The sequence below is a fragment of the Amycolatopsis sp. cmx-4-83 genome, assembly GCF_046548815.1.
In the GTDB taxonomy this organism is placed as follows: Bacteria; Actinomycetota; Actinomycetes; order Mycobacteriales; family Pseudonocardiaceae; genus Amycolatopsis; species Amycolatopsis pretoriensis_A.
In genome coordinates, this window is record NZ_JAEBEF010000023.1 from 1 (window position 1) to 55705 (window position 55705).

At 72.5% G+C, this 55705-nt stretch carries 58 protein-coding genes and 1 pseudogene (1 of these 59 cut by a window edge); 30 read left to right on the forward strand and 29 right to left on the reverse strand.

Annotated elements, in window-relative coordinates:
- Positions 1-134: 134 nt before the first annotated feature.
- Positions 135-821, reverse strand: a complete 687-nt coding sequence (locus tag ACLJQM_RS46390) for a TetR family transcriptional regulator (RefSeq protein WP_410636452.1) — start codon at positions 819-821, stop codon at positions 135-137.
- A 77-nt stretch (positions 822-898) separates the two neighbouring features.
- On the opposite strand from ACLJQM_RS46390, the gene ACLJQM_RS46395 reads away from it, so the two are divergent.
- Complete coding sequence (locus ACLJQM_RS46395) at positions 899-1387, forward strand: SRPBCC family protein (protein WP_410636453.1); 489 nt, start codon at positions 899-901, stop codon at positions 1385-1387.
- Here the strand turns inward: ACLJQM_RS46395 and ACLJQM_RS46400 are convergent.
- From ACLJQM_RS46400 to fabG, 11 genes are all read right to left on the reverse strand, one after another.
- Positions 1350-2222: an alpha/beta fold hydrolase gene (locus tag ACLJQM_RS46400; RefSeq protein ID WP_360783795.1), complete on the reverse strand. Its 873-nt coding sequence runs from the start codon at positions 2220-2222 to the stop codon at positions 1350-1352. The genes ACLJQM_RS46395 and ACLJQM_RS46400 overlap by 38 nt on opposite strands.
- 133 nt (positions 2223-2355) lie before the next feature.
- Positions 2356-2970, reverse strand: a complete 615-nt coding sequence (locus tag ACLJQM_RS46405; protein ID WP_247024508.1) for a hypothetical protein — start codon at positions 2968-2970, stop codon at positions 2356-2358.
- 170 nt (positions 2971-3140) lie between these two features.
- On the reverse strand, positions 3141-3791 hold the full coding sequence (locus ACLJQM_RS46410) for a response regulator transcription factor (RefSeq protein ID WP_360783801.1): 651 nt from the start codon (positions 3789-3791) through the stop codon (positions 3141-3143).
- Entirely contained in the window at positions 3776-5101 is a 1326-nt protein-coding gene (locus ACLJQM_RS46415) for a hypothetical protein (protein ID WP_410636454.1), read from the reverse strand. Before ACLJQM_RS46415 ends, ACLJQM_RS46410 begins: the two co-directional genes overlap by 16 nt.
- Positions 5102-5169: 68 nt before the next feature.
- Positions 5170-6300: a sensor histidine kinase gene (locus tag ACLJQM_RS46420; protein ID WP_410636455.1), complete on the reverse strand. Its 1131-nt coding sequence runs from the start codon at positions 6298-6300 to the stop codon at positions 5170-5172.
- 98 nt (positions 6301-6398) lie between these two features.
- A complete protein-coding gene (locus ACLJQM_RS46425) occupies positions 6399-7493 on the reverse strand; it encodes an acyl-CoA dehydrogenase family protein (RefSeq protein WP_410636456.1) in 1095 nt (364 codons plus the stop codon).
- Positions 7490-8674 carry an acyl-CoA dehydrogenase family protein gene (locus ACLJQM_RS46430; protein WP_360783813.1) on the reverse strand — a complete coding sequence of 395 codons (1185 nt, stop codon included), beginning with the start codon at positions 8672-8674 and terminating at the stop codon, positions 7490-7492. Before ACLJQM_RS46430 ends, ACLJQM_RS46425 begins: the two co-directional genes overlap by 4 nt.
- Positions 8671-9894, reverse strand: coding sequence for an acyl-CoA dehydrogenase family protein (locus tag ACLJQM_RS46435; RefSeq protein ID WP_360783816.1), 1224 nt, complete (start codon positions 9892-9894; stop codon positions 8671-8673). The genes ACLJQM_RS46430 and ACLJQM_RS46435 overlap by 4 nt, the downstream gene beginning before the upstream one ends.
- Positions 9895-10920, reverse strand: a complete 1026-nt coding sequence (locus ACLJQM_RS46440) for a phosphotransferase family protein (RefSeq protein ID WP_360783819.1) — start codon at positions 10918-10920, stop codon at positions 9895-9897.
- Between the two features lie 109 nt (positions 10921-11029).
- On the reverse strand, positions 11030-11482 hold the full coding sequence (locus tag ACLJQM_RS46445; RefSeq protein WP_247024500.1) for a MaoC family dehydratase: 453 nt from the start codon (positions 11480-11482) through the stop codon (positions 11030-11032).
- A gap of 7 nt (positions 11483-11489) precedes the next feature.
- Positions 11490-12251, reverse strand: coding sequence for a 3-oxoacyl-ACP reductase FabG (gene fabG, locus ACLJQM_RS46450; protein WP_410636457.1), 762 nt, complete (start codon positions 12249-12251; stop codon positions 11490-11492).
- A 292-nt stretch (positions 12252-12543) separates the two neighbouring features.
- Here fabG and ACLJQM_RS46455 point away from each other — a divergent pair, with 292 nt between their 5' ends.
- A complete protein-coding gene (locus ACLJQM_RS46455) occupies positions 12544-12885 on the forward strand; it encodes a hypothetical protein (protein ID WP_360783823.1) in 342 nt (113 codons plus the stop codon).
- Positions 12886-12957: 72 nt separating this feature from the next.
- Here the strand turns inward: ACLJQM_RS46455 and ACLJQM_RS46460 are convergent, their stop codons facing one another.
- Complete coding sequence (locus ACLJQM_RS46460) at positions 12958-13506, reverse strand: hypothetical protein (RefSeq protein ID WP_410636458.1); 549 nt, start codon at positions 13504-13506, stop codon at positions 12958-12960.
- Between the two features lie 319 nt (positions 13507-13825).
- Positions 13826-13966, reverse strand: coding sequence for a hypothetical protein (locus ACLJQM_RS46465; RefSeq protein ID WP_410636459.1), 141 nt, complete (start codon positions 13964-13966; stop codon positions 13826-13828).
- 81 nt (positions 13967-14047) lie between these two features.
- Between ACLJQM_RS46465 and ACLJQM_RS46470 the strand changes: the two are divergent.
- Both ACLJQM_RS46470 and ACLJQM_RS46475 read left to right on the forward strand, forming a co-directional pair.
- Positions 14048-15217: pseudogene (locus ACLJQM_RS46470) on the forward strand (ATP-binding protein); the annotation flags it as partial.
- A gap of 252 nt (positions 15218-15469) precedes the next feature.
- The gene (locus tag ACLJQM_RS46475; RefSeq protein WP_410636535.1) at positions 15470-17653 is read left to right on the forward strand and encodes a WD40 repeat domain-containing protein; all 2184 of its coding nucleotides are present in this window, start codon (positions 15470-15472) and stop codon (positions 17651-17653) included.
- Positions 17654-17665: 12 nt separating this feature from the next.
- On the opposite strand, the gene ACLJQM_RS46480 is transcribed toward ACLJQM_RS46475, so the two are convergent.
- Together ACLJQM_RS46480 and ligA are read right to left on the reverse strand one after the other, a co-directional pair.
- A complete protein-coding gene (locus tag ACLJQM_RS46480) occupies positions 17666-18103 on the reverse strand; it encodes a hypothetical protein (protein ID WP_410636460.1) in 438 nt (145 codons plus the stop codon).
- An 81-nt stretch (positions 18104-18184) separates the two neighbouring features.
- A complete protein-coding gene (gene ligA, locus ACLJQM_RS46485; protein WP_410636461.1) occupies positions 18185-20176 on the reverse strand; it encodes an NAD-dependent DNA ligase LigA in 1992 nt (663 codons plus the stop codon).
- A 75-nt stretch (positions 20177-20251) separates the two neighbouring features.
- Here ligA and ACLJQM_RS46490 point away from each other — a divergent pair, with 75 nt between their 5' ends.
- A complete protein-coding gene (locus tag ACLJQM_RS46490) occupies positions 20252-21091 on the forward strand; it encodes an LLM class F420-dependent oxidoreductase (protein ID WP_360781669.1) in 840 nt (279 codons plus the stop codon).
- On the opposite strand, the gene ACLJQM_RS46495 is transcribed toward ACLJQM_RS46490, so the two are convergent.
- From ACLJQM_RS46495 to ACLJQM_RS46505, 3 genes are all read right to left on the reverse strand, one after another.
- On the reverse strand, positions 21088-21537 hold the full coding sequence (locus tag ACLJQM_RS46495) for a peroxiredoxin family protein (RefSeq protein ID WP_360781671.1): 450 nt from the start codon (positions 21535-21537) through the stop codon (positions 21088-21090). The two genes, ACLJQM_RS46490 and ACLJQM_RS46495, sit on opposite strands and share 4 nt — an antisense overlap.
- A 16-nt stretch (positions 21538-21553) precedes the next feature.
- Complete coding sequence (locus tag ACLJQM_RS46500) at positions 21554-22066, reverse strand: RNA polymerase sigma factor (RefSeq protein WP_247024491.1); 513 nt, start codon at positions 22064-22066, stop codon at positions 21554-21556.
- Positions 22067-22127: 61 nt separating this feature from the next.
- On the reverse strand, positions 22128-23024 hold the full coding sequence (locus ACLJQM_RS46505) for an MBL fold metallo-hydrolase (protein ID WP_410636462.1): 897 nt from the start codon (positions 23022-23024) through the stop codon (positions 22128-22130).
- Positions 23025-23107: 83 nt separating this feature from the next.
- Here ACLJQM_RS46505 and ACLJQM_RS46510 point away from each other — a divergent pair, with 83 nt between their 5' ends.
- Positions 23108-23977 carry an AraC family transcriptional regulator gene (locus tag ACLJQM_RS46510; RefSeq protein WP_410636463.1) on the forward strand — a complete coding sequence of 290 codons (870 nt, stop codon included), beginning with the start codon at positions 23108-23110 and terminating at the stop codon, positions 23975-23977.
- On the opposite strand, the gene ACLJQM_RS46515 is transcribed toward ACLJQM_RS46510, so the two are convergent.
- Positions 23974-24558 (reverse strand): TetR/AcrR family transcriptional regulator, encoded by a 585-nt coding sequence (locus tag ACLJQM_RS46515; protein WP_410636464.1) that lies wholly within the window; start codon positions 24556-24558, stop codon positions 23974-23976. The two genes, ACLJQM_RS46510 and ACLJQM_RS46515, sit on opposite strands and share 4 nt — an antisense overlap.
- Before the next feature lie 115 nt (positions 24559-24673).
- On the opposite strand from ACLJQM_RS46515, the gene ACLJQM_RS46520 reads away from it, so the two are divergent.
- The 5 genes from ACLJQM_RS46520 (at position 24674) to ACLJQM_RS46540 (ending at position 29041) form a co-directional block, all read left to right on the forward strand.
- Positions 24674-25513 (forward strand): SDR family oxidoreductase, encoded by an 840-nt coding sequence (locus ACLJQM_RS46520; protein WP_410636465.1) that lies wholly within the window; start codon positions 24674-24676, stop codon positions 25511-25513.
- A gap of 26 nt (positions 25514-25539) precedes the next feature.
- Complete coding sequence (locus ACLJQM_RS46525; protein WP_410636466.1) at positions 25540-26775, forward strand: acetyl-CoA hydrolase/transferase family protein; 1236 nt, start codon at positions 25540-25542, stop codon at positions 26773-26775.
- A gap of 798 nt (positions 26776-27573) precedes the next feature.
- Positions 27574-27942, forward strand: a complete 369-nt coding sequence (locus tag ACLJQM_RS46530; RefSeq protein WP_247024485.1) for a roadblock/LC7 domain-containing protein — start codon at positions 27574-27576, stop codon at positions 27940-27942.
- 37 nt (positions 27943-27979) lie between these two features.
- The gene (locus ACLJQM_RS46535; protein WP_247025177.1) at positions 27980-28345 is read left to right on the forward strand and encodes a hypothetical protein; all 366 of its coding nucleotides are present in this window, start codon (positions 27980-27982) and stop codon (positions 28343-28345) included.
- Between the two features lie 27 nt (positions 28346-28372).
- Positions 28373-29041, forward strand: a complete 669-nt coding sequence (locus ACLJQM_RS46540; protein ID WP_247024484.1) for an ABC transporter substrate-binding protein — start codon at positions 28373-28375, stop codon at positions 29039-29041.
- Between the two features lie 21 nt (positions 29042-29062).
- Here ACLJQM_RS46540 and ACLJQM_RS46545 read toward each other — a convergent pair whose 3' ends face one another.
- Positions 29063-29713, reverse strand: coding sequence for an SGNH/GDSL hydrolase family protein (locus tag ACLJQM_RS46545; protein WP_410636467.1), 651 nt, complete (start codon positions 29711-29713; stop codon positions 29063-29065).
- Between the two features lie 57 nt (positions 29714-29770).
- A complete protein-coding gene (locus tag ACLJQM_RS46550) occupies positions 29771-29908 on the reverse strand; it encodes a hypothetical protein (RefSeq protein WP_410636468.1) in 138 nt (45 codons plus the stop codon).
- A 136-nt stretch (positions 29909-30044) separates the two neighbouring features.
- Between ACLJQM_RS46550 and ACLJQM_RS46555 the strand changes: the two genes are divergently transcribed.
- Entirely contained in the window at positions 30045-30221 is a 177-nt protein-coding gene (locus ACLJQM_RS46555) for a CsbD family protein (protein ID WP_247024481.1), read from the forward strand.
- A 42-nt stretch (positions 30222-30263) separates the two neighbouring features.
- Here ACLJQM_RS46555 and ACLJQM_RS46560 read toward each other — a convergent pair whose 3' ends face one another.
- The gene (locus tag ACLJQM_RS46560; protein WP_410636469.1) at positions 30264-31904 is read right to left on the reverse strand and encodes a beta-1,3-glucanase family protein; all 1641 of its coding nucleotides are present in this window, start codon (positions 31902-31904) and stop codon (positions 30264-30266) included.
- Between the two features lie 347 nt (positions 31905-32251).
- Between ACLJQM_RS46560 and ACLJQM_RS46565 the strand changes: the two genes are divergently transcribed.
- Positions 32252-32413: a hypothetical protein gene (locus ACLJQM_RS46565; RefSeq protein ID WP_410636470.1), complete on the forward strand. Its 162-nt coding sequence runs from the start codon at positions 32252-32254 to the stop codon at positions 32411-32413.
- 644 nt (positions 32414-33057) lie between these two features.
- Here ACLJQM_RS46565 and ACLJQM_RS46570 read toward each other — a convergent pair.
- The gene (locus ACLJQM_RS46570) at positions 33058-33804 is read right to left on the reverse strand and encodes an ATP-binding protein (protein ID WP_410636471.1); all 747 of its coding nucleotides are present in this window, start codon (positions 33802-33804) and stop codon (positions 33058-33060) included.
- A 166-nt stretch (positions 33805-33970) separates the two neighbouring features.
- Between ACLJQM_RS46570 and ACLJQM_RS46575 the strand changes: the two genes are divergently transcribed.
- Both ACLJQM_RS46575 and ACLJQM_RS46580 read left to right on the forward strand, forming a co-directional pair.
- Positions 33971-35281, forward strand: coding sequence for a lipase family protein (locus ACLJQM_RS46575; protein ID WP_410636472.1), 1311 nt, complete (start codon positions 33971-33973; stop codon positions 35279-35281).
- Positions 35282-35329: 48 nt separating this feature from the next.
- Positions 35330-35965, forward strand: a complete 636-nt coding sequence (locus ACLJQM_RS46580; RefSeq protein WP_360781691.1) for a TetR/AcrR family transcriptional regulator — start codon at positions 35330-35332, stop codon at positions 35963-35965.
- A 46-nt stretch (positions 35966-36011) separates the two neighbouring features.
- On the opposite strand, the gene ACLJQM_RS46585 is transcribed toward ACLJQM_RS46580, so the two are convergent.
- From ACLJQM_RS46585 to ACLJQM_RS46605, 5 genes are all read right to left on the reverse strand, one after another.
- Positions 36012-36815 (reverse strand): hypothetical protein, encoded by an 804-nt coding sequence (locus tag ACLJQM_RS46585; protein ID WP_360781693.1) that lies wholly within the window; start codon positions 36813-36815, stop codon positions 36012-36014.
- Positions 36815-38047: an RNA polymerase sigma factor gene (locus ACLJQM_RS46590; protein ID WP_410636473.1), complete on the reverse strand. Its 1233-nt coding sequence runs from the start codon at positions 38045-38047 to the stop codon at positions 36815-36817. The genes ACLJQM_RS46585 and ACLJQM_RS46590 overlap by 1 nt, the downstream gene beginning before the upstream one ends.
- Positions 38044-38406 carry a YciI family protein gene (locus ACLJQM_RS46595; protein ID WP_360781697.1) on the reverse strand — a complete coding sequence of 121 codons (363 nt, stop codon included), beginning with the start codon at positions 38404-38406 and terminating at the stop codon, positions 38044-38046. The genes ACLJQM_RS46590 and ACLJQM_RS46595 overlap by 4 nt, the downstream gene beginning before the upstream one ends.
- Before the next feature lie 193 nt (positions 38407-38599).
- Positions 38600-39301: a BTAD domain-containing putative transcriptional regulator gene (locus ACLJQM_RS46600; protein ID WP_247024474.1), complete on the reverse strand. Its 702-nt coding sequence runs from the start codon at positions 39299-39301 to the stop codon at positions 38600-38602.
- A 137-nt stretch (positions 39302-39438) separates the two neighbouring features.
- Positions 39439-39645, reverse strand: a complete 207-nt coding sequence (locus ACLJQM_RS46605; protein ID WP_360781699.1) for a hypothetical protein — start codon at positions 39643-39645, stop codon at positions 39439-39441.
- Between the two features lie 167 nt (positions 39646-39812).
- On the opposite strand from ACLJQM_RS46605, the gene ACLJQM_RS46610 reads away from it, so the two are divergent.
- The 15 genes in view from ACLJQM_RS46610 to ACLJQM_RS46680 are tightly spaced (at most 16 nt apart) and all read left to right on the forward strand, a layout consistent with a single transcriptional unit that may run on beyond the window.
- Positions 39813-40385 (forward strand): DUF4255 domain-containing protein, encoded by a 573-nt coding sequence (locus ACLJQM_RS46610; RefSeq protein WP_360781701.1) that lies wholly within the window; start codon positions 39813-39815, stop codon positions 40383-40385.
- Entirely contained in the window at positions 40382-41107 is a 726-nt protein-coding gene (locus tag ACLJQM_RS46615; RefSeq protein WP_410636474.1) for a carboxypeptidase regulatory-like domain-containing protein, read from the forward strand. Before ACLJQM_RS46610 ends, ACLJQM_RS46615 begins: the two co-directional genes overlap by 4 nt.
- Positions 41108-41123: 16 nt before the next feature.
- The gene (locus ACLJQM_RS46620) at positions 41124-43388 is read left to right on the forward strand and encodes a phage tail sheath family protein (RefSeq protein ID WP_410636475.1); all 2265 of its coding nucleotides are present in this window, start codon (positions 41124-41126) and stop codon (positions 43386-43388) included.
- A 16-nt stretch (positions 43389-43404) separates the two neighbouring features.
- The gene (locus ACLJQM_RS46625; protein ID WP_247024469.1) at positions 43405-43863 is read left to right on the forward strand and encodes a phage tail protein; all 459 of its coding nucleotides are present in this window, start codon (positions 43405-43407) and stop codon (positions 43861-43863) included.
- Entirely contained in the window at positions 43863-45344 is a 1482-nt protein-coding gene (locus ACLJQM_RS46630) for a phage tail sheath subtilisin-like domain-containing protein (protein WP_410636476.1), read from the forward strand. The genes ACLJQM_RS46625 and ACLJQM_RS46630 overlap by 1 nt, the downstream gene beginning before the upstream one ends.
- The gene (locus ACLJQM_RS46635; RefSeq protein WP_247024467.1) at positions 45341-45841 is read left to right on the forward strand and encodes a phage tail protein; all 501 of its coding nucleotides are present in this window, start codon (positions 45341-45343) and stop codon (positions 45839-45841) included. The genes ACLJQM_RS46630 and ACLJQM_RS46635 overlap by 4 nt, the downstream gene beginning before the upstream one ends.
- Before the next feature lie 11 nt (positions 45842-45852).
- Positions 45853-46041 carry a putative phage tail protein gene (locus ACLJQM_RS46640; protein ID WP_360781709.1) on the forward strand — a complete coding sequence of 63 codons (189 nt, stop codon included), beginning with the start codon at positions 45853-45855 and terminating at the stop codon, positions 46039-46041.
- On the forward strand, positions 46038-46700 hold the full coding sequence (locus ACLJQM_RS46645) for a CIS tube protein (protein ID WP_247024465.1): 663 nt from the start codon (positions 46038-46040) through the stop codon (positions 46698-46700). Before ACLJQM_RS46640 ends, ACLJQM_RS46645 begins: the two co-directional genes overlap by 4 nt.
- Positions 46701-46713: 13 nt before the next feature.
- A complete protein-coding gene (locus tag ACLJQM_RS46650) occupies positions 46714-47907 on the forward strand; it encodes a phage late control D family protein (protein WP_410636477.1) in 1194 nt (397 codons plus the stop codon).
- Positions 47904-48536, forward strand: a complete 633-nt coding sequence (locus ACLJQM_RS46655) for a phage baseplate assembly protein V (RefSeq protein WP_410636478.1) — start codon at positions 47904-47906, stop codon at positions 48534-48536. Before ACLJQM_RS46650 ends, ACLJQM_RS46655 begins: the two co-directional genes overlap by 4 nt.
- Positions 48533-48934: a GPW/gp25 family protein gene (locus ACLJQM_RS46660; RefSeq protein ID WP_410636479.1), complete on the forward strand. Its 402-nt coding sequence runs from the start codon at positions 48533-48535 to the stop codon at positions 48932-48934. Before ACLJQM_RS46655 ends, ACLJQM_RS46660 begins: the two co-directional genes overlap by 4 nt.
- Positions 48931-50826: a putative baseplate assembly protein gene (locus ACLJQM_RS46665; RefSeq protein ID WP_410636480.1), complete on the forward strand. Its 1896-nt coding sequence runs from the start codon at positions 48931-48933 to the stop codon at positions 50824-50826. Before ACLJQM_RS46660 ends, ACLJQM_RS46665 begins: the two co-directional genes overlap by 4 nt.
- Entirely contained in the window at positions 50823-52925 is a 2103-nt protein-coding gene (locus tag ACLJQM_RS46670; RefSeq protein WP_410636481.1) for a putative baseplate assembly protein, read from the forward strand. Before ACLJQM_RS46665 ends, ACLJQM_RS46670 begins: the two co-directional genes overlap by 4 nt.
- On the forward strand, positions 52922-54838 hold the full coding sequence (locus ACLJQM_RS46675; protein ID WP_410636482.1) for a phage tail protein: 1917 nt from the start codon (positions 52922-52924) through the stop codon (positions 54836-54838). The genes ACLJQM_RS46670 and ACLJQM_RS46675 overlap by 4 nt, the downstream gene beginning before the upstream one ends.
- A 13-nt stretch (positions 54839-54851) precedes the next feature.
- A protein-coding gene (locus tag ACLJQM_RS46680) for a hypothetical protein (protein WP_410636483.1) crosses the window boundary here: on the forward strand, positions 54852-55705 show its 5' portion. Its footprint extends 343 nt past the window's final position; 854 of the gene's 1197 nt are visible here — the first part of the coding sequence; it begins with the start codon at positions 54852-54854; the stop codon falls past the right edge of the window.

Below are 55705 nucleotides of genomic sequence, written 5' to 3' on the forward strand. Positions count from 1 at the left end.
GTCACGAGGGCCTCCGTTGATCGGTGTAGACGTCGCAATCCACACCGAACCCGGAGGCCCTCCCTCACACCAAGATCATCCGATCACGTGTCGCCCCGTACCCAACCTCCATGGCCAATACAGCTAGGGCTGCCTCACGAGGGCCGCGGCGGGGCGCCGGGGTGGGGCCGCCCGTACCCGGCCAGCCCGGTCTCGGCGAGCCGGGCGGCGCGGCGGACTTCCCGGGTGACGGCGTCGATCGCGTCCGGCAGCGGAACGCCGGGCCGCAGGTGGGTCCGCAGGGCGCGGAACTGAACCCGCCACAGGCCGACGAGGGTGGCCGCGACGATCTGGGGTTCGGGGTCCTCCGGGCGCCGGCCGGTCCGGGTGGCGAGCACTTCGGCGGCGAGGTCGGCGAACCGGTCGGCGACGTCGCTCCGGTACGCGCGCAGCGACGGGGTGTCGCGGATCAGGTCGCCGAACCGCCGGTACTGCGCCAGCGCCCGATCGGGTGCGGCGTCGGCGGCGAGGTTCTCGACGAGGCCGTCCAGTTCGTCGTCGAGGACCGCCAGCATCGCCTCGACCGGCGGGATCACCGGGTCCGCGAGGCGCGCGCGCATCGCGTCGGCCGTCGCCTCGAGCCGGTCCAGGAGCAGGGCTTCCTTGCTCGGGAAGTAGTTGAAGACGGTCTTCTCGGACACGCCGCACGCCTCGCCGACGTCGGCCACGCGCACGGCGTCGAAGCCGCGTTCGAGGAACATCCGCGCGGCGGTGTCGGACAGCTGCTGCCGCATCGCCCGCTTCTTGCGTTCACGCAGGCCGCCGGTCTCGGTGGTCGTCACCTGATCACTGTACTTCAGCCACCCGAAAAGTTCTGCTACAGTAATTTTATAGCTGCTGAACTTTCCTGGAGGCCCTCGTGTCCGAGATCCACATCGTCCGCGACTACCCGCACCCGCCCGTGAAGGTCTGGCGTGCGATGACCGACCCGGACCTGATCCCGTACTGGACGTCGACCGGGAAGGGTGCCCGCGCGGTCGGGTTCGAGCCCGAGGTCGGCAACCACTTCCGGTTCGTCGCCAAGCCGATGCCCGGCTGGCGCGGGATCGTCGACTGCGAGGTGCTGGAGGTCCGCGAGCGGGAACTGCTGCGCTACACGTGGGTCGGCGCCGAAGGGGAGCCGCCGAGCGAGGTCCGCTACCTGCTGGAACCCACCCCGGCGGGGACCCGCTTCACCTACCACCACACCGGCTTCACCGGCCTCGGCGGGTTCGCCATGGCCAAGCTGCTCGGCGCGGTCCGGCGCCGGATGCTCACCACCGGGCTGCCCGCCTTGCTCGCCGACCTCGACGACACCGGGGCGCTGCGGGTCAGTGCCGCCCGACGTGGTCCAGCAGCAGGGCGATGACCTCGTCCGGGGCCTCCATCGCCATCCACTGGCTCGCGCCCTCGAGGATCTGGAACCGGTACTCGGCGTCGATGTGGTGCACGGTCAGCTCGGCGGCGCTCTGGCCGAGGTAGGGGTCCTCGCGGCCCCAGAGGTAGAGCGTCGGCACGGTGATCCGGCCCGCCGGGATGTCGAAATCGTCGTCGGTGGCGCCGCGGTACCAATTCAGCGTCGCGGTCAGCGCGCCCGGTTCGGAAAGGCGCGCGATCGAACGTTCGACGATTTCGACCGGAATCCGCCGGCTGTAAACAGCGCGTAATTGGGTGGCTTCGTCGCGTAAGAGGTATTTCTCGGCTTTGCCGACACCGCGCCGGAAGAACCGGATGTACCCGAGGTCGTGGAACTGCCCGTCGTCGGTCGCGGCCGCCCGCCGCAGCGCCGCGGGGTGGGGCGTGGAGAGCACGGTGAGGGACCGCAGCCGCTCCGGGTACGAGGTGGCCAGCGCCCAGGCGATCATGCCACCCCAGTCGCGGGCGACCAGGTGGAACCGCTCGGCGCCCTGGCTGCCGGCGAAGGCGAGGGCGTCCCCGACCAGCTGATCGAGGGTGTAGTGCTCGACCCCGTCCGGCCGCGCCCCGGCCGAGTACCCCCGCTGGTCGACGGCCACGGCCCGGTAACCGGCCTCCCCGAGCGCGTGCAGCTGCTCGGTCCAGGCATCGGCGAACTCGGGCCACCCGTGCAGGAACAGCACGAGCTCCCCGCGTTCAGGCCCGGCCGCAAGCGCACTGTGCCGCCGATCCCCGACGGCGATCGTCAATTCTTCCAGCGCACCCGTCGACGCGACGGCGAATTCCATGGCGCCAGGCTAGAACGGGCCGCCCGGGAGAGCCATGGGGAGAAGGGCACTTTTGCCACCCTTTTGCCTTCCGGGTGGCCTGGCTCACAGAATTTTCGCTCATCTGAGCGAAAATTCCGTGGCCTGGGGGTGGTCAGTTCTTCCAGACCACCGGGGACTTGTCGTAGCCGTCGCCCTTGTCGAACGTCGCCGCTTCCACCGCCGAGCCCTCGCGGGCGCCCTGCAGGGTGCAGGTCTCGAACTTGGCGCCCGCCGTCGTGAAGTCCTTGCCCGCGGTGGCGGACTTGCAGCCGTCGGTGCTGCCGGTGATGATCACGCCGGTCGAGCGGCCGTCGGCGCCGAGGGCGCGCAGGCTCACCGAGGCGTAGGACAGGTCGGCGCCGTCGACGTTCTCGACCGTCGCGCGCAGGTAGAACGGCGTGATCCCCTTCGCCTTGTCGCCGTACTTAGCGAGGTCGGCGTTGGCGCCCTTGTCGATCGCCGTCACGGTGATCGCGATGGTGCCGGACTTGGTCGTGCCGTACTTGAACGGGACCACCGCGCGCTCGCCGAGCTTGAGTTCGGTGCCCGGCTTGGTGACGTCGCCCACCGGCGCGGCGGCAGCCGTCGACGATGACTCGGAGGAGGCCGACGTGGGGGCCGCCGGGGTCTCGGTCGGGGTGGCGGGCACCGCTTGGCCGGACTCGCTACCGCACGCGGAAAGGAAGAAGGCGGCGGCGAGCAGGGCGGTGGTGCGGACGTGCTTCATGGATCTCCTCGAACAACCCGCCGGACGGGTTCCGGCGGGGCGGAGCCGGAGCGCCGCGGCCGCCCCCAGGACAGTCGCGGCGACCCGGCGGGGTGCCCTCGCGGCTCCGTCAGCGGGACGCTAACCCGCGCGCCGCGCCGCCGGTGTGGGCTGTTCGCACCACACGGAGGTCACAGATCGTCGACGCCGATCAGGCCGTCCTGGATGGCGCGCGCGACGAGCGCGGCCTTGGTCGGCGCCTCGCGGCCGATGCGCGCGTACTTGACGCGGATCCGCTCGAGGTGCGAGTTCACCGTGCTGGCCGAGATCCCGAGCCGGTGCGCGACGAACTCCTTCGACTCGGACTGGAACCATTCGACGAGCACCTCGGCTTCCCGCGCCGACAGCGCCGGCCGCGCCTCCGACCGGTCCCCGGCGAGCGCCCCGGCCAGCGACGGCGGCGTGTACGGCCGGTCCTGCGCCGCCGCCCGCGTCGCCTCCACCAGGTGGTCGGCGCCCTCGGCCTTCGTCAGGTAGCACAGCGCGCCGAGCTCGAGGCACTGCAAGGCGACGTCGTCGTCCGCGCGCATCGAGTAGACGACGACCCGGCGCCCGGCTTCGGCGAGCCGCCGCAGGTCGCCGAACGCCGGCGCGGGGCCGCCCAGGTGCAGGTCGAAGATGACCACGTCGGCGGCCGCGCCCGCGCCCAGCCAAGCGGCCTTGACGTCTTCGCCGTCCGCGACGACGTCGATCGGCGGGTCGCCGGCGGCCAGCCAGTACGCCACGCCGGCGCGCACCGCCGGGTGGTCGTCGACCACGACGGCCGTCACTCGGGTCGCCACCGCGCCTCCATCCAGGTCTGTCCGTCTCGCGAGTGGGACGCGACGGGGACCGCCGCCGATCCGCTGAATTCGGAGGTGCCGTCCGCGACGACCGCGACGCGGACCAGTTCGGGCGTCCGCAGCACGCTCACCCGGGCCCGCGTCCGGGCGGCGGCCAGCGCGGTGAGCACGGGCCCGGTCAGCTCCCGCCGCGCGGGCGCCGGCACGTCGACGGGATCCCCGCTGACGGCGAGCGCCACCGCGACCCCGCGCCGCTCGGCGACGTCGAGGCAGGCGGTGACCTCGTGCACGAGCGGATCGGGCACGTCGTCGTTCTCGGCGAAGAGCCGCCGCAGCTGCGCGGCGGCCAGCCCGCACCGGGCGCGCGCCTCGGCCGTGCGGGGGTCGACGGTCCCGTCGGCGAGCCCGGCCAGCAACGGCAGGGTCGCCCCGAGCTGCTCGGCGAACCCGGTCCGCAGCGCCTCCCCGGCCTGCGCGGCAACGGCGGCCCGGGTGGCGAGCCGATCCCGTTCGGCGGCCGCGGCGGCGGCTTCGTTCGAGCGCCGGTCGAGCAACCCGAACAGCCCGGCGACGGCGACCTGGAAGACGGTCACGCCGAACAGCACGATGGCGGCATCCCCGAACTCGGTCCGCGCAACGGGCCCGGCGACCAGGAACTGGGCAACACTGGCCCCGACGTGCAGCGCGAGCGCGGTCAGCAACGCCGGCAGGCGGTCGGCGAGCAGGACGAGCAGGTGCCACCCGACGAGCCCGAACGACCAGTGCGGTTCGCGGAAGAAGGAGTCGGGCGGCAGCGCGGCGGTGGCGACGGAGGAGGCGGCGAGGACGACGAGGGTGCCGACGACGGAAACCGCCAGGGGGAGGGGCTTCCGGCGCAGCACCCACCAGGCACAGGTCACGGTGACGCCGGCGAGGACGAGGAACGCGAGATCCGCGGCGAGGGGCGGCCGGTAGGCGGACTGGTGACGCAGCAGGGGAGCGAGCCCGAGACCGGGCTGGATGACGGCGGTGACCCCGAGCAGGACGATCCGGATGGCAGCGGCAAGCCGGACCGCGGGTTCGGCCGGCCGCCCCGGCGGGGTGGACGGCCTTGGTCGGGTAGCGCTGGCTGGTTCGGCTGGGAGCTGCCCCAGCGAGGTGGGCGCGACGGCGGGTTCGGGTGGTGCTGCGCCGCCGGGCTGCCTCGGCGGAGTGGCGCTGGTGGGCTCGGCCGCGAGCTGCCTCGGAGGGGCAGCGGGTTCGGGGGGCGTTGCGGCGCTGAGCCGCTTCGCCGAGGCGGCGCCGGTCGGCTCGGGTGGCGTGTCAGGCATGTGGCCGCCACAGTGCTGCGCGCTCAAGCGCTGGTCCGGTGGCGGCCGCGGCGAACCGGCCGGTGGGTTCAGCCATGGGGCCGCCTCGAAGCCGCAGCATCCGCAGGCCGAGCCGATGCCTCGCGGCACCACCTCAGCGTCACCGTCGTTCCCTCGCCCGGCCGCGAAGTGACCTCCGCCGTCCCTCCGGCCGCGCGCATCCGTTCCACCACCGACCCCCGCACGCCCCGGCGGGACAACGGGACCTCCGCCGGGGCGAACCCGACGCCGGCGTCCGCCACCGTCACCTCCACGCCACCGGGCGTCGGCGCCAGGCGCACCGCGACCGACGACGCGCCCGAGTGCCGCTCCGCGTTGCGAAGCGCCTCCTCCGCTGCCCGCACCAGGGCGAGCGCCGCCGCGGCCGGGACCTGCGGGACCTCCTCCCACACCGCCTCCACCCGCAGCGCGCGCCCCGAAGACACCATGCGCAACCCGGCTTCGAGGTCGACCGGACCCTCCCCGCCGGTCAAGATCGCCAGGTCGTGGGCCGCGTAGCCCGCTACCGCCGCCGGGTCGGTCGTCGCGCCCGAAGCCACCGCCAGGAACGTCGCCGAAGCCGTGTCGTGCAGGAGGGCCAGGTACTCACGCTCGCGCCGCCGCCGGTCGCGGCTGAGGGCCTCCGCCTGCTCGACCGCCGCCTGTTCCGCGCGGGCCGCGTCGGTGCGGGCGGCCGCTCGGCTCAGGAGGACGTACGCGAGGCGGGCCAGCACCGTCTCCACCACCACCCGCGGCACCACCGGCAGCCACGCGCCGAGGCCCGCCACGGCTCCGACCACGAGCAGCGCCACCAGCGCCGGCCCGGTGAGCCGCGGCGGGTGCTCCCACTGCCACGTGATCGCCGTGATCGTCAGGACGTTGACCGCCCACAGGCTCGCCTCGCCGGGCACCGACGTGAGCCACGGCTGGGCGGCGCACACCGCACCCGCGCGCAGCACGGACAACGCGAACGACGTGCGCCGCCCGGCGAGGACGTCGGCGACGCCCGCGCCGAACGTCAGCGCGAGCAGGGCGAACGCGAGCGGGAGCGCGCCGCCGGGGGTGGCCACGACGCCGAAGACGCCGACGATCCCGGTCGCGACGGCCCGGGCGGGGCCGGCGAACTGGGCGACCGAGGCGCGGAGCTGGGATTCCACCGAGCCGGCCGGGCTGGTGGTCATCGCGCTCCCGGGAACGGCGGAAATCGGTCAGCCCGTTTCTACCAGCTGACGCCGTGAAGGCCACCTCGAGGAACCGGGGTGGCCTTCACGAACGGGGGTCAGGCGGGCAGGTTCACCAGGTCCGCCAGGCGGGCGCGGTGCCGGCCGGGCGTGCCCAGCGCCAGCTCGTCCGCCTTGGCGCGCTTGAGGTACAGGTGCGCCGGGTGCTCCCACGTCATCCCGATGCCGCCGTGCAGCTGGATCGCCTCTTCGACGGCCTTCACCGCGATCGGCGCGTTGCGGGCCTGGGCGACCGCCACCGCGATCGGCACGTCGGTGCCCGTGGCGAGCGCGTCCGCCGCGTTGCGGGCCGTCGCGCGGGCCAGCACCAGGTCCGTGTACAGGTTCGCCAGCCGGTGCTTCAGCGACTGGAACCCGCCGACCGGGCGGCCGAACTGGTAGCGGCCCTTGAGGTAGGCCACCGTCTCCGTCAACGCCCACTCGGCGACGCCCGTCTGCTCCGACGCGAGGATGCCCGCCCCGAACAGCAACGCCTGCTCCAGCGCCGCGGCCGCGTCCGGTCCCGAAGCCACCAGCACCGCCGGCGCGTCCGCAAGCGACACGTCGGCCACGCGCCGGGTCAGGTCGAACGACGTCAGCTCCGACACCGTCGCCGCCGAAGCCTCGACGACGTACAGCGCGGGGCCGTCCGGGCCGGCGGCCGGGACGACGAGCAGGTCCGCCACCGACGCGTCCGCCACCGTGCCGACCCGCCCGCTCAGCGTTCCGGCGGCGGACGCGGTCACCGACGACGGGAAGCCCGCGCCCGGCGCCGTCGTCAGCGGCACGGCCAGCGCACCGATCGCCTGCCCCGCCGCGAGCTTGCCGACGAACTCGCGGGCGCCGACGGCCACCAGCGCCGTCGTCGCCAGCACCACGCTGCCCAGGAACGGCACCGGCGCCACGCTGCGGCCCAGTTCCTCGGCCACCACGGCGACCTCGCGGGCCGACGCGCCGTGCCCGCCCAGCTCCTCGGGTATCGCCAGCCCGGCCACGCCGACCTCGTCGGCCAGCGTGCGCCACAGCTTCAGGTCGTAACCCTCGGCCGTCTCGATCCGCGCCAGCAACGCCTCGGCGCCGGCCTTGTCCTTCAGCAGGTCCCGGACCGAAGCCCGCAGGTCTTCCTCGACGTCCGAGTACAGCAGGTCAGTCATCGGGGGAGGTCCTTCCAGGCGACGTCCTTGTCGACACGCGGCTCCGAGGGCAGCCCCAGCACGCGCTCGGCGATGATGTTGCGCAGGACCTCCGAGGTGCCGCCCTCGATGGAGTTCCCCTTCGCGCGCAGGTAGCGGTAGCCGGCTTCGCGGCCGGTGAAGTCGACGATCGCCGGGCGCCGGAACGACCAGTCGTCGTAGGCCAGGCCCTCTTCGCCGAGCAGCTCGACCTCCAGGCCGGTGAGCGCCTGGTTCAGCTCCGAGAACGCGACCTTCATGGCCGAACCCTCCGGGCCGGGCGCGCCCGCCGTCAGCTGCTGGCGCAGCCGGGTGCCGGCCAGCCGCAGCGTTTCGGCCTCGACCCAGCGCTGCACGAGCCGGTCACGCAGCTCCGGGGTGCGCAGCTCGGGCCGCTCGCGCCAGGTCTTCGCGACGATCCCGATGAGCCCGCCTTCACGCGGCTGGACGTGCCCGCCGATCGCGACGCGCTCGTTCATCAGCGTCGTCTGCGCGACCTTCCAGCCCTCGCCGACCGCGCCGAGGCGCTGGGTGTCCGGGATCCGGACCTCGGTCAGGAAGACCTCGTTGAACTCGGCCTCGCCGGTGATCTGGCGCAGCGGCCGGACCTCGACGCCGGGTGCGGTCATGTCGCACAGGAAGTACGTCATGCCCTGGTGCTTCGGCACGTCCGGGTCGGTGCGGGTGACCAGGATCGCCCACTGCGACTCGTGCGCGCCCGACGTCCAGACCTTCTGCCCGGTGACGATCCAGTCGTCGCCGTCGCGGACGGCGCGGGTGCCCAGCGCGGCGAGGTCGGAACCGGCGCCCGGCTCGGAGAACAGCTGGCACCACACCTCGTCGCCGGTCCACAGTGGACGCAGGAAACGCTCGCGCTGCTCCGGCGTGCCGAAGGCGAGGATGGTCGGCGCGGCCATGCCGAGACCGATGCCGATCCGGCGCGGGTTGTTGTCCGGCGCGCCCGCGTCGGCGAACACACCGTCCACAACGGACTGCAGCGCGCGCGGCGCGTTCTGCCCGCCGAGGCCGGCGGGGAAGTGGATCCAGGCGAGCCCGGCGTCGAACCGGGCCCGCAGGAAGTCCATCCGGTCCGTCGTGGCCGGGTCGTGCGCGGCCAGGAACTCGGTCGCCTGACGGGTCAGGTCTTCGGCGGTGACAGTCACTTCGCGCCCTCCGAGAGGTACTTCTTCAGTTCACGGCGGGCCAGCGAGCGCTTGTGGACCTCGTCCGGCCCGTCGGCCAGCCGCAGCGTGCGGTTCCCGGCCCACATCGCGGCCAGCGGGAAGTCCTGGCTGACGCCGCCCGCGCCGTGCACCTGCACGGCCTTGTCGAGGATCCACTCGACGGTGATCGGGGTGGAGATCTTGATCGCCTGGATCTCGGTGTGCGCGCCCTGGTTGCCGACGGTGTCCATCAGCCACGCGGTCTTCAGCACCAGGAGCCGCTGCTGCTCGATCTTCACCCGCGACTCGGCGATCCAGTCCTGCACGACGCCCTGCTGCGCGATCGGCTTGCCGAACGCCTCGCGCGAGATCGCGCGGCGGCACATGAGCTCCAGCGCGCGCTCGGCCATGCCGATGGCGCGCATGCAGTGGTGGATCCGGCCCGGGCCGAGGCGGGCCTGGGCGATCGCGAAGCCGTCGCCCTCGCCGGCGATGAGGTTTTCGACCGGCACGCGGACGTTTTCGAAGATCACCTCGGCGTGCCCGCCGTGGTCGCTGTCGTCGTAGCCGAAGACGTGCATGCCGCGCTTGACCGTCAGGCCCGGGGTGTCGCGCGGGATCAGGATCATGCTCTGCTGCTTGTGCGGCGCGGCTTCCGGGTCCGTCTTGCCCATCACGATGAAGATCTGGCACGCGGGGTTCATCGCGCCGGAGATGTACCACTTGCGGCCGTTGACGACGTACTCGTCGCCGTCGCGCCGGATCGCGGTCTCGATGTTGCGGGCGTCGGAGGAGGCGACGTCCGGCTCGGTCATCGCGAACGCGGAGCGGATCTCCCCGGCCAGCAAGGGTTCCAGCCACTGCTTCTGCTGCTGCTCGTTGCCGAACATGGCCAGCACTTCCATGTTCCCGGTGTCCGGTGCGGCGCAGTTGAGCGCGGTCGGCGCCAGCCGGATGCTGCGGCCGGTGATCTCGGCCAGCGGCGCGTACTGCAGGTTCGTCAGGCCGGCGCCGTGGTCACCGGGCAGGAAGAAGTTCCACAGGCCGCGCTTGCGCGCCTCGGCCTTGAGCTCGTCCATGACCGGCGGGATGGCCCAGGGGTCTTCGCGTTCGGCGAGCTGCTGCTCGAACACGGGCTCGGCGGGGTAGACGTGCGAATCCATGAACTCGAGGAGCTTTCCGCGCAGCTCCTCGGTCTTCTCGTCGAACGCGAAGTCCATTTACTTCTCCTCTTTGAGAATCTCGTTGCCGTGCGAGATGAGCAGCGGGACACCGGCCCCGACGCCCTCGAAGCCCGCGCCGACCGTCTGGCCCTTGCTGTGGCGGTAGTGGATGCCTTCCAGGATCACGGCCAGCTTGAAGAACGCGAAGCTGACGTACCAGTTCAGCTGCGAGACGTCCCGGCCCGAGCGCTCGGCGTAGCGGACCACGACCTCGTCGGTCGTCGGGTAACCCGGCGCCGAACTGGCGTTGGAGACGAACTGCAGCGACACCTTGTCACGCTCGGCGTAGGCCACCAGCAGCGCGAGGTCGGTGAGCGGGTCGCCCAGCGTCGACATCTCCCAGTCGAGCACCGCGGAGATGTCGTCGCCGGTGTCGACGAGGACGTTGTCGAGCCGGTAATCGCCGTGGATGATCGACGGCTTGCCGGACACCGGCACCGCTACGGCGAGCCGGTCGTGCAGCTCTTCGATGCCGGGCAGGTCGCGGCTGCGGGAGGCGTCGAGCTGCTTCTTCCACCGCCGCAGCTGCCGCTCGAGGAAGCCCTCAGGGCGGCCGAAGTCGGCGAGCCCGACGTCGGCCGGGTCGACGGCGTGCAGGTCGACGAGCGTGTCGACCAGCGCGTCGGCGATCGCCCGCGTGCGCTGCTCGCCGAGCTTCGCGAGCTCGTCGGCGGTCCGGTAGGGCGTGCCCTCGACGAAGCTCATGACGTAGAACTGCGCGCCGACGACGTCCGCGTCCTCGCAGAGCAGGATCGCCTCGGGGACCGGCACGGCGGTGTCGCGCAGGCCCGAGATCACCCGGAACTCGCGGGTCATGTCGTGCGCGGTGGGCAGCACGTGCCCGAGCGGCGGGCGGCGGACCACCCAGCGCGAGCGGCCGTCGCCGACCACGTAGGTGAGGTTCGACCGGCCGCCCTCCACGACGTCCGCGGTCAGCTCCCCGGCGACCAGGCCCGGCCGGTGCGCGTCCAGGTGGGCGCGCAGGCGGCCCAGGTCGAGACCCGGCGGGTCGGTGCGGCTCATCGTGCCTCCTCAAGCGTTCTGCGGGGGAGCATACCGACTAGTCGGTATGACGTACAGAGAGCACCGGGAAGCGTCACTTTCCCTACGAAAGTGACGCCTCCCGGGGGCGTCACGCGAGGAACCGCGTCACCCATTCGGCGACGCAAGCGGGCTTCGCCTCGCCGTCGATCTCGACCGTCCACTTCGACACCGCCTGCTTGCCGCCCGGGATGTCGGTGATCTCCGCCAGTTCGGCACCGGCGCGCACCTTCGAGCCGACCTTCACCGGCTGCGGGAAGCGCACCTTGTTGAGGCCGTAGTTGATGCCCATCTTGATGCCGTTGACCTTGTAGATCTTCGGGCCGAACGCCGAGAGCAGCGAAAGCGTCAGGAAGCCGTGTGCGATCGTGCCGCCGAACGGGCCGGCGGCCGCCATCGGCTCGTCGACGTGGATCCACTGGTGGTCGTCGGTGGCGTCGGCGAACTGGTTCACCCGGTCCTGCGTGACGGTCAGCCACTCGCTGTACCCGAGGTGCTCGCCGACCGCGGCGGCGAACTCGTCGAGGTTCTGGAACTCCCGCATCTCGGCCTCAGTCCTTCGGTCCGCCGGCGACGTAGATGACCTGGCCGGACACGAACCCGGCCCCCTCGCTGACCAGGAACGACGTCAGGTTGGCGATGTCCTCGGGCGTGCCGACGCGCTGCACCGGGATCTGCGACGCGGCGGCGGCCTTGAAGTCTTCGAAGCTCATGCCGATCCGCTCGGCGGTCGCGGCGGTCATGTCGGTGGCGATGAACCCCGGCGCGATCGCGTTCGCGGTGACGTTGAACTTGCCCAGCTCGATGGCGAGGGTCTTGGTGAACCCCTGCATGCCGGCCTTGGCGGCGGAGTAGTTGACCTGCCCGCGGTTGCCCAGCGCCGACGTGCTCGACAGGTTGACGATCCGGCCGTACTTCTCCTGCGTCATGTGCTTCTGCACCGCGCGGGTCATCAGGAACGACCCCTTGAGGTGCACGCCGAGCACGGAGTCCCAGTCCTGCTCGGTCATCTTGAAGATCAGGTTGTCCCGGGTGATGCCGGCGTTGTTGACCAGCACGACGGGCGGCCCGAGCTCGTCGGCCACCCGCCCGACGGCCGCCTCGACCTGCTCGGCGTCACTGACGTCCAGCGCGACACCGACGGCCTTGCCACCCTTCGCGACGATCGCCTCGGCGCCCTGCTTGACACCGGCCTCGTCCAGATCCAGCAGCCCGACGGCGAAGCCGTCATCGGCCAGCCGCGCGGCCACAGCGGCACCAATACCGCGGCCGGCACCGGTGACCACGGCGACACGGGAAGGGGAATCGGTCACGGGGGACCTCCTCGTCGTTGAGAAGCGGGCTCGTGCCCGCGAGCCTACTAAGCAGTTGGTCACCAGACGATACGCGGGATCAGCCCCGGTGTGGTGTCACCATGCGCAGGATCATAGCCAGGGATCCGGGGCGGACCGGTCACCTGACGCGGTGGACTCGCGCCGGCGAGGGCGATCCGGCGACCCGAGATCGCCGGAAATCGGCTGGTAGCGAGGCCGGCCGTCTCGCTAGGCTCCGGCGCCGGTGAAACGACGGAGTGCGAAGGGGTGCACGGTGGTTCAGGAGGAGGTAGTGCCGACCACTGTGCTGTGGCGGCCGACCGGTCCGGAGGAACTGGAACTTCTCCGGGAGTCCGGCTGGCGCGCATGGCCGCCCCGGCTGCCCGAGCAACCGATCTTCTACCCCGTGCTCAACGAGGAGTACGCGATCAAGATCGCCCGCGATTGGAACGTGCCGCACCACGGGGTCGGCTACGTCACCCGCTTCCGGGTCGAGTCGGAGTTCCTCGAGCGCTATCCGGTCCAGCAGGCCGGCGGCAGGACGATCCTGGAGTTGTGGGTGCCGGCGGAGGAGCTCGCCGAGTTCAACGCGCACCTGGCCGGCCCGATCGAGGTCGTGCACGAATTCCGTTGAGCTGCCGTGGGGCGGCGTCCGCGCGGACGCCGCCCTACGGCGGTCACCTCTGCTGTTCGGCGGTGGCGCCGATCAGGAGATCTTGAAGGAGTTGGCGCGGTCGTTCATCGACCCCAGGCTGCCGGGCGCGTCCAGCCAGCCGGTGGCCGTGCCGGTCGCGTTGTTCCCGTCGAACAGCTTGACGTCACAGGAGTGGTAGGTCCGCGCCGAGCTGATCTGGTTGGCCGCGGTCCCGAGGTTCGCGCCGCCCTCGTTGTCGCTCGTTCCCGACGTGCAGCCGACCTGGTAGGCCGGGTTGAAGATGACGACCTGGGAGCCGGTGAAGTTCGCGTCGTAGTACAGGATGCTGACCACCAGCCCGTCGCCCGGCGTGCCCTGCTGGCAGCCGAAGGTGTTGTCCCGCACGGCGCAGTAGAGGGTCGAGGCGACGCTCTCCGGGTGGGCGCTGACGAGGTCCGCCACCGTCACCGGCGTGGCACTGTCGACCGCCTCGACCTGGATCCCGCCCGGTGCGGCGCCGGGCGTCGCCGCCCCGGCCGGAGCGGCTGTGGCCAGCAGTGCCGACGCGCTTGCCGCCGCAGCGGCCAAGCCCACGATGCAGCGTTTCCAGGAAACTGTCATTTCCGATTCCTCCCTCGGTACGAACCAGACTTCCGGTTCGTCGCGTATGCGGCTCCGACTGCGGCCGCGTCGAGGACACGCGCTGGGTGACGTTCGGTTTAGCGGTCTGGATCGCGGTCACCCGAACGGCGCATGGTTGCCGGCGGGGGGTGCGCCTGCGACCGGGGCGGAAGTCGCGATCGACGGCTGTGTACGCTGGTGCAATTGGAATCGCCGTACCAAGATCCAATTCCGGTCGACTCGAAGATCCACCGCACGAAATACCTGGCCACCGTTGCACGACACGGCACTAGTATTCAATTGGTGAACAATTTTGACTTCAGCGCAGGATTGTGAAGAACCGGACGAACGGCAGACGCGCAACCGGATCGACGGTTCGGTGCACGGTGCGGCGTTCCAGGCGCGGGACATCGACGGTGACGTTTACCTCGCCGGTCGCGATCTTTCCGTCGAGCGGCACGAGCACTACGGTGACAGCTCCGCCGGTGTGAGGCGGGCGCACACAGATGTCCCGGCCGCCGTGTGCCCTTACCCGACGGGAATGGCGCCGTTCCGGGCGGAGCAGCATGACTGGTTCTTCGGCCGGGATTGCCTGGCGGCCGAACTCCTCGGCCGCCTGGATCGGCGGTTGCAGGGTGCCGGCGGTCTGCTGATGGTCGTGGCTCCTTCGGGTGCCGGGAAATCGTCGCTGTTGCAGGCCGGCTTGGTTTCCCGGCTGGAAGCCGGCGCGCTGCCGGGTTCCCGGGACTGGCCCCGCTGGGTCCTCACGCCTTCTTCCCAGCCCATGACTGCCTTGGCCGCGGAGATCGCCGGGTTCCTGGACGTCACCCTTGACGAGGCCTCGAGGATCGCGGGGGTGCCGGACGACTGCCTGCGCCGGGTACACCAGGTTCTTCGGCGACGAGCTTCGGCCGTCGAGCGGGAAAACGCCCGGCTGGTACTCATCGTGGACCAGCTGGAGGAACTGTTCACGATGTGCCGGGACAAGGCCGAGCGAGAACGGTTCGTCGACCTGGTCTCCCGGCTGGCGCAGAGCGGGCCCGGCCATCGGGACCCGGCGCTGGTCGTCTGCGGCCTGCGGACCGACTTCTATTCCCAGTGCGCCGACCACCCGCAGTTGTGCCGGGCATTGCAGCACGACCAAATATTCGTCGGACCGCTGTCACAACAGGGGCTGCGCGAGGCGATCGTCAATCCGGCCGCGCGTGCGAATCTGCGCATCGAGCCTGGTCTGGTCGACCTGCTGCTGCGCGACCTCGGCGCGACTTCGGCCACCGACACCGGCGCGGGGTACGAAGCGGGTCGGCTGCCGCTGCTGGCTCACGCGCTCCGCGCGACTTGGCGCGAACGGCACGGCCGAACCCTGACCGTCGAAGGGTATCGCGCCACCGGTGGGATCGAGCACGCTGTCGCGACGAGCGCCGATCGCGTCTTCGCCGCCTTGGGCGCCGATGAGCAGCGGATCGCCCGCACGGTGTTCCTGCGTCTCGTCAAGATCGGTGACGGCATGGACGACACCCGGCTGCGCGTGCCGCGTACCGAGATCCTCACGCACACCGCCGACCCGCAGCAGGTCGCCACCGTCCTGGACGAGTTCACCCAAGCCCGCCTGATCACGCAAACCGAGCACACCGTCGAGATCACGCACGAAGCACTCCTTCGCGCGTGGCCGCTGCTGCACGGCTGGGTCGACGCCGACCGGGTCGGCAACCTCAAGCGCCAGGAACTCGAGGAAGCCGCCGCGCGGTGGGAAAACGACGGCCGCGACGCGGAGGTTCTCGTCGTCGGCAATCGGCTCGACGGCTTGCTCGAGTGGCGGCGCGACTACGCCGACGACGTCAGTCCGCTGGCGCACGAGTTCCTCGCGGAGTCCAGCCGGTACCAGCGGAGCAAGGTCAGGGTGCGCCGCGGTGTCTTCGCGCTGCTGGCAGTCCTCGCACTGTCCGCTTCGGGAGCGGTGGGTGTGGCGTACCAGCAGAACAGCGCAGCGGCAGCACTGCGCGAAGCCGCGATCTTCGGCCACGTGGTGGCGCAAGCCGACCGCATCCGTGGCGCCGACGCTTCGCTGGCCGCGCAGCTGGATCTCACGGCCTACCGCATGCAGCCCGACGACCACGCTCTCCACACGAATCTGCTCACCACGGAGAATCTTCCGTTGTCCACGCCGCTCACCGGCCACACCGCTGCCGTCCACACCACGGCGTTCAGCCCGGCCGGCCCGGTGCTCGCCAGCGGCAGCGGCGACGGGACCGTGCGGCTCTGGAACATCGGCGACCTGACCCGGCCCGTGCCGATCGGGCCACCGTTGCCCGGTCACGCCGACGCCGTCAACGCCGTGGCGTTCAGCCCGGACGGTCACACCCTGGCCAGCGCGGGCAGCGACGGGAGCGTGCGGCTGTGGAAGGTCCAGGATCCGGTTCACCCGGTCGCCATCCCGCACACCGTCATGAACTACCCGGGAATCGTCTATTCGGTGGCGTTCAGCCCCAGCGGCGACACCCTGGCTTCCGCCAACGACGACGGCACCGTCCGGCTTTGGGACATCGCCGACCTCACCCGCCCGACACTGGTCACACCGGTGCTCCCCGGCCCCGTCGGAATCGCCTACTCGGTGACCTTCAGCCCCGATGGGCACACCCTGGCCACCGCCAACAGCGACGGGACCCTCCGTCTTTGGAATCTCACCCACTCAGGCGGTCCCGTGCGGCTGGGCAAGCCGATCCCGGCGCACACGGACTTCGCCCAAGCTGTCACCTTCAGCCCCGACGGCCACGTGCTCGTCAGTGCCGGCCGCGACCGGGCGGTCCGGTTGTGGAACGTCACCGACCCCGTCCGCCCCACGCCCCTCGGCGGCCCCTTGCTCGGTCATACCGGCGCGGTGTACTCGGTGGCCATCAGTCCGAACGGCCAGCTGCTGGCCAGCGCTTCCGGCGACAGCACCGTCCGGCTGTGGAACATCACCAACCCCGCGCACCCCGTCCCGCTGGGCAGGCCCCTGACCGGCCACATCGGAGCGGTCGGATCGGTCGGGTTCAGCCCCGACAACCGCACCCTGTCCACGGCGGGGGACGACCACACCATCCGGCTCTGGAACCTGCCCGACACCACCCTGATCGGGCACGTCGAACCGGTCAACTCCGTGGTCGTGAGCCCTGGCGGTCACCTCGCGGCCAGTGCCGGCGGCGACGGAACGGTCCGGCTGTGGGACCTCTCGAACCCGTCGCGTCCCGGGCGCCTGGGTGACCCCTTGGACGTGTCCGCCAAGTCCGTGAACGCGCTGGCCTTCGGCCCTGACGGCCATCTTCTCGCGACCGCCGGCGGGGACGGAAAGGTCCGGTTGTGGGATCTCGCGAACCCGGCGCGCCCCGTCCGTCTCGGGCTTCCGCTGGCGGTTTCCGTCAAGCAGCTCGATTCGGTGGACTTCAGCCCCGACGGGACCATGCTCGTCACCACCAGCGGCAACGACACCGTGCGCCTCTGGAACGTCACCATGCCGGGACGTCCCGTCGCACTGGGGCGCCCGTTCTCGGGTCACGCGGCGACGTTCAGCCCTGGCGGTCGCATCCTGGCCAGCGCGGGTGCCGACCAGACTGTTCAGCTCTGGGACATCGCGGACCCCGCTCGGCCCGTCCTCGACGGTGAACCGCTGATCGGGCACACCAACGAGATCCTCGCCGTCACCTTCAGCCCCGACGGCCGTACCCTCGCGACCGGTGGCGCCGACCAGACTGTGCGTCTGTGGGACGTCGCCGACCCCGGACATGCGAAGCAGTCAGGGCCGCCTCTCATCGGTCACACCGACTCGGTTCGTTCCCTGGCCTTCAGCTCCGACAGCCGCACATTGGCCAGCGCCAGCAGCGACCAGACCATCCAGCTGTGGGACCTCACCGATCCCGGACACGCCACCACCGACCAAGCCCTCACCGGACCCGCACTCGACTACCGCAGCGTCGAGTTCAGCCGCGACAACATCCTTCTCAGCGGAAGTGCGGACGAGACCCTCAGGATCTGGACGCTGGACGCAGGGCAAGCCATCGCCCGGCTGTGCGCTGCCACCCGCAACATCCTCACCCCGGAACGGTGGCATCAATACGTTTCCGACGAAATTCCCTACAAGGCGCCATGTGAGCACGAGCTCGATCCGTGACCGCGGGCCCGGTCAGTGGGTGCAGGGGCCGAAGTACAGGCATTCGATTGCTGCTCGGGGGTCGAGGGATTCCGCCTGCGGTTCCAGTTCGTCGAGCAGCGACGCGATGCGGTCCAGGTCGGCCTCTCCGGCAGGGGTGAAGGGGACGAACTGCTCCGCCGTGTCGTGGGTGGGGCAGCCGTTGGTGTGGAGGTTGCCCGCCGGGACCAGGGCGAACGTTTCGTTGGCTCTGCCGTCGAACGTGAAGTAGCTCTGGAGGCGGACCGGGGTTGTCGTCGCCACCTCGTTCATCTGGCGGCCGCCGAAGCTGGCGGGGTAGTGCCAGCCTGCTGTGGGGTCGTCGGCGAAGGGGTCGTGGCCCGGGTCGCGGCCGCCTGCCAGGTGCCAGCCGCGGGCGATCAGCAACGTGTGGACGGCTAGCTGGCGGGCGAACAGCGGGTCGGTCGTCATCGTGGGTTCCTCCCGGACGCGGCGATGTACCCGCCCAGTGTCGTCCCGGCACGCCCGCCACGACTGGGTGACCACCCCCGGCTACACGATGCCCGCCTCGATCAGCTGGGTCCAGATCGTGCTCTGGTCGACGACCTCGACACCGAGCTTTTCGGCCTTGGTCAGCTTGCTCGCTCCGACGTCGGCGCCCGTGATGAGGAAGTCCGTGCTCGCCGAGACCGAGGAAGCCGTGGTGGCGCCTGCCTTTTCGCACAGGCGCTGGAACGTCGGGCGGGGCACCTTCTCGCCCGAGCGCGGGTCGCTGATCGAACCCGTCACCACCACCGTCTTGCCCGCCAGGGGCGCGCCGGCCGCGACGACCGGGGGCAGGTCCTCTTCGCGGACGTCCAGGGAGACGCCGGCCTTCCGCAGGCGCTCGAGTTCGGGGCGCAGGCGGGTGAGGTGCTCGATCAGCGAGGCCGCGACCTTCGGGCCGATGTCCTCCACCGCCACGAGCCCTTCCTCGCCCGCTTCGGCGACTGCTTCCAGCGACGCGAAGCCGGCGCGGCACAGGCGGGCCGCCGTGCCCTCGGACGCCATCGGGATCGCCAGGCCGATCAGCGCGCGGCGGAGGCCGACCGCGCGGCTCGCGTCGATCGACTCGACCATCCGCGTGGCCGAGACCTCGCCGACGCGGTCGAACTCCAGGAGCCTTTCCTTCGTCAGGCCGTAGAAGTCCGACGGGTGCTCCAGGATCCCCGCCTCCGCCAGGCGTTCGATCCACACCCCGCCGATGGCGTCGATGTCCGCCGCTGCGCGCGACGCCCAGTGGATCAGCCGGCGTACGGTCTGCGCCGGGCAGGAAACGTTGGTGCAGAACAGTTCGCGGCTGTTGCCCTGCTCGGTCAGCGGCTGCCCGCACGACGGGCACGCGTCCGGCGGGACGATCTCCCGCTCGGCGCCCGTGCGCTTCGAGGCGTCGAGGACGCCGGCGACGAACGGGATGACGTCACCCGCGCGGCGCACCAGCACGGTGTCGCCGATCTTGATGCCGCGGGCGCGGATCACCTCCTGGTTCGCCAGCGTGGCGCGGGTGACCGTCGTGCCGCCCACGAACACCGGCTCCAGCCACGCCACCGGGGCGATCTTGCCAGTCTTGCCGACGTCCCAGACCACGTCGGCCAGCACGGTGGTCTTCTCCTCGGCGGCGAACTTGAACGCCAGCGCGCCACGCGGCGAGCTCGACCGGGTGCCGGCCGCCGCGTACGCATCGCGATCGGCGAGCCGCAGCACGGCGCCGTCGAGGTCGTAGTCCAGTTCGTTGCGCTGCTGTTCGATGGTGGTGATCGCGGCCTGCGCGGCTTCGGCGTCGGCGCAGTGCCGCATGTCGGCGGCCGTGAACCCGAGCGCCGCCAGCGCGCTCCCGAGGTCGGTGGCCGCGATGTCGGGGTCGGTGTGCAGGTCGAACGCGAAGAACCGCAGCCGCCGCTCGGCGACCGTGGCGGGATCCTTGGCGCGCAGCGTGCCCGCCGCGGCGTTGCGCGGGTTGATCAGCGGCTTGTCCGGGTGCGCGGTGTTGTAGGCCGCGAACGTCGACCGCAGCATGACGGCCTCGCCGCGGACTTCGACGCGGCCCGGCGCGTCCACCCGATCGGGAATGCCGTCGGTCAGCGCGCGCACCAGCACCGTGACGTCGTCACCCGTTGTGCCGTCGCCGCGGGTGACCGCGCGCGCCAGCCTGCCGTTCTCGTACACGACGGCCAGCGAAAGGCCGTCCAGCTTCGGCATGACCACCACCGGCTGGCCGGGGAAGCGGTCGAAGAACGCGGCGACCTGCTCGGGCTTGGTCGCCTTCTCCAGCGACAGCATCGGGCGCGAGTGCCGGATCGGCGCGTGCAGCACCGCCGGCGCGCCCACCTGGTCGAGCGGGTTCGGGTCGGGCGCGAGCTCCGGGTTCGCCCCGATCAGGCTCCGGAGCTCGTCCTCGACCGCGTCGTACTCCGCGTCCGCCACCAGCGGCGAGCCCCGGTAGTAGGCGTCACGCAGCACCACGATGCGGTCGGCGAGTTCCTGGATGCGTTCCTGAGCGTTCACGGGGAGGACGTTACCGGGGGCCACCGACAAAAACTCCGACCGTGCTGGAGGAGCTCCAGGCTTACGATGAAGATCATGCGATTCGCCATCAAGACTTCGCCCCAGAACACCGAATGGGCGGACATGCTCGCCGTGTGGCAGGCCGCCGACGAGATCGAGCTGTTCGAATCCGGCTGGACGTTCGACCACTTCTACCCGATCTTCTCCGACTCCTCCGGGCCGTGCCTGGAGGGCTGGGTGACGCTCACCGCGCTCGCGCAGGCCACGAAGCGGCTCCGGGTGGGCACGCTGGTCAGCGGCATCCACTACCGCCACCCCGCGCTGCTGGCGAACATGGCCGCCACGCTCGACATCGTCTCCGGCGGCCGGCTCGAGATCGGCATCGGCGCGGGCTGGAACGAAGAGGAGTCCGGCGCGTACGGCATGCAGCTCGGCACGGTCAAGGAGCGCAGCGACCGGTTCGAGGAGGCGTGCGAGGTCCTCGTCGGGCTGCTGACGCAGGAGACCACGACGTTCCAGGGCGAGCACTACCAGCTCACCGACGCCCGCTGCGAGCCGAAGGCCGTGCAGACGCCGCACCCGCCGATCTGCATCGGCGGCAGCGGCGAGAAGCGCACCCTGCGCACGACCGCGAAGTACGCCCAGCACTGGAACTTCGTCGGCGGGACGCCCGAAGAATTCGCCCACAAGCGTGACGTGCTGCACGCCCACTGCGCGGACATCGGGCGCGACCCGGGCGAGATCACGCTGTCTTCGCACGTCCGGCTCGGCCCCGACGGCGACTACGCGAAGGTCGCCGCCGAGGCGGAGGCGCTCGGCGAGGCAGGGCTGGACCTGGCGATCGTGTACCTGCCGCCGCCGCACACCCCGGCGGTGCTGGAGCCGCTGGCGAAGGCCCTCGAGCCGCTGCGCTAAGCCGGGGTGCGCAGCGCCGCGACGGCCGCCGTGATGCCCTGCTTGTCGTAGCTGCCCGTCGGCAGGGTGGCGCCGTGGGCGTGGCGGACGACGCCGTCCGCGTCGACGAGCACGCTGCCCGAGCGCTGCAGCGCGCCGAAGACCGCCCGGCCCAGGCCGACCGACTCGTGGGCGCCGCGGCCGGTGACGACCGGGAACGGGATGTCCTGCTTCGCCCGCCACGCGGCCGCCGTCTCGCGGTCTTCGGGGACGGCGATGAGGACGCGGACGCCGTCGGCCGCCAGGGTCTCCGCGTTCTCGGCGAGGTCGCGGACGTGCCGACGGCAGACCGGGCAGGTCGTCGAGCGCATGAAGTAGAGCAGCACCGCGTGGCCGCCGAGGTCGACGCGGCGCCCCGCCGTGTCTTCCAGCTCCAGGTGCGGGACGGGTGTTCCGGGTTCGAGCACGGAGTGTCCTTTCGGGTCACAACCGGGCGCGGACCGCGGTCCGCGCCCGGTGCAGGTGGGACTTCATCGCCGCCGTGCTGAGGCCGAGCGAGTCGGCGACCGCCCGTCCCGGGTGGCCCAGGACGTCGCGCAGCACCAGCACCCGCCGCTGGACGTCGGGCAGCGCCTGGATCGCCCGTGCGACGCGCTCGGCTTCGAGCCGCTTGAGCGCTTCGTCCTCGGCCGAGTCCGCGAGCCCGGGGTCGGGCTCGGCGCCGGTGTCCAGGAGCCGCCGGGTGCGGCGCAGGCATTCGTTCCGGACGATCCGGAACATCCAGGAGGCGAGCGCCGCCGTCGCGCGCAGGGAGCCGATCTTGCGGTAGAGGACGATCAGCGCCTCCTGGGCCGCGTCCTCGGCGTCCTGCGGCGACGCGCAGAGGTGGTCGGCGAAGCGCCGCACGTGCGGGTGCGCCCCGTGCACCACCGCGGTGAGCGACTCGAGGTCCCCTCCTTGCGCGGCTTCGACGAGCTGCTCGCTGACCCACCCCATCCGGCGCTCCCTCCTGGTTCGACGACGACACCCATGAGAGGGCCCGGCCCGCCGAAAGGATTCACCCCGCCCAGCGGCGGATCGCGAACCGGCTGCCGTCGCGGCGGACCTCGGCCGCGCCCGGGCCCGCGAAGTGCGCCGGGACGACGAGTTCGCCGGCGTCGGCCGCGCGTTCGAGGATGCCCCGCCGGGTGACGGCGGCCTGGCGCGGGTCCTCGCAGAAGCAGCTGCTGTGCTCCGGTTCGAGGATCTGCACCGGGCTGTGCAGCAGGTCGCCGACGAACACCGCGCGGTCCGTGCCGGACGCGACGCGCAGCACCGACGACCCGGGCGTGTGGCCGGGCGCGGCTTCCAGGGTGAGGTTGCGGTCGATGCGGTGGCTGCCTTCCCACAGTTCCGCTCGGCCGAGCACGGGCGCGACGCTGTCGGCGTAGACGAGCAGGCTGCCTTCCCGGCGCACCTGGTCGTTCGCGGTGCGCGGCACCGGACGGCGGTGGGCGTTGCGCGGGTCGAAGTACACCTGGTCCGGGCGGGGGATCAGGTAGGTCGCCCGCGGGAAGGCCGGCACCCACTCGCCGTCGCGCCGCTCGGTGTTCCAGCCGACGTGGTCGTAGTGGATGTGCGTGTTGACGACGACGTCGACGTCCTCGGGCCGGACGCCGGCTTCGGCGAGGCGGTCGAGGAACGGCGTGGCCAGGTGGTCGAACAGCGGGATCTGCGGGCGGTCCCGGCCGTTGCCGACGCCGGTGTCGACCAGGATCACGCGGCCCTCGCTGCGCAGCACCCACGTCTGGACCGCGCCGCGGTAACCGCCGGTCGCCGGGTTCCAGTGGTCCGGCGCGAGCCAGCCGGCGTTGTCCGTCCACAGTTCGGGCGGGCTGGGGACGATGGTCCGCGCCGGCGCGATCTCACCCGCCCACTCGACGACTTTCACGACTTCGACTTCACCGATGTGCATGACACGACGTTAGGACGCTGCGGTGAGCGTTCCAATGCTCGAACGACTCGATTCGATGCGCGATCGGCTCTACACTGACGCGGGTGGACCTCCTCAGCGACGCCATCGCCGCCGTGCGGATCGGGCAGCCGACGTCGAACCGGCTCAGCGCCGGGGCGGCGTGGTGCTACCGCTTCGCGCCCTACGACGGCGCCGGGTTCCACGTGCTGCTGCGCGGCAGCGGCTGGCTCGTCCCGGTCGGCGGGCCGCCCGTGCCGCTCGGGGCCGGCGACGCGGTGCTGGTCCCGCACGGGAGCCCGCACACGCTGTCGGCGACCCCGGACGCGGCCGGCGCGGTGCCGTTCGAGACGGCCGTCGACGAGCCGGGCGGCCGGACGGAGTTCCTGTGCGGCAAGTACCGGCTGGCCCGCGGGCGGCGCCACCCCGTGCTCGCGAGCCTGCCGGAAGTCGTCCACCTGCCCGCCGAGCCCGGCCGCCACCCCGAACTGCGCGCGGCGATCGACCTGCTCGGCGCCGAGGTCACCGAGCGGCGCCCGGGTTCGGCCGCGGTCCTGACCGGGCTGCTGGACCTGCTGCTCGTCTACCTCGTCCGGGCCTGGCTGGCCGGGCGTCCGGACGGGGGCTGGCCGCAAGCCTTGCGCGACCCCGAGATCGCCGCCGCGCTGGAAGCGCTGCACGCGGAACCGGCGGCCCCGTGGCGGACCGAAGACCTGGCCGCCCGCGTCGGGCTGTCCCGCGCCACGCTCGGGCGCCGGTTCACGGCGCTGACCGGGCAGCCGCCGATGGCGTACCTGACGTGGTGGCGCCTGACGACGGCGGCCCGCCTGCTGCAGGACACCGAGCTGTCGCTGCCGTCGATCGCCGCGAAGGTCGGGTACGGGTCGCCGTTCGCGTTCTCGCACGCGTTCAAGCGGCAGTTCGGGGTCGCGCCGGGCGGGTTCCGGACGCGTTAGCGGAGGCCGCGCAAAGCGGTGTCCACCAGCCGATCGGTGTATTCGGGGTTCAGCGGGCCGGTGCGCTGGAGCCAGCGGTTGAGCAGCGGGCCCCACAGCAGGTCGACGGCCACGTCGAGATCGAGGTCCGCGGCCAGTTCGCCCGCTTCCTGGGCACTGCGGAGCCGGGCCTTCTTCAGGTCGCGCATCGGGCCGTCCAGCCGCTTCGCGTAGTCCGCCGCCAGGGCCGGGTCGTGGACGATTTCGGTGTGCAGGGCGCGCATCGGGAGGTCGTAGCGCGGGTCGCCGAGCTCGGTGATCGTGGCGCGCAGGACCAGTTTCAGGTCGGCGGCCAGGTCGCCGGTGTCGGGCAGGGCCGCGTCCTCGCCTTCGCCCGCGAGCGTCAGGAAGGCGTCGAACAGCAGCGCGCCCTTCGACGGCCACCAGCGGTAGATCGTCTGCTTGCCGACGCCGGCGGCCTGGGCGATGCCTTCGATGCTGAGTTTCGCGTAGCCCAGCTTCCCGGCGAGGTCCAGCGCGGCGGCGAGGATGGCGCGCCGCGCGGTTTCGCTGCGGCGGCTGGGGTCGGGTGAGCCGGGCACGCGCCCAAGCTAGCACCCGGCAAGACGAGACGGACCGTCTTGACGGCGGCCGCAGAAGGGTGGCACTCTTGTGGTCAGTGAGACGAGACGGTTCGTCTCGCGAGAGGAGGGCACGATGGAAACCGCACGCGTCTGGTTCGTGACCGGGGCCGGCCGGGGGCTCGGGCGAGCCTTCACCGAAGCGGCACTCGCCGCCGGTGACCGGGTGGCCGGCGTGGCCCGCGACGTCTCGCCGCTGGCGGAAACCGCGTCCGCGCACCCGGACCGGCTGCTCGCGTTCCCGCTCGACGTCACCGACCGGGCGGCGGTCTTCGCCGCCGTCGAGCGCGCCGCCGCGCACTTCGGGCGGCTCGACGTCGTGGTCAACAACGCCGGCGCGCTGTACACCGGGATGGTCGAGGAGTTCAGCGAGGACCAGGCCCGCGCGCAGCTGGAGGTCAACTTCTTCGGGGCGCTCTGGGTGAGCCAGGCCGTCGTGCCGCACCTGCGGGCGCGGGGGAGCGGGCACCTCCTGCAGATCTCGAGCATCGGCGCGCTCGGCGGCTTCCCCAGCACGGGCCTCTACAGTGCGAGCAAGTTCGCGCTGGAAGGGATGAGCGAGGCGCTGGCCGCCGAGGTCGCCGGGTTCGGCGTCAAGGTCACCATCGTCCAGCCCGGCGGCTACTGGACCGGCCTCTACGCCGGCAGCACGGCCACGACGCCGGAACCGCGGTACGACGGGCTGCGGGAGGAGCTGGCGAAGCAGTGGGCGGAGGGCTCGATCGACAGCGAACCACGGCTGGCCGCCGAAGCCGTGCTGAAGCTCGTCGAGAGCGACGACCCGCCGTTGCGGCTGCTGCTGGGCAGCATGGTCTACGACCTCGCGTTCGACCTCTCGCGGCAGCGGATGGCCACCTGGGCGGGCTGGGAGGGGGTGAGCCGCGCGGCGGAGAAGGCGGTGCCGATGCCGGGCTGAGGCCCGGACCATGATCGGATGGCGGCATGCGCGTTCTCTCGGAAGAGCAGCTGGGTGCGGTGCTGGCGGGGGTGGCGGCGCCGGTGCCGCGGGTCGTCGTCAGCGGGAACTTCGCGACGCCGTCGCGGGCGCTGGGCGTCCTCGACGCGGCGCTGGCGGAGTACCGGCTGTTCGCGCTGAACGCCCAGGACGGCCTGCCGGACCGGCCGGGGGTGCTGCTCGAAACCCCGTTCGTGGGGCCGGGGATGCGCGGGCGGGCCGGGCTGCGGTACTTCCCGTCGCGGCTGTCGCTGGTGCCGCAGCTGCTCAAGCAGGCGCTGCCGCCGGACGTCGTGCTGGTGCACACGTCGGTGCCGGTGGACGGGGTGGTGTCGCTGGGCACCGAGGTCAACATCCTGCCCGCGGCGATCGAGGCCGCCCGCGCCCGCGGGGGTCTCGTGGTCGCGCAGGTGAACCCGCACATGCCGTTCACGCACGGCGACGGGCTGGTGCCGGTCGACGAAATCGACTACGCGCTCGAAGCCGAGGAGCCGCTCCGCTCGCCCGTGCCGCGTCCGCTGGGCTCGACCGCACGGGAGATCGGCGAGCGGGTGGCCGGGCTGGTCGCCGACGGCGCGACGCTGCAGCTGGGCATCGGCGGCATCCCGGACGCGACGCTCGCCGCGCTGACCGGCCGCCGCGGGCTGGCGGTGTGGTCGGAGATGTTCAGCGACGGCGTGCTCGCCCTCGACCGCGCCGGCGCCCTCGACCCGGCCGAGCTCGTGACGGCGTCGTTCGTGTTCGGCAGCGCGGAGCTGTACCGGTGGGTCGACCGCAACCCGCGGGTCCGGTTGCTGCGCACGGAGAAGACGAACGACCCCGCGGTGATCGCCCGCCAGCGCCGGCTGGTGTCGGTGAACAGCGCGCTCGAGGTCGACCTGTACGCGCAGGCCAACGCGAGCCGGGTGCGCGGCGCGATCTACTCGGGCTTCGGCGGGCAGACGGACTTCGTGGTCGGCGCCCTGCATTCCCCGGGCGGCCGGGCGATCATCGCGCTCCCGTCGTGGCACCCGAAGGCGGACGTGTCGACCGTGGTGCCGCGGCTGGCCGGGCCGGTGACTTCGTTCCAGCACAGCTTCTTCGTGAGCGAGCACGGGGTGGCGGCGATCTGGGGGCACGACGCCGGCGAGCAGGCGCGGCAGATCGTGGAGCGGGTCGCGCACCCGGAGGCGCGGGCGGAGTTGCGGGAGCGGGGTCGGGAGCTGGGTTTCGGGCTGTTGTAGGGCTTGGGGGTTCGTTTCGCAGGGTGCGGCCGTGCGCCTGTCGGCTTTGCCGATATGAGGCATCGGCCGTGGGCACCGGTGATCGGCTGCGGTCCCTGCCGGAGCGGGTCGCGCACCCGGAGGCGCGGGCGGAGTTGCGGGAACGGGGCCGGGAGTTGGGTTTCGGCCTGCTGTAGGGCCCGGGGGTTCGTTTCGCAGGGGTGCGGCCGCACCCCTGTCGGCTTTGCCGGTCCGAAGCCCGGGTCGTGGGCGCCGGTGATCGGCGGCCGTTCCCGCCGGACCGCGTCGCGCGAGTGGCGGCCGTGCCCCTTCGGTTGGCGGCAGTGCTGGGCCTTGGCTGTCGGCGCCGGTGATCTGCTGTGGTCCTGGCCGGAGCGGATCGCGCACCTGGAGGCGCGGGCGGAGTTGCGGGAGCGGGGTCGGGAGCTGGGTTTCGGGCTGTCGTAGGCCTTCGGGCTTCGTCGCGCAGGGTGGTGGGGGTGCGGCCCCGCGCCGTCGGAGGGCCGCAGTGCCGCGCCCCGGTCGGACGTGCCGGTGATCGGCCGCCCTTCCCGGCGGACTGCGTCGCGGCATTTCACGCGCCCGTGCGGGAATGGTGAACATCCATTTCCTGAATCCGGTGATCAATGACCCACCATTCCCCTTGGTTACTCAATTCTGTTACGAACCCACCCCCGTTTCACTCGATCGTGTAGTAGTGCTGCGGGCGTTGCCGTGCGTATTGGCGCGCAGTAGCGATGTCGGTAGGGTCGCTCGGCGGAAGAAACCCGAATGGCTGATGAACCAGAAAGAACTGTTTTGGATTTCGAAGCATTGGCCACCCAGCTGCGCGAACTCCGGGAAAACGTCGCCGGGGTGACCGGAACGGTGCTCGCCGCGGTCGATGGGATACCCATCATCGCCGACGCGGACGATCTCCTCGATCCGGCGAAGATCTCCGCGCTCGCCGCCGCCGACCTGGGTATCGCGCGCCAGGCGGCCGAACTCACGGGGAAGGGCACGCTCAGCCAGACCGTCGTGTTCGGCAGCGAGGGCTACATGGCCGTCTACGCCGTGGGCCGGCTGGCGCTGATGGTCGTGCTGGGGGACAAGGGCCTCAACGTCGGGCGCCTGCTGTTCGAGGCCCGGCCGGTCATCGAACGCATCGGCACGATCCTGGCCCCGTAGCGGAGAAGCCATTCAACGGAAAGGTTGCAGCATGATGATGAACATCGACACCGCCCTCAAAGAAGCCATGTCCATCGCCGGCGCCGTCGGCGTCGCGCTCGTCGACTACGAAAGCGGGATGTCGCTCGGCACCAGCGGTGGCGGCGAGTGGCTCGACCTCGACGTCGCCGCCGCCGGGAACACCGAGGTCGTCCGGTCGAAGCTGCGGGTGATGTCGTCGCTGGCGCTCAACGACACCATCGAGGACATCCTGATCACGTTGCACCGCCAGTACCACCTGATCCGGTTGATGAACTCCTCGCGGAATTCGCTGTTCCTCTACCTGGTGCTGGACCGGGAGCGGGCGAACCTGGCGCTGGCCCGCCACTACCTCAAACGGATCGAAGCCGATCTGCAGGTGTAGCCCGCGCACGCACGGGAGGAGGCGGCGATGACCGGAGGCGGCTCCCGCGCCGCACTCGTCATCGGCTCGGCGTTCATGCACGACCTCGGTTCCCTGTTCCCGGTGACGATGAGCCTCGCCGGCGACGACCTCGCGTTCACCTTCGTGTCGTCCTGCCCCTCGCCCGACGCCGTCGGGGAGTGGGTCGGGCTGCGCTCGGGTGCCGTCGTGGCCGGCCGGGTCCTGCACTTCTTCGTCGACGCGAACGGGCGGCGGATCCGCGTCGAGCTCGCCGGCACGGCGGTCCGGGCCCTGATCGTGCTCGCGGACGAGATGACCGCGGCGACGGTCCACGCCCCCTGGCTCGGCCGCTGGCAGGACCAGATGCCCTGCCTGGTGCAGGTCGCGATCGACGAGCTCGCCCGACGGCTTTCCCGCTGCCGCCACCGGGCGGGCGGCGCCGACCCGTTGATCGACCTGCAGCTGGCTTACCGGCCGGATCAGCAGTACGAGGCTCGGCTGGCGGGTGCGCACGAACGGGTGCGCGGGTTCATCGCGCCGGTCCGGCCGGTGCTGGCGATGCGCTGGCGGACGGCGACTTCGGCGCAGCGGCGGGCGTTTCTCGACGAGCTGCCGGACGCGGTGCCGGCGCGCGGGTGGTTGCGCCGCAAGCGGACGGTCCGGTTGATGGGGCTGGAGGTGGAAGTGGCCCAGTGAACGGGCGGTGTCCCGAACGACTCATCCCAGCCCCACGGCGGCGCGCACCGGGGGCTCGAAGATGCCCGCGATCCGCTCGTAGCCGACGTCGTTCGGGTGGAACCAGTCGCGCGCGAGGCTGCCGCGCAACGGCGCCAGTGCCGGGCCGCGCAGCTCGGCCAGGTGGACCCGCCCGCGGGTCGCCGCCGCTTCGATGAGGGCGTTGATCTCCCGGGCCTCCGCGTTGCCCCGCGGCAGCGTCGCGACCACCGCACGGCCCGCCGAGAGCCGGGCGAGCAGTTCGGCGAAGCGGGCCGGGGTGCCTCGGCGGCGGGGCCGGGTCAGCATGTCGTTCGCGCCCACCAGGATCGTCACCAAGGCCGGCGGTGCCGGAAGCGCCGCCAGCCGGGGCAGCTGGGTGTCCAGGACGTCGGCGATGCGGGCGCCCGAGGCCGACAAGTTGACCACCGCGAACGGCTCGCCGAGGCGGGTGTTCAAGCGCGGGACCCAGCCGCCGGTGACCGTTTCGGCGCCGATGCCCTGCGTCATCGAGTCGCCGAGGGCGGCCCACAGCGGCTTGCCCGAACCGAGGGCCGCCCGTTCGGCTTCCGCCCAGGCCCGGGCGAACGGTTCCTTCTGCGCGCGGACCCGGCGGACGCCGGGCAGCACAGCGGCGGCTACGTCGAGCAGCACGGGACCTCCCTGATCGCGGTCACCGGCATTCGGAGCCGGCCGGGCGATGGATGGGAGTCAGGCGACGGGGCCGGGGCCGGCCGCGAGCAGGCGCAGCACCAGGCCGGAAACGACCAGCAGCACACCGAGGAGGAAGAGGACGCCGGCCCCGAGGACCAGCCCGCCCGCACCGAGGGCGACACCTAACGGGACCACGGGCTGCTCCGTCTCCGGCGGACGCGTCGGGTGCTCCGCCGCGGCGCTGATTACCCCGGTGAGCGGCGTCTCAAACGGATTCGGCCGCGGAGTCGCTGGGTAGCAAACCCGCGACGCCAAACGGTGGGAGGCAACGGTGAACGACAAGCTGGAGAACAAGGCCGAAGAGCTCAAGGGCAAGGCCAAGGAAGCGCTCGGCAACGCCACGGACAACGAGCAGTGGCAGGCCGAAGGCCGGGCCGAGCAGGGCAAGGCCAACCTCAAGCAGGCGGGCGAGAAGGTGAAGGACGCGGTCAAGGGCGTCCTCGACTGAACCGCCGGGTCCGGCCACGGCGACCGTGGCCGGACCCCTGCGTCAGCGGGTGAACGTGAACCAGTTGATGTTAACGAAGTCCGACGCGCCGCCGGAGAACGTCAGGTACAGGTCGTGCACGCCGGTGGCCGTGGCGACGACGTTGGCCGGCACGGTCTGCCAGTTCTGCCAGCCGCCGTTGCCGGCGAAGTCGATCTCGGCCAGCACCGGGCCCGTCACGCTGTCCAGCCGGGCCTTGATCGCGCCGCTGACGCCCGCGGGCGCACCGGAGGCGAGGCGGGCGACGAACTGGTGCGGTGAGCTCGAACCGAAGTCGACGCGGGCGTACTTCAGCCAGTCGCCGTTCGCGATCCAGCCGACGTCGACGCCGCCGCCCGTGTCGCCGCAGGTCTCGTTCTGCGTGCCGCTTTGGGCGTTGTAGGCCTCCGCCTGGATCGTCGAGTACGCGCTGACGGCGCCACCGGCGGGTGGGGTCGTGCCGCCGCCCGCGCCCGGGCCCAGCGAGACCGTCCACGACGTCGGGGCCGGGTCCTGCAGGTGGCCGTCGACGGGCTGGGCACCGGTCGGGCCCACGTCGTCGTACGGGAAGGCGTAGCCGATCGTCGCGTACTGGTGCACCAGCCGGGCGTAGTGGTTGGTGGTGGCGTCCTTGTAGTAGTTGGCGGGCGCGACGCCGTCGGGCTGGTTGTTGCCGCCGGCCACCAGGAGGCTGCTGCGGTTGAGCGCCGCGGCGAGCCGGGCGGCGACGGCGCCGCGCGCGTCCGCGCCCGAGTTGTAGAGCGGCCCGCTCGCGCAGCCGAAGATGTCGATGGCGCTCGGCTTGGTGAACGGCACGCCGTTGGTGTTCAGGCCGCCGAACACGATCGCGTCCCCGCTGACCGTCCCGGTGTAGGAACCGATGCCGCCCTGGCCGTTGATCGTCAGCGGCGTCGTGCGGTAGTGGTCCCAGACGGCGTTGAGGTAGTTGGTCCAGTAGCCGCCGAAGTCGACGGGGGAGTGGCCCGGCGCGAGCACCCGCACCACCTTGCCGGACGCGTCGGTCACGACCAGCCGGTCCCACGGCGCGCCGTCCGCGTTGTGCTGGGCGCGCAGCCCGTCCGCGATGCTCCCGAGCGCGCCGTTCGGCAGCGGGCTGACCGACTGCGAGCCCGCCGCGCCGGTGGTGGCCATCGACACCGGCAGCGCGACCATGTCGACGTAGCTGATGTTGGCGTAGAGGTTCGCGCTGTTGTAGGTGAACTCGCAGAACGTCCAGTTCGTCTGCCAGTTCGGGTCCGAGCTGGTGAAGCCCGGCTGCACCAGCCCGGGGCCCGGGTTGACGAAGAACTGGATCTTCTTGTCGACCGAAAACCAGACGCGGCCGCCGATCAGGTAGTCGGTCAGCGTCACCGTGAGCTGCGAACCCGAGCCGCCGAGCGGGATGGCGTAGTCGGGGATCGGCGTCACCGGCGCGGACGGGTTGGGCAGCGCCTGGAACCGGCCGTCGGCGGTGACGAAGCCGGGGCGGCCCGAGGAGTCGGCGCCGCTGATGTAGGCGTAGACGGTGCCGCTGCCCGAATTGTTCTTGAGCGTCAACGGCAACGCCGCGGCGGCGCGGGCGCGCGGCGCGGTGGCGGCGGACCACAGCGGGGTGCTCGCCGCGGCCACCAGGCCCGCGGTGACGAAGGTACGCCTCGACAGCATGGCACCTCCTCGGGAAGGGCGGAGATCGCGCGGCAGGCCGCCGCGCGTCCGCCGGACAGAGTGAGGGGACCGTAGGTATGCGGTCAGGGGCTGGTCAACACCCGGCGGGCCGCGCGGGTACTGACGGCCCCCGACGCTGCCCTTTCGTAGCCTGGACCACCGATCCCGGTGGTCCGGTGATGGTCCACTGTGGACACGGGTGCTCCGGGCCGCCCGCCGGCGTGCTTGGCTGGGACGTGACGGGCCAGGTGCCGTCGTGCGGACCGCGGCGCCGGCCGCATGTCCTCGCGCCGGCGTGAGTCCGCCGCCCTCCGGCGGGAGAGATCCTCTCGGTCGGGTGCGCGCAGTTGCGGCCGGGCGCTGGCGCGGGCCGCGCCGGCGTGGAAGGCGGCCGGCTGTGCCTGGTGGTCCCGCCGCACCCGGTTTCGGTCGCGTTGACGCTGTTCTGGCCCGGCGAGCAGGTCCGCGGGTTCGCGACGGTGGCCGAAGCGGTGCGGGGCTTGGGATGAGCGCACCGGGGCCGGCGTTGGTGTTCGAGCCGCCACCGCCCGGCGCGCTGCGGCGGGAGGCCGCCCGGACGCTGCCCCGGCTGGGCGCGGACCACTTGTGGGCGGTGCACGTGGTGGTGACCGAGCGCGCGACTCACGGCGCCGGCCCGGTCACGGTGACCGCGACGGCCGCCCGGTGGCGGGCGAACGAGGGGCCGAGAGCCCGCGGATTGCTTCTGGTGCGCGACCTTCGCGGAAGGGGGCGTGCGGAGCACTGTGCTCGGGAAGACGGTGTGGGCGCGGCTCGACTGCGGGAGCGGGGCGATCCGGCCGTGCCCGGTGCGGGCGAAGCCGGTCGCGATGGACCGGAGCCGTGCTGACGGTGGGCTCAGGCGGGCGTGTGGCAGACGCTTTCCCGCCGGACCACTGCGGGCTGCTGCCCCGGCGCCGCGCGGAGTGCGCCGCGAGGTGCGGGCCCAGATCGGCGGTACTCGGTCGGGGTAGCGGTAACGACACCGCCGCGCGGAGTGCGCCGCGAGGTGCGGGGTCCAGGCGGGCGGTACTCGGCCGCGATCGGGGCAGGGAAATAACGCCGCCGCGCGGTGCGTGCCGAGGCCGCCGGCGGCGCTCAGCCGTGGCCGCGGGTTGTGGCCGTGCTGACGGGTTCAGCCCGGCGCGTGGCGTTCGGTGGTCAAGACCGCCCAGACGGCTTTCCCGCCCGACCACCGCGGGCTGCTGCCCCAGCGCCGGGCCGAGTGCGCCACGAGGTGCATGCCCAAGCCGGCGGCGCCCGGCCGTGGTCGTGGTAGCAGCACCGCCGGGTGGGGGTCGTCGTCGAGTACCGCGATCGTCAGGCGGCCGTGGCGCAGGTCCAGGCGGAGGGTGGCCGGGGACTCGGTGTGCTGGACCGCGTTCGTCGCGAGCTCGCCGGCGACGAAGATCCCGTCGTAGACGAAGTGCGTGACGTCCCACTCCGCGCAGGCCCGGCGCACCGCGGCGCGGGCGATCGCCGGGGCTTCGCTGCTGCGCGGCAGCACCAGTTCCGCCTGGCGCCGGGCCGGTTTGCCCAGTGCGCGCTCGGCGCTGGGGACGTCCTCGCCGAGGGCGGCCTCGCGGTGGATGCCGTGCTCCCGCAACGCGCGCGCGTGGTCGGGGGTGCCGGTGGCCAGTGCGAGCGGGATGCCCGGCCAGAGCCGGATCCGGCGGGCGACGAGCGCGAAGACGCCGACCGGGGCGACCGGGCTGAAGTCGAGGTCGCCGACGCCGGCGATCACCGCGTCCGGGCCGTCCGCCGCGATCTGGAGCAGGCCGTCGCGCAGGCGCCGGTAGCTGCCGAGGTGGAGGCCGCCGGTCACGGTGACGAGGGTGTAGTGCGGCCGGGCAGCGACTTCGAGGTCGAGCGTGCCGTGCATCGTCTCTCCTCCGCCGAGAACCCGGTATCGCCACGTTAGGTCCGGACCGTCGCCCGCGGTAGTCCTCCACGGGCGGGTGAGGATCGTGTACGCGGCTGTACACCACACCTACTCGCTGGTAGGTTACCGCCGTCGTGTGATCCACTTCATGATTCAAAGGGGAGTCATGATCCGAAAGCCCGCTCGCCTCCCGGCCCTCGCCGCCGCGCTCGCGCTCGTGTTCGCCGCCGCTGCGGCGACGCCGGCCGCCGCCGCGTCGTCCGATTCCTTCTACTCCTACGACGGCGGCGCGCCGCTGTCGTCGTTCGCACCGGGGACCGTGCTCAAGACGCGGACCCTGGCCTACCACGTCGTCGGCCTCGCCACGCCGGTGCAAGCCGTGCAGCTGCTCTACCGCACCACCGACGCGCAGGGCCGCCCGGCCGCCAACGTCACCTCGGTGGTCCGCAGCATCACCGGCGACCGCACGAAAGCCGTTTCCTACCAGTCGGCCTACGACTCGCTCGACCCCGCCGACGCGCCGTCACGCGCGATCGCCGGCGACGTCACCCTCGGCGGCCTGCTGCCCAACGGCGAGTCGCTGCTGCTGCTCCCGTCGCTGCTGCTGGGCTACAACGTCGTCGTGCCGGACACCGAAGGGCAGACCGCGGACTTCGCCGCCGGGCCGGAGTACGGCACCACCACGCTCGACTCGATCCGCGCCGCGACGAGCTCGGCCGCCACGGGCATGGACGGCGGCACGAAGTTCGGCCTCCTCGGCTACTCCGGCGGGGCCATCGCGACCGGCTGGGCGGCCGCCCTCGCGCCGGGTTACGCGCCCGAGGTGAACAAGAACCTCGTCGGGTTCACCGAAGGCGGGGTGCTCGTCGACCCCGCGCACAACCTCAAGTACGTCGGCGGCAGCCCGGTGTGGTCCGGGGTCATCCCGATGGCGCTGGTCGGCGTCGCGCGCGGCTTCGGCATCGACCTGCGGCCGTACGCGAGCGAGTACGGGCTCAAGGTGCTCGACGAGCTGGAGCACGCGTCGATCATCACCGCGCTGGGCCGGTACCCGGGGCTGACGTGGCAGAAGCTCGTGAAACCGGAGTACGCCAACCCGAATTCGGTGCCGCCGTTCGTCGCGGCGGTGAACAAGGTCAACATCGGTTCGGCGCCGACGCCGTCGGTCCCGGGCTTCATCGCCCAGGGCAACGCCGGGTTCCTCGAAGGCACCACGAGCACCCTGCCCGGCATCGGCACCGGGGACGGCGTGATGGTCGCCGGTGACGTGCGGGCGCTGGCCCGGCAGTACTGCGCCACCGGCAACGACACCATCAAGTACGTGCAGTACGACGCGCTCAGCCACGTCGGCGGCGCGGCGGCGTGGGCGCCCGCGGCGATCGGCTGGCTCGCCGACCGGTTCGCCGGCAAGCCCGCGCCGTCGAACTGCGGGCACATCCCGGCGGGGAACTCGCTGGCCCCGGAAAAGCCCGCCTGAGCCCGTTCGTCGTACCCGGCGGTGGTCGGGCCGGGTACGGTGCCGCGGGTGAGGACGCTCCCCAAGGGGCCGCACGGCCTGAGCCGGGAAGAGGTCGCCGGTGCGCAGCGCGCCCGGCTGGTCGAAGCGGTGCTGGCCAACGTCGGCGAACGCGGCTACGCGGCCACGACCGTCGGCCACATCACGGCGGCCGCGGGCGTTTCCCGCACTTCGTTCTACGAGCAGTTCACCGGCAAGCAGGACGCGTTCCTCGCCGCCTACCGAGCGGAGACGGGGCAGTTCCTCGGCCAGGGCGTCGCCGTGGCGATGGCGGCCCCGTCCCCGCTGGCGGCGGTCGCGGCGTGCGGCGACTTCCTGGTCGGCTACGCGCACCGCCGCCCGGTCGCCGCCCGCGCGGTCCTGCTGGAGATCTACGCACTCGGCCCCGCGGGGCTCGAAGCCCGCGAAGAGGTGCTGCGGGCGGGAGAAGCGGTGTTCGACCGGACCGCGGCCTGGTTGCGCACCACCGAGCCGGCACTGGCACCCCCGCCGCCGTTCACCGCGCGGACGGTGGTCGCCGCGACGATCGAGCTGCTGACCCAGGCCATCTGGCTCGCCACGGACGACGCGTACGACCAAGCCCGCGAGGCGGTCCGGCACACGTGGCTGCTGGGCTTGTTCGGCCACCGCGCGATCCCCGGCTGAACGGGCGGCCGGCCCGGGAGCCGTCGGTGAGATCCACCCGATCGGCTCAGTCCGCTCCGGCCGCGCGCTTCGCCGCTTCGAAGCTCCGCAACGCCGCCCCGACCGCCGCGGCCACGGTCGCCTCGAAGATCTCGTCCTCGCTGTACCCCGCGGTCTTCAGCGCCTCGACGTCGGCGTCCGTCACCCGGTAGGACGCCTCTCGCACCGTCGTGACGTACGACCGCAGCGGCTCGGGGAGGTCGTCACCCAGGCGAGCTGCCGCGGCCGCCAGGTCCGTGCGGGGGCCCTCGGCGATCAGGAAGCCCGGGAAGCGGTAGCCGAACCGGTGCAGGGAGCGTGTTCCCGTCTCGAGCTGGCCCTCGCGCAGGACGAAGCCGAACGCGTTGGCGAGGCGGTTGACGATGTTCCACACCAGGTTCACCCGCAGGGCCTCGGCGACCGCGTGCGGGGGCACCGCGGCGACGACGGCCGCGTCGGCCCGGTCCCGGCTGACGCCTTCCACGAACGTGCGGACGGCTCGCAGTTCGGGCCGGGCCGAGGCGGGGTCTTCCGGGTCGAGCTCGCCGGGGCCGGCGATGCGGACCAGCTCGGTGTGCGTGACCACGCAGAACGGGCACTCGTGCACCTGCGCGGTGGCCATCGCGAGGTATTCGCGTTCCGCCGCGGTCCAGTACGACGGGCCGCGCATCGCCGGGGCGGTCAGCTCCAGCAGCGGGCGGGCGAACACGCCGGGCCGGTAGAGCAGCAGCTTGACGATGTCGGGGGTGGCGACCCCGGACCGCTTCGCGGTGAGCGCCATGAACAGCTTGGCGCGGCGGCGGTGGCCGTGGTCGAGAATGGACAGTCGCATCAGGACTCCGTGGGGTCGAGCGCCCGCAGGCGGGCGGCGAGGAAGCGCCGGTCGGCGGGCTTGGTGGCCAGGTCGTGGGCCCGCCGGTACGCGGCCGCCGCCTCGGTGGTGCGGCCGAGGCGGCGCAGGAGGTCCGCGCGGGCGGCGTGCAGCAGGTGGTAGTGGCCGAGGCCGTCGATCCGGTCGGTGAGCGCGAGTCCCTCGGCCGGGGTGGTGGCCATGGCGACGGCGACGGCGTGGTTCAGCGCGGCCACGGGGGAGGGGTGCACCACGAGCAACCGCTCGTAGAGCCCGGCGATGCCCGCCCAGTCCGTCCGGCCGGCCGACGGTGCCTGCGCGTGCAGGACGGCGATGGCGGCCTGCAGCTGGTACGGCCCGGGCTCGCCCAGGCGCAGCGCCCGGTCGAGCAGGCCGACCGCTTCGGCGATCTCGCCGTGGTCCCACCGCGAGCGGTCCTGGTCTTCGAGCAGGACGACGTCGCCGTGCTCGTCGTAGCGCGCCGCCGCGCGCGAGTCCTGCAGGAGCAGCAGGGCGGCCAGGCCGAGGGCCTCCGGTTCGTCGGGCATCAGGGCCGCGACGAGCTTCGCCAGCCGCACCGCCTCCCGCTGCAGCCCGCGGTACTCCGGCCGGTCGCCCTCGGCGGTGTAGCCCCGCGTGAAGATCAGGTAGACCACGGCGAGGACGCCGGTGAGCCGTTCGGGCAGGAGGTGGTCGGCGGGGACGGCGAGGCTGATCCCGGCGTCGCGGATCTTGCGCTTGGCCCGGACCAGCCGCTGGGCCAGTGCCGCCTCCCCGACCAGGAACGTGCGGGCGATCTGCCCGGCGGTCAGCCCGGCCACGGCGTGCAGCGTCAAGGCGACGCGCGCCTCTTCGGCCAGCGCGGGGTGGCAGCAGGTGAAGATCAGGCTGAGCCGCTCGTCGCCGACGGCGAGCAGGCTGCTTTCCCCCGCGTCCACGGCCGTCACCTCCGGCCCCGGGCCGAGTTCGGCGAGCTTCTCCCGGCCCCGGCGGGCTCGCCGGAGCCGGTCGATCGCGCTGTTGCGGGCCGTCGTCAGCAGCCAGGCGACCGGGTCGTCCGGTCCGCTGCCGTCCCACTTGCGCAGGGCCAGCGCGCACGCGTCCTGCAGCGCGTCCTCGGCGAGTTCGAAGTCGCCGAGGACGCGCACCAGCGCCGCGAGCATCCGGGACCGGTGCTCGCGGTAGGTCGTCCGCAGCAGGTGCGCCGTGCTCATCCGCGGTGGTCGAGACCCGGCACGCCGGCGATCGGCCGGACCTCGATCGAGCCGACCGCGGCCATCGGGCACAGCGCGGCCAGCTCCAGGGCTTCGTCGAGGTCGCGGCAGTCGAGGACGTAGGCGCCGCCGAGGTGCTCGTGGGTCTCGGGGTACGGGCCGTCGGTGATCAGGGTCTTGCCTTCGCGCACGGCGACCGTGGTCGCGGTGTGCTCGCCCAGCAGCGGGTGCCCCGAGACGAAGGCGCCGCGCCGCCGGCACTCGTCGGCGAAGGCGTTCACCCTGGCCAGCGCCTCGGGGAAGCGCGGGTCGCCGGGCTCGGGACGGTCGCAGTCGTAGATCAGCAGCATGTACTGCACGAGCTCCTCCAGCCGGTCGTCGTACCCCGTTCGAAGAGGATGACGAACGGCGGGACCGTACCTCGACAGGCGCGCCCGGGCGGATTTCGCCCGTTCGGACGGGCGAACGTGCCGAAATCGTCGTCGCCCGATCGGGAAATACGCCTGTGCGGAATTGCCCGAAAGGGCAATCGCCATTGTTTTCGGGCCGGAACTAATGCGCGCTCATGTGCGGCAGGAGATCACGGAGGGTATCGGAAGGTTCGAGTCCCAGCTCCTCGAGCAGGGTGCACCGGCACTGCTCGTACTGGTGCTGCGCCGCCGCCCGGTTGCCCGCCGCGAGGTGCGCGTCGATCAGGACGCGGTGGGCGCTCTCCCGCAACGGCTCCGCGCGCACCGCGGACAGCGCGGCGGCCACCGCCTCGCCGTGGCGCCCGGCCGTGGTGAGCCGCTTGGCCATGGCTTCCAAGGCGTAGAGCCGCAACTGGTGGTACTGCTCCTGCTCGATCAGCACCCACTCGTTGTCCGACCACTCGGGCAGCAGATCGGCCGACAGGTCGTCGCGGGTCTGGCGGGTCAGGATCTCGTCGCACCCGCACGTCTTGTCCAGCAGGCAGTGCGCGCGGGCGACGGCGTCGTGGATGTCGACGGTGATGTTGCCCGCCAGGGCCATTTCCTGCACGGACGCCTCGATGACGCGGTACCCGGTCCGCGACGCGCGCCACAGCGACGAGCGCAGGTTCGCGTTCGCGCGGGGCGTCGTCGCCTCCGGCCACAGCGTTCTCGCCACGTACGTCCGCGGCCGCGGGCGGTCCTGCAGCGCGAGGAACGCGAGCAACCGCTGCGCGCTGTAGGACAGCGCGACCGGGTCGTCGCCCACCAGCAGCGTGAACCCCTTGAGCAGCCGCAGTGTCACGATCTGTGTTGCTTCAATGCGCATCGGTTCCCCAACCCACGCCCGCCACCGATCGGATCGACCCCACCGTGGGGCAATTCGCGACCCGCACGGGAAACGTTACCGGGAATCATCGTCGATGCGGCGTCGACCAGGCGTCACGAAAACGTCATCGGGTCCGCTCCGAGCTCGTCCAGCCAGTTCTGCACGGCCGCCTGCACGGCCTCCCGGGACGTGACCGCGACCGGTCGGGCCTCCTCGGTGCCGATCGTGGAGAGGACGCGGACCCGCAGGGCGCCGGGGTCGCCGCCTTCCAGCCACGCCCGCAGGACCATGCTGCCGGACCGTTCCTCGGGGACCTCCACGGACGCAGGATGCGCGCAGGCCTGTCACCACGGCGTCGCCGCCGCGTGTGCGGCCTCGTCAACGCCCGCGGCGGGAACGCCGTCGTGACGCTCGCGCGACGCGCGGGTCGCGGGCCGGCCACGCCACCCCTGCGATGCTGCCGCGGCACGAGCAGGGGAGGACGGGCATGGGCGATTTCGGGGTCGTCGCGGACGTTTCGACGATCATCGTGGACCGGCTCAACGAGGCGCTGCGGGTACTGGATCCGCACGACCCGCCGACGGCGGTGCTGAGCGACCTCGAGGACCGGCCGAGCCGCGCCACGCTCACGGTCTTCCTGTACGAGATCGCCGAAGACCCGACTTCGCGCAACCGGCCGCCGGTGCGGTCGCTGCCGCCGTCCGCGCCGACGAGCCGCAAGCCGCCGATGGCGCTGCTGCTGCGGTACCTGATCACGCCGTGGGGCGGCAGCCAGGCCACGCAGCACCAGATGATCGGCCGCGCGCTGCAGGTCTTCTACGACGACGCGATCTGGACCGGCGAAGAGCTGACCGGCAGCATGGCCGGCACCACCGAGGCGCTGCAGTTCACGCTGACGCCGCTGACGCTCGATCAGAAGTCGTGGATCTGGTACGCGATCCAGAAGCCGTACCGGCTGTCCCTCAACTACGAGGTCCGGGTCGTCAACCTCGACTCGCTCGACGTATCCGAGCTGCGGCTGGTCCGCAGCCGCACGATCAACGGGACACCGGTGCCATGACCCGCTTCCACCCGCTCGAGTCCTCCGTCCTGCACAGCCCGGCCTGGTTCGTGCCGTTCGACGAGTTCGCCCAGCGCGCGCGGGCCGCCGACGTGAGCACCGAGCTGGAACGCTTCGACCCGGCCGAAAACGCCTGGGTGCTCCAGGAAACGCCGGCCATCCGCACCCCGAGCGCGGTGATCGCCTACCCGGAGCTCGGCCGCCGCCGGGGCCCGGGTGCGCAGCCGGAACGGTTCCGCGTCCGCTTCGCCGCCATCGGGCTCGCGCCGCTGTACCCGGCGGACGGCGAGCCGTTCGACGCGGGCGTGGCCGGCGTCGAGTTCACCGCTCACCCCTACGACGACGACACCCCGCCCGCCGCGGCCGGCGAGCCGCGCGTGGTCCGCCTGCTGCCGAGCACCGCCTTCCCGTACGGGTCCGGCGTCCGCACCGTCTACGGCGTGGTCGTCGCCGAGGACCAGGTGCCGGTGGCGAACGCGCTGGTCGAAGCGCGGGGGGGCACGAGCCGGGACGGCGTCGCGTGGCTGGAGCGGACGCTGACCGACGCGGCGGGGGCGTTCCGGCTCGCGCTGCGCTGGGAGGGCGAGCTCGTCACCGGGCCCCCGCCGGTGCAGCTGTTCCACCTCACGGCCACCGAACGGCCCGGGCGGACCGGGTCGCTGGACGTCCGGCTGCCCACCGAACGGCATCTCCGGCACGTCATCGAAATCGTCGAGCAGTAGAGAAGGAGCTGAAACCATGCCCGAATACCTGAGCCCCGGCGTCCACGTCGAGGAGGTAGACGCGGGGCCGCGGCCGATCGCGGGGGTGAGCACCAGCACGGCGGGCATGGTCGGGGTCACCCAGCGCGGCCCGACCGGCGGGAAGCCGAAGCTGGTCACGAACTTCCTGGAGTTCCAGACGACCTTCGGCGGCTTCCTGCCCGAGCCGGACCCGGCGATCCGGGACGCCTGGGCGGAAAACCCGGCCGAGGGCGGCCGCTGGTGGCTGTTCCCGCTGGCGGTCAAGGGGTTCTTCGACAACGGCGGCCAGCGCCTCTACGTCAAGCGGGTCGCCAGCGAGACCGCGCAGGCGGCGTCCGGCACGCTCGGCACCGGCCTGGTCAGCGCGATCACCCGGGACGCCGCGGCCGGGGCGAAGATACTGGAGCTGGCCCACCTGGTCGGCTTCACCGGGTCCGACGAGGTCAAGGTCTTCCGCGGGAGCGACAACGTCGAGATCGGCACCGTGACGATCACCGCCTACGACGCCGCCAAGGGGCGGGTCACCCTCGGCACCGGGCTGCCGGCGGAGGTCAAGGCGGCCCGCGGCGACTACGTGCAGAAGGCCCCGCGGGTGGCCACGCCGAGCCTGCGGTTCTCCGCGTCGAGCCCCGGCTCCTGGGGCAAGGCGGTCCAGGTGCGGATCTCGCCGTCGGTGAGCGCGTCGCTGCCGGTGCTGCCCGACCCGAACGAGGGACCGCTGTTCATCACCGCGCTCGCCGCCGAAGCCGACGCCGACGCCGGGTCGGTCCAGGTGAACGCCGTCCCCGGGCTCGACCCCGACGACCTGCCCGACGACGTCTGGATCCTGATCGGCAACCGGCGCTTCCCGGTCACCGTGGCGCAGCCGGAAGCCGGCAAGGTGACGCTCACCTTCCCCGACGGCACCCACCACGCGCCGTGGAAGACCGGCCTCACCGTGCGCCGGGTGCGCCGGGCCAACGCCGGTGCCGGGCCGAAGCTGCGGATCAGCGGCTCGAGCCGGCTGTACGAGGGCGCGCTCGCCCAGCTCGACACCGGCGACCAGCTGAGCACCCTGACCGTGGTGGCGATCGAGCCGGACGAAGTCGTCACCTTCGGCGCCGACACCCCCGCGCTGGTCTTCGAGACCGCCCGGCTCCTGCTGGTCGAATCCACAGTGGACACCCGGTTCGGCGACCCCGGCGGCGGCTCGGTGACCGAGACCTTCCGCAACCTGCGCCTGACCGGCGACGCGCCGGGCACCGTGACGGGCACGCTGGCGAGCCAGTCACGGCTGGTGCGGGCGACCGCGCTGGACCTGAGCACCGACCCCACCGAGTTCCCCACGCCCGCCACCGGCTCGTGGCTCAGCCTCGCCGACGACGGCGACGACGCCTTCGGGGGCCTCGACGTCGGGGACTTCGTCGGCACCGACGGCGGGAGCGGCAAGCGCACCGGCATCGTGGCGCTGGAGGACATCGACGAGATCGCGATCTGCGCGGTGCCCGGGGTGTGGGCGGGCACCGTCGAGTCGGCGCTCGTGACGCACTGCGAGCAGCTCAAGGACCGGTTCGCCGTCCTCGACCCGCGCGACGGCCTCGACATCGAAGGCATCCAGGAGTTCCGGGAACCGTTCGACACCAAGTACGCCGCGCTGTACTACCCGTGGCTGGTCGTCAACGACCCCTCGACCAACCAGTTCGTCGAGGTGCCGCCGTCCGGGCACATGATCGGGATCTACGCCCGCACCGACGTCGAGCGCGGGGTGCACAAGGCACCGGCCAACGCGGTCATCCGCGGCATCCGGCTGACCGACGGCATCGCCCAGGACGTCACCAAGCGGCACCAGGACCTGCTGAACCCGCGGGGGATCAACGCGCTGCGGTTCTTCCCCGGCCTCGGCCAGCGGGTGTGGGGCGCGCGCACGCTGTCCTCGGACACCTCGTGGAAGTACATCAACGTGCGCCGGCTCTTCCTGTTCCTCGAGGAGTCGATCGACGAGGGCACGCAGTGGGTCGTGTTCGAACCGAACGACGAATCGCTGTGGGCGCTCGTGCGGCAGACGGTCGCGAACTTCCTCACCACCGTGTGGCGCAGCGGCGCGCTCGCCGGAACCACCGCGGACGAGGCCTTCTTCGTCCACTGCGACCGCTCCACCATGACCGACGACGACATCGCGAACGGACGGCTCATCTGTGTGATCGGGGTGGCGCCGGTGTTCCCGGCGGAGTTCGTGATCTTCCGGATCCAGCAGAAGACCCGCGAGCCCCAGCTCGTCTAGCTGAAAGGCAACCGAAATGCCACCTGTGACGCGCGACGATCCGTATGCCGCGTACAACTTCCTGGTCATCGTGACCAACGTCAGCGACGACGGCGTCGCGGTGAGCGGGTCGTTCACCGAAGCCAGCGGGCTGGACGTGGAACTGCCGGTGATCGAGTACCGCACCGGCAGCGAGGACATCACGGTCCGCAAGCTCGTGGGCCTCAAGAAGTTCCCGAGCGCGCTGACGTTCAAGCGCGGGGTCACCGGCCACGTCGGGTTCTGGAACTGGGTGAAGGAAGCGCTCGACGGCCGCGTGCGGCGCACGTCCGGCTCGATCGTGATGCTCGACGAGAACCGCCAGGAGGTCATGCGCTGGAACTTCGACCGGGGCTGGCCGACGAAGTACACCGGACCGTCGTTCAACGCGACCAAGAACGAGATCGCCATGGAGACGCTCGTGCTGGCCGTCGAGAGCTTCGTGATCGACGCGTGATGACCAGCGCGGCGCTTCCCGGCGTTTCCCTGACCTTCGACCGCGCGGCGGCCGGGGACGAGCCGCTGCGCACGGACGTGGCCGTGTTCCTCGGCCGCACCCGGCGCGGCCCGCTCGGCCGTCCCGTGCGCGTCGAAAGCTGGAACGACGTCGTCGGCGAGTTCGGGCCACCGGACGGGACGTCGGCGACGCCGTACGCGCTGCGCGGGTTCTTCGAGAACCAGGGCCGGGCGGCGTGGGTGCTGCGGGTGTCCGGGCCCGCCGGGTTCGCCGGTGCTCAGTGGACGGATGACTACCGCGTGGTGGCCGCGAGTCCCGGCGCGTGGGCGAACGGCGGCCGGGTCACCGTGCGGTACCGGGGGAGCAGCGTCGCGGGTCCGCCGGCGGTCACCGTGCGGGTGCTCGTGCCCGGTGAACCGGCGGAGACCTTCGCGGGCATGGCGCCGGGGGACGTCGCCGACCGGCTCGCCGGGTCCCGGCTGATCCGGCTGGTGCCGCTCGACCCGGACCGGCCGGTGAGCCCGATCCCCGCGGACGCGCCGATCTCGCTGGCGTGGGACCTCACGCTCGCCGGCGGCACGGACAGCCCGCCGGGGCACAACGAGTACGCCGACGCCGTGGTGGCGCAGGCCGAACTGCCGGAGCCGGCGCTGGTGGCCCTCCCGGACCTGGGTGCCGACCTCACCGGCACCGACCACGCGGACCTGGTGCTGGAGCTGCTCCGGGTGGTGGCCCCGCTGCTGGACCGGCTGGTGCTGCTCGACGTGCCGCCAGACCTGTCCACAGTGGACGAAGTGGCGGCCTGGACCGAAGCGCTGACGAGCTTCGGCGACGAGGTGCTGCTCGCCGCGGCGGCGGTCTACCACCCGCCGTTGCGGGCGCCCGCGCCCGACGGCACCGGATTGCGGACCGTCCCGGCGTCCGGGCACGTCGCGGGCCTGGTGGCCCGGCTCGACGCCGAGCGCGGCGCCGCGCACACCCCGGCCAACGCCACGCTGCTGGACGCGGTCGACCTCGAGGTCGAATATCCGGAAGCGCAGCAGGTCCGGTTGTTCGACGCGGGCGTCGACCTGGTGCGGTGCCTGCGGGGCCGCGGCCTCGTGGTGTGGGGCGGGCGGACGCTGTCGGCCGACCCGCGCCGGGTGTACGTCGCCCACCGCCGGCTGCTGCACCTGCTGGTGCGGGCCATCCGGCGGGCCGCCGCGCCGCTGGTGTTCGAGGTGAACGCGCCGGAGCTGCGGCTGGCGCTGGTCCGCGCGATCACGTCGGTGCTGCTGGAGGCGTTCCGCACCGGGGCGCTCGCCGGCTCCCGGCCCGAGGACGCCTTCCGCGTGGTGTGCGACGAAACCAACAACCCACCGGAGCAGGACCCCGGCCGGGTCGTGTGCGAGGTCGAAGTCGCGCCGGCCGTGCCCATGGAGTTCATCGCGCTGCGGCTCGTGCTCGGCCAGGACCGCGGCCTGGAGGTGCTCGAGCAATGACGACACCGGTCGACCAGCTGCTCGCGCTCAACGAGCCGCTGCCCAAGTTCCGCTTCCTCGTGACGCTGTCGGCGGCGGACGTCTACCTGCCGCCGGCGCAGGCCCTGCTGCTGCAGGTGGTGGCCTCGGGCGCCTTCCAGGAGGTGACCGGGCTGGGTGCGCAGCTGGAGGTGGTCAACTACCCCGAAGGCGGGCGCAACGACGCGGTGCACAAGCTGCCGCTGCGCCACTCGTGGAACCCGATCACGCTCAAGCGCGGCGTGGTCCGCGACCGCCTGCTGTGGTCCTGGTACGAAACCGGCTTGCACGACTCGCTCGGGGCCCGCCGCGACGGCGCCCTGATCATGCTCGACGAGGCCGGGCTGCCCGCGAAGTCGTGGCTCTTCCACGGCGGCCTCGCCGCCAAGTGGACCGGCCCGGACCTGCACGCCGAGCAGAACGCGGTCGCGATCGAATCACTGGAAATCGCCCACGAGGGCCTGACGGCCGTCCTCTAGGAGACAAGCGCGTGCCCAAGAACCTGATCATCCACAACCTCGAAGTGCGGTTCCAGGTGGAAGGCGACGACGGGGCGCTGTTCACCCGCCTGTTCAACAAGCACATCCAGGCTTGGTCGCGGCTGTACGAAGAAGAGTGCGCGCGGGCCGAGCGCAGCGGGAACGACCGCAGGATCGGGGATTCGGGAGGCAGCCGGTGATCACCACACCGTTCTCGTCGGTGAGCCAGGGAGCCGACGCGCACCTGGAGATCGAGCGGCCGCCGAACCGGACGCCGCAGGTGATCCCGCTGCGGTTCAACCCGACCGAGTACAAGCTGAGCAAGAGCAACACCTTCGCCGAGATCACCATCCCCGGGCTGGAGACGCCGCCGATCCAGTTCATCCGCGGCAGTACCGAATCGCTGACGCTGCAGGCGCTGGTCGACACCTCGGACACGCTGAACGACGTCCGGACGTCCTATGTGGACGCCATCCGCGACCTGATGCGGATCGACAGCACCGAGCACGCGCCGCCGATCGTCCGGTTCCACTGGAACGGGCCGGTGTTCAAGGGCGTGCTGGAGAAGCTGGACGTGAACTACGTGCTGTTCGCCAAGAACGGCGTCCCGCTGCGGGCCCAGCTGGACCTCACGCTCAAGGAGTACCGCCTGGCGAAGGACCAGGCCGTGGACCCGCCGCGGTCCTCGCCGACGGTGGAGAAGAGCTACGTCGTGCGCCGCGGCGACACCTGGGACCGCATCTCCGCCGCCGTGTACCGGCGCCCGGACGCCTGGCGGGAACTGGCGCGCGCCAACGGCATCGCCGATCCACGCGACCTGCGGCCGGGGCTGGTGCTGACCGTGCCCCGGCTGCCGTGAGGGGGGACGGCCGATGACCGCGCCCGCGGGCACCCAGCCCGAAATCGCCGACCCGGACGGCTACGCACCCGAGTTCGAGGTGGTCGTCGACGGCCTGACGACCGACCCGACGACCAAGAACGACGTCCTCGACATCAAGGTGCACCGCGACCTCGACGAGATGTCCGGCTTCGACCTCGAGCTGAACAACTGGGACGACGTCGCGCTGAAGTTCAAGCACAGCGACTCGAAGGACCTGCAGATCGGCAGGCTCGTCTCCGTCCGGCTCGGCTACGCCGACCGGCTGCTGACGGTCGCCACCGGGAAGATCAGCTCGCTCGCGCCCAAGTTCCCGGACGGGGCTTCGCCGACCGTCTCCATCACCTGCGTCGACGGGATGCTCGACCTCAAGGACCGCAAGCCCACGAAGGACGAGGACAAGAACTTCGTCCGCAAGACCGACTGGGAGATCGCCGAGCAGATCGCGCGGCGCAACCACCTGGCGGTCAAGACGACCCACGAGGGCCCGCGGCACGACCTCGTGGTGCAGAAGAACCAGTCCGACGCCCAGTTCCTGGTGGAACGGGCGAAGCGGATCGACTTCGACTGCTACATCCTGCCGGACCCGAAGACCGGCGTGCAGACGCTGTACTTCGTCAAGCCCACCGACGGCCGCGACAGCCGCCCGATCCGGGTGTTCCGCCTCGCCTACAGCCCGGGGCTGGCGTCGGGGCCCGGTGGGCAGCCGGCCGGCCTGGTGCCCAACCTCCTCGACTTCACCCCGACCATGACCCTGTCCAACCAGGTCAGCAAGCTCACCGTGCACGGCTGGGACCCGGTCAAGGCGGAGCCGATCGAGTACGTCGCGACCTCGCAGGACCTGCCCGGCGGGCAGAACTCGGCCGACGGGCAGAGCGGGCCCGAAGCGGCGGAGACCGCGACCGGCGGCCGCCAAGAGGTGATCGTCGACGCGCCCGTGCTCAGCCAGGAGGAAGCCAAGGAGCTGGCCATCTCGCTGCTGCGGGAGCGGGCCTACGAGTTCATCACCGCGACCGGCCGCCTGGCCGGGCTGCCGGAGCTGCAACCGGGGGACAACCTGGAGATCTTCGGCCTCGGCCGCCGGTTCTCCGGCACCTACTTCGTCAAGCGCGTGGAGCACGCCCTCAACACGAGCGGGTTCTTCACCACCTTCACCGCCCGGCGGATCTTCCAGGGGGACAAACCATGACGGCGACGCCACGAGCCATGGCGACCGACCAGCGCTTCTACGGCGTCGCGCCGGCGGAGGTCGTGGAGAACGACGGGGACGACGAAGCCCGCGTCAAGGTCAAGTACTACTGGCTGGACGGCGGCTCGTCGATCAGTCCGTGGATCCGGGTCGCCCAGCTGTACGCGGGCGGCGGCTACGGCTCGGTGTTCGTGCCCGAGGTCGGCGACGAGGTGCTGGTCGCGTTCTTCCAGGGGGACATGCGGCAGCCCTACGTGCTGGGCGGGCTCTACAACGGCAAGAAGAAGCCGCCGGTCACGCACGCCGGCGGCCGCGACCAGAAGGTCATCCGGACCAAGGCCGGCCACCGGATCCTGTTCGACGACAAGGAAAAACAAGTCACGATCAGCACCACGTCGGGGGCGAAGGTGGTGCTCAAGGACAGCGGCGAGATCACCTTGGAAGCCGCGACGGTGACCGTCAAGGCGAGCGGCATCGACCTCGGCGGCGGTTCCACCGAGCCCGTCGTGCTCGGCAACGCCCTGATGCAGGCCTTCGTCCAGCACACCCACCCGGTGGCGGGCGCGGCCACCGGGCCCGCGACGCCGCTGCCGCCGACCGTGCTCGCGAAGAAGGTGAAGGCGACGTGACCGAACCCTTCCTCGGTACCGGCTGGCGGTTCCCGATCCTGCCCGACGAGGCCGGCCGGCTGTCCTACGCCGTCGGCGAGACGAGCATCGAGCACTGCCTGCGTGCGCTGCTGCTCACCGCGACGGGCGAACGCGTGATGCGCCCGGAGCTCGGCACCACCGTGCAGGAGTCGGTGTTCGCGCCGGGCAGCGCGCAGAACCTGCGCGGCCTGGAGCGCTCGATCTCCGACGCCGTGAAGACCTTCGAGCCGCGGGTGGAGCTGGCGAGCGTCCTCGCCGAGACCGACCCGGCCGACGAGTCCCGCGTGACGATCTCGGTCGAGTACCGGATCCGGCGCACCAACACCAAGGCCAACCTGGTGTTCCCGTTCTACCTCGGCCTGACGGGGACGCCATGACCCTGCCCGCGCCGAAGCTGGACGACCTCACCTGGGCCGACCTGATGGCGGCCACCACCCGCCGCATCCCGGCGGAGTCGGACGGGACGTGGACGCTGCACGCGCCCGCCGACCCCGGCGTCACGCTGCTGGAACTGTTCGCCTACCTGCTGGAGCAGCGGTTCTACTGGCTGGACCAGACCCCGGACGAGCTCGTCGTCGCGATCTTGAAGCTCTTGGGACTCGAGCCGCCACGCCCGGCGCGGGCGGCGGCCACGGTCCTCGCGCTGAGCACCGAAGCGGAAACGCCGACGGTGGTGCCCGCCGGCACCGTCCTGGCCCGCGACCCGGCCGCGGCGATCCACTTCACCCTCGACGACGAGGTGACCGCGTTCCCGGTGGACGGCGACGCCCACGTAGTCACCGACCGCGACCGCACCGCCGACCTGCTCGCCCGGCGCGGGGTGCCGCTGCTGGCGAGCGACGGGTCCGCCGCCTCGGCCCGCTTCACCCTGCCGCTCACCGGAGCGCACTCCACGTCCGGCTGGCTGTCGGTGCTGTTCGAGCTCGACTCGCCGCTGCCGCCGTCGTGGGCGCCGCCCCCGCTGCCGGTCGTCCGGCCGCCGGCCGAGCTGACGTGGTCGTGGTTCCGCCCGAGCGGCGACGCCTCGGGCGAGTTCGCCGAAGTCGAGGACGGCACCGGCGGGCTGCGGCGCTCCGGCGTCGTGCGCCTGCGGCCGCCGCCCGAATGGTCCACAATGGACAACGGGCTGCTGGTGGCCACCCCGGCCGCGACCTATCCGGCCCCGCCGCGGCTGCTGCGGCTGGCGGTCAACGTCTCGGGCGCCCGCCACGCCGAGCGGCGCACGGTCAGCGGGCTGGGCGAGCAGACGGACCGGTGGCTGAAGCTGCCCGGCCAGCGGCTCGTGCTGCCCGACGCCGCCGACCGGCTGCTCACCGCCGTCCTGCACCTGGCGGGCGACGAGTGGGAACCGGCGGCCGGCTTCGCCTTCGGCTCCGGCCGCGACCGGATCTTCCTGCTGGACCGGCACGACGGCGCACTCGTGTTCGGCGACGGCCTCACCGGGCGGATCCCGCGTCCGGGCGGAACCGTCGAGGTCGGCTACACGATCGGCGGCGGCCGCGACGGCAACGGCGGGCTGACGGACAACTGGCTGCCGGTCGACCTCGCGGCGCCGGTGCGGGCGGCGAACCCGGTGAAGGCCGACGGCGGGGCGGACCCGGAAACGGTCGCCCAGGCCCGCGACCGGGCCGCGGGCGCGCTCGGCGAGGTGACCAGGGCGGTCACGGCCGCGGACTTCGTCACGCTGGCCACCACGACACCCGGCGTCCAGGTCGGGCGTGCCCACGCCGCGGTCGGCGAGCACCCGGGCTTCCCGTGCGCGCGGGTCCCCGGCGCGGTGACCGTCCACATCGTCCCGTCGGTGCCCGCCGGGACCGTGCCCGCGCCGGAGCCGGACCCCGGCATGCTGTGCGCCGTCGAGGAGCGGCTGGCGGCGGCGAGACTGCTCACGGCCGAGGTCTTCGTGCGGCCCCCGGTGTACCGCGACGTCCGGCTGCGGGTGGACCTGTCCGGCACCCCGGCCGACCGGGCCGAAGTGTCCACTGTGGTCAGTGCCGCGCTGCGCCACCACCTCGATCCGCTGACCGGCGGCGACGAGGGAACGGGCTGGCCGTTCGGCGGCGCCCTGCGGCCCTCGGCCCTGCTGCGCGCCGCCCAGGAGGCACTCGGCGACCTGGCGGCGGTGACCGCGGTCGCGATCGGCATCGACGGCGCGGCCCCGGCCGAAACGTGCGACGACGTCCCGCTGCGAGCCGGCGACCTGCCGGTCGTGCGCGAAGTCCGCACGCACGTGGTGCCCGTCGTCGAACCGGGGGAGGGTTTGCTGTGACCGACGTCTGGTGGGCCCGCGACTCGGGCGAAGACGCGCACATGGTGCCCGGCCCCGGGCCGTCCGGGGTGGAGCCGGAGCTCGTCGACGCGTCGCGGGAAGCGGTTCGCGCCGCCGTGCGGGACCGGATCCCCGGCTACACCCCGGACTGGACCAACCCCGACCGGCAGGACGCCGGGGTCGCGCTCGTGCGGCTCTTCGGTGCCCAGGCCGAGCCCGTGCTGCTGCGGGTCAACCGGCTGCCGGAGAAGATCCTCGCCGAGCACCTGGGCACCGCCGGCGTGCGGCGCCGGCCCGCCACCGCGGCGGCCGCACTGCTCGAATTCACCGTGAAGCCGCCGGACGGCGCTTCGGTGCTCGTCCCCGCCGGGTTCCAGGCCGCCGCCACCGGCACCGACGGCGACGTCGTCTACGAGACCGACCAGGACCTCTACGCCACCCCCGCCACCCTGGGTGTGCTCGCCGTGCAGCGGGGCGGGGCGCTCGAGCCGGTCCCGCTCGGCCCGAACGGGCCCGGCCGCCCGTTCGCGCCCTTCGGCACCGAGCCCCAGCCGGGCAACGCGCTCTGGCTGGGCCTCGACGGCACCGCGAGCCCGTTCCCCTCGCTGTCGCTGGGCTTCGTGGTCGCGGCCGCGCCGCCGGTGCCCGCGGCCGCCGGCGGGCTCACCCCGCTGCCCCTGGCACCCCAGCCGCTGCTGCGCTGGGACGTGCTGGACGGCGGCCGGTTCCGGCCCGCCGAAGTCGTCCGCGACGAGACGCGGGGGCTGCGCGCCAGCGGCACGGTGGAGCTGCGGGTGCCCCGTACCTGGGCACCCGGGCAGCCGCCGGCCGCGCGCCCCGGCCCGGCGCTGCGCTGGCTGCGCTTGCAGGTCGCGCAGGGCACGTTCACGGTGTCAACTGGGGCTCCGCCCCAGGCCGGGGGCTCCGCCACCCGGACCCCCCGAGAAGCGGTGGTGGCGCCGCCGCTCGTCTCGGGCCTGCGGCTGAACACCGTCGCGGCCACCGCGGCCCGCACGATCTTCGACGAGCCGCTGGAACCGATCCAGGACCCGGCGAACCCGTCCGAACGACGGCGGCTGCGGCTGAGCCAGGTCCCGATCCTGGCCGGCACCGTGGTCATCGAAGTCGACGACGACCCGGGCATGGACCTGTTCGGCACCACCGAAGGGACCGCGTCGCCCTGGCAGGAGGTGCCGAGCCTCGCCGCCTACGGCCCGGACGACCGCGTGTTCGTCGTCGACTACGACACCGGCGTGGTCACCTTCGGCGACGGCGTCAACGGCGCGCCCGTGCCACCGGGCTTCCGCAACGTCCGCGCGGTGCGCTACCGCGTCGGCGGCGGCGCGGCGGGCGCGGTGGCGGCCGGTGCCGTCAACGGTCTTCGCACCGCGCAGCCGTTCGTGACCGGCGTGACCAACCCGTTCCCCGCCACCGGCGGCTCCGACGCCGAGCCCGACGCCGACGTCGTACGGCGCGGGGTGGAGGAACTGCGTTCCCGCGGCCGGGCCGTCGCCCCCGCCGACTACGGCCTGCTGGCCCTGCGCGCGCCGGGCGCCTCGATCGCCCGCGCGAACGGCGTGCCGGGCCTGCACCCGGACTTCGCCGGCACGCCCATCCCCGGTGTCGTCGGTGTCCTGGTGGTGCCGCCGTTCGAGGCGGGCGGCACCGAGCCGCCGGTCCCGACCGCCGCGACCCTGCGCGCGGTGGCCGACTTCCTCTCCCGCGAGGTGGCGCCCGCCGGCGTCACGGTGGTCACCGGCCCGGTCGAGTTCCGGCGGATCGGCGTCGAGGCCAGGGTCGTGCTCGACACCGGCCAGGACCGGGCCGCCGTCCTCGCCGGAGCGGCGGACGCGGTGACCACCTACCTGGATCCCTTGCGGGGCGGGGAAAACGGCGGCGGCTGGCCGTTCGGCGGCGCGGTGCGGCACACCGCGCTGGTGCGCCGGCTCCTGGCCGTCGACGGTGTCCTCGCGGTGTCCGGGCTCGTGCTCACCGCCGACGGGCTGCGGCTGCCGCCGTGCGCCGACCACCCGATCCCGCCGGCCGACCTGGTGTGGCCGGAGCGCCCGCTGCTGATCCCGGTGGAGGAGTCCCCATGACGTGCACGCCCGAGAACGCCACGTTCCGGCTCCTCGACGCCGTCGTCGGGTGGGACCAGGACGTCGTGGCGGACCTCGTCGGGTTCGCGGACGAGACCGGCGTCCGGCTCGCCCACGCCGGCGCATCCCCGGACGGCCCGACGCGGGCCCAGCTGCTGCCGTGGTTCCCCGACCCGCGCCTGGCGCCCGGGTGCCGGCCCTGCGCGTGGTACCTGCTCTCCGGCGAACGGCTGCTGCGCCGGGACACCTGCGCGGGTGGCTGGCTGCCGGTGTGGCCGCCCTACTGCGACCCCCGGCTGCTGCACGCGCCGACGGCCGTCGCCGCGCGCGGGCACCGGGTCGCCGTGGTCGACTCCGGCCGGGTCTTCGTGTGGCGCAACGAAGGCGACCAGCTGGTCGCGATGATCGAGCTCCGGGACGCCTCGGTCGTCGCGCTCGCGCAGGACGAGCAGGTGCTCGTCGCTCGTGCGGGCAGCGACCGGCTGCGGCGCTACGGCCCCGACGGGCGGCTGCGCGAGGTCGTCCGGACGCGCGTCCGCGGCGAGATCGTCGGCATCCGCACCGGACCCGGGTGCACGATCTGGCTGCTCACCGAAGAAGCCGGCCGCCTGCGGGTCTACCGGGACCACTGCGAGTCCACACTGGACGAACTGGCGGCCGCGCTGCCGCCGAGCAGTTTGACCGGTGCGGACGACGACGGCTTCTGCCTGCGCGAACAGGGACCTGACGGCGAAGTGACCACCTGCTACGACTGGGCGGGCGAGCCGCGCGAGGAACCGCCGGCCGGGTCCGGTCAGTTCGTCACCGAGGGCGAGTTCACCACCCTCCTGATCGACAGCGGGATCTCGCGCTGCCGCTGGCACCGGGTGCGGGTGGAAGCGGACGTGCCGGCGGGCACGGCGGTGTCGGTGTCGATCGTGGTGTCCGAAAACGGCGAGTTCGCCGAGAGCGACTGGCAGACCGCGCCCGCCGGCGGCACCGACTTCCTCGTCGACCAGCCACCCGGGCGCCACCTCACCGCCCGCGTGCGGCTGTCCGGTGACTCGTCGGCGACGCCGGTCCTGCACCGGATCCGGCTCGACTTCCCGCGCGCCACCAGCGCGGACCTGCTGCCCGCCGCGTTCCGCCATGACCCGGCGGCCGACGACTTCACCGAACGGTTCCTGTCCCTGTTCGACGCCACCACGGCCGAACTCGACCGGGTCCTCGAGCGGTACCCGGCGCTGCTCGACGCGGCCGGCGTGCCGGACGGCGCACTGCCGTGGCTGGCCGCGCTGCTGGGCCTGGCGTTCGAAGCGGGCTGGGACGCGGAAACGCGCCGGAAGCTGATCACCGCCGCGCCCGGGCTGTACCGGCGGCGCGGGACGCCGGCCGCGCTGGAAGAAGCGATCAAGATCGTCTTCGACGTCGACCCGGTCATCGACGAGCTGGCCGGCGACCGCCACTGGGCGCAGGTCCGCGCGACCGCGGGGCCGCCGTCCGCCCGCGGCCTCGGCTCGGTGCGGCTGTTCGGCCGCTCGTCGTCGCGGCTGCGGCTGGACACCTCGACGCTGGGCGCGGCGCCGCTGCGGGCGTTCGGCGACCCGGACACCGACCCCCTCACCGAGCACGCCCACCGGTTCCGGGTCCTGCTGCCCGCCGGCGCGGCCGACGAGGAGGCGGTGCGGCGCCTGGTGGTCCGGCAGGCACCGGCGCACACGAAGGGCGCGGTGCGCATCGGCGGATCGGGGTTCGTGGTCGGCACGCTTTCGGCGATCGGGGTCGACACGGCGTTCGTCCCGCTGCCGCCGCCGGTGGTGGGCGGCGCGCGCCTGAACCACGACGGAGTACTGAGGTCCGGGCCACGGGGCGCCCGCCACGGGGTGAGCGTCGGCGTGGCGTCCGCGGTCGGGGTCCACACGCGAGTGTCTTGAGAGGACAGAAGAGATGACCGAGGCAACGACAGAGGAACAGGCCTTCCGCCGGTTGCGGTACTTCCACGGCAGGCTGCTCACCGCCCGCGACTTCCAGCGGGAGCAGGAGTACTTCCGCGAGAAGCTGAAGCTGCGCATGCGCTGCCTGCTCGGCTACGGCGTGGTGTGCGGGCTGTTCGTGGAACCCGCGCCGAAGACCGGCGGCGAAGAAAAGCACGAACACCACGCCAGGGTGCACATCACCAGCGGGCTCGGCGTCGACTGCGACGGCAACGAGGTGCTCGTGCCGGGCAGCTGCGCGATCGACCTGTGGGACGCGCTGCCCGAGGACGAGCGCACCGGGACGACCGTGTGGGTCGGCGTCGAGTACACCGAACGCGCGGTCGAGCCGACCCGGACGGTGTTCAACTCCGCCTGCGGGGACACCTCGGACTGCGACTTCGGCTACACCGAGGAGAGCTACTGCGTCCGCGTCACCACCAAGACGCCGCCGAAGGACGAGCGCTGCGAGACCTGCTGCACCCGGTGCGAGCACAAGGTCCTGTGGCTGGCCCGGATCGACGACGTCGACTTCGCCCAGCCGGTCCGCGAAGACCGGATCCACCTCGACGTCCGCCGGTTCTTCGGCCGCCGCGTCCCGACGGTGATCACCGGCGTCAACTGGAAGCACGGCCACACCTACACGGTGAACGAGGCCAGGGAACTGCTCGGCACGCAGAAGAACTCCGGCGGCCTGGTCGTCGAGTTCTCCGACGGCGTCCGCGTCGACAGCCTGCGCCGCGGGGTGGTCGAGATCCAGGTGATCGAAGGCGGGGCGGGGCGCAACGCCGACACCTGGTACATGGGCGGCACGTTCGAGGAACCCAC

Excerpts from the sequence above, each read along its gene's own strand:
- ACLJQM_RS46540 (WP_247024484.1), top strand. The coding sequence starts at position 28,373 with ATGACCGGAGGCGGCTCCCGCGCCGCACTCGTCATCGGCTCGGCGTTC.
- ACLJQM_RS46520 (WP_410636465.1), top strand. The coding sequence starts at position 24,674 with ATGGAAACCGCACGCGTCTGGTTCGTGACCGGGGCCGGCCGGGGGCTC.
- ACLJQM_RS46590 (WP_410636473.1), bottom strand. The coding sequence starts at position 38,047 with ATGAGCACGGCGCACCTGCTGCGGACGACCTACCGCGAGCACCGGTCC.
- ACLJQM_RS46490 (WP_360781669.1), top strand. The coding sequence starts at position 20,252 with ATGCGATTCGCCATCAAGACTTCGCCCCAGAACACCGAATGGGCGGAC.
- ACLJQM_RS46575 (WP_410636472.1), top strand. The coding sequence starts at position 33,971 with ATGATCCGAAAGCCCGCTCGCCTCCCGGCCCTCGCCGCCGCGCTCGCG.
- ACLJQM_RS46440 (WP_360783819.1), bottom strand. The coding sequence starts at position 10,920 with ATGAGCCGCACCGACCCGCCGGGTCTCGACCTGGGCCGCCTGCGCGCC.
- ACLJQM_RS46420 (WP_410636455.1), bottom strand. The coding sequence starts at position 6,300 with ATGACCACCAGCCCGGCCGGCTCGGTGGAATCCCAGCTCCGCGCCTCG.
- ACLJQM_RS46620 (WP_410636475.1), top strand. The coding sequence starts at position 41,124 with ATGCCCGAATACCTGAGCCCCGGCGTCCACGTCGAGGAGGTAGACGCG.
- ACLJQM_RS46650 (WP_410636477.1), top strand. The coding sequence starts at position 46,714 with ATGACCGCGCCCGCGGGCACCCAGCCCGAAATCGCCGACCCGGACGGC.
- ACLJQM_RS46405 (WP_247024508.1), bottom strand. The coding sequence starts at position 2,970 with ATGAAGCACGTCCGCACCACCGCCCTGCTCGCCGCCGCCTTCTTCCTT.
- ACLJQM_RS46460 (WP_410636458.1), bottom strand. The coding sequence starts at position 13,506 with ATGACAGTTTCCTGGAAACGCTGCATCGTGGGCTTGGCCGCTGCGGCG.
- ACLJQM_RS46630 (WP_410636476.1), top strand. The coding sequence starts at position 43,863 with ATGACCAGCGCGGCGCTTCCCGGCGTTTCCCTGACCTTCGACCGCGCG.
- ACLJQM_RS46415 (WP_410636454.1), bottom strand. The coding sequence starts at position 5,101 with ATGCCTGACACGCCACCCGAGCCGACCGGCGCCGCCTCGGCGAAGCGG.
- ACLJQM_RS46535 (WP_247025177.1), top strand. The coding sequence starts at position 27,980 with ATGAACATCGACACCGCCCTCAAAGAAGCCATGTCCATCGCCGGCGCC.
- ACLJQM_RS46635 (WP_247024467.1), top strand. The coding sequence starts at position 45,341 with ATGACGACACCGGTCGACCAGCTGCTCGCGCTCAACGAGCCGCTGCCC.
- ACLJQM_RS46615 (WP_410636474.1), top strand. The coding sequence starts at position 40,382 with ATGACCCGCTTCCACCCGCTCGAGTCCTCCGTCCTGCACAGCCCGGCC.
- ACLJQM_RS46610 (WP_360781701.1), top strand. The coding sequence starts at position 39,813 with ATGGGCGATTTCGGGGTCGTCGCGGACGTTTCGACGATCATCGTGGAC.
- ACLJQM_RS46505 (WP_410636462.1), bottom strand. The coding sequence starts at position 23,024 with ATGCACATCGGTGAAGTCGAAGTCGTGAAAGTCGTCGAGTGGGCGGGT.
- ACLJQM_RS46480 (WP_410636460.1), bottom strand. The coding sequence starts at position 18,103 with ATGACGACCGACCCGCTGTTCGCCCGCCAGCTAGCCGTCCACACGTTG.
- ACLJQM_RS46400 (WP_360783795.1), bottom strand. The coding sequence starts at position 2,222 with ATGGAATTCGCCGTCGCGTCGACGGGTGCGCTGGAAGAATTGACGATC.
- ACLJQM_RS46655 (WP_410636478.1), top strand. The coding sequence starts at position 47,904 with ATGACGGCGACGCCACGAGCCATGGCGACCGACCAGCGCTTCTACGGC.
- ACLJQM_RS46445 (WP_247024500.1), bottom strand. The coding sequence starts at position 11,482 with ATGCGGGAGTTCCAGAACCTCGACGAGTTCGCCGCCGCGGTCGGCGAG.
- ACLJQM_RS46560 (WP_410636469.1), bottom strand. The coding sequence starts at position 31,904 with ATGCTGTCGAGGCGTACCTTCGTCACCGCGGGCCTGGTGGCCGCGGCG.
- ACLJQM_RS46500 (WP_247024491.1), bottom strand. The coding sequence starts at position 22,066 with ATGGGGTGGGTCAGCGAGCAGCTCGTCGAAGCCGCGCAAGGAGGGGAC.
- ACLJQM_RS46665 (WP_410636480.1), top strand. The coding sequence starts at position 48,931 with ATGACCCTGCCCGCGCCGAAGCTGGACGACCTCACCTGGGCCGACCTG.
- ACLJQM_RS46675 (WP_410636482.1), top strand. The coding sequence starts at position 52,922 with ATGACGTGCACGCCCGAGAACGCCACGTTCCGGCTCCTCGACGCCGTC.
- ACLJQM_RS46525 (WP_410636466.1), top strand. The coding sequence starts at position 25,540 with ATGCGCGTTCTCTCGGAAGAGCAGCTGGGTGCGGTGCTGGCGGGGGTG.
- ACLJQM_RS46435 (WP_360783816.1), bottom strand. The coding sequence starts at position 9,894 with ATGGACTTCGCGTTCGACGAGAAGACCGAGGAGCTGCGCGGAAAGCTC.
- ACLJQM_RS46625 (WP_247024469.1), top strand. The coding sequence starts at position 43,405 with ATGCCACCTGTGACGCGCGACGATCCGTATGCCGCGTACAACTTCCTG.
- ACLJQM_RS46425 (WP_410636456.1), bottom strand. The coding sequence starts at position 7,493 with ATGACTGACCTGCTGTACTCGGACGTCGAGGAAGACCTGCGGGCTTCG.
- ACLJQM_RS46570 (WP_410636471.1), bottom strand. The coding sequence starts at position 33,804 with ATGCACGGCACGCTCGACCTCGAAGTCGCTGCCCGGCCGCACTACACC.
- ACLJQM_RS46585 (WP_360781693.1), bottom strand. The coding sequence starts at position 36,815 with ATGCGACTGTCCATTCTCGACCACGGCCACCGCCGCCGCGCCAAGCTG.